General features: G+C 66.2%; 45 protein-coding genes. 35 read left to right on the top strand and 10 right to left on the bottom strand.

Going from position 1 to position 46,623, the window contains the following annotated elements; translation table 11 throughout:
* Positions 1–272: 272 nt before the first annotated feature.
* The 14 genes from prmC to ACLQ62_RS03175 all read left to right on the top strand — a co-directional run bounded on the left by prmC (position 273) and on the right by ACLQ62_RS03175 (position 13,356).
* A complete protein-coding gene (gene prmC, locus ACLQ62_RS03240; RefSeq protein ID WP_411720225.1) occupies positions 273–1,145 on the top strand; it encodes a peptide chain release factor N(5)-glutamine methyltransferase in 873 nt (290 codons plus the stop codon).
* A gap of 109 nt (positions 1,146–1,254) precedes the next feature.
* Positions 1,255–3,084 (top strand): glycoside hydrolase family 15 protein, encoded by a 1,830-nt coding sequence (locus tag ACLQ62_RS03235; protein ID WP_411720227.1) that lies wholly within the window; start codon positions 1,255–1,257, stop codon positions 3,082–3,084.
* Between the two features lie 137 nt (positions 3,085–3,221).
* Positions 3,222–3,908, top strand: coding sequence for an L-threonylcarbamoyladenylate synthase (locus ACLQ62_RS03230; RefSeq protein WP_411720224.1), 687 nt, complete (start codon positions 3,222–3,224; stop codon positions 3,906–3,908).
* A complete protein-coding gene (locus tag ACLQ62_RS03225) occupies positions 3,905–5,176 on the top strand; it encodes an MraY family glycosyltransferase (protein WP_411720223.1) in 1,272 nt (423 codons plus the stop codon). The genes ACLQ62_RS03230 and ACLQ62_RS03225 overlap by 4 nt, the downstream gene beginning before the upstream one ends.
* A complete protein-coding gene (locus ACLQ62_RS03220) occupies positions 5,173–5,619 on the top strand; it encodes a hypothetical protein (RefSeq protein ID WP_411720222.1) in 447 nt (148 codons plus the stop codon). Before ACLQ62_RS03225 ends, ACLQ62_RS03220 begins: the two co-directional genes overlap by 4 nt.
* Before the next feature lie 165 nt (positions 5,620–5,784).
* On the top strand, positions 5,785–6,582 hold the full coding sequence (atpB, locus tag ACLQ62_RS03215) for a F0F1 ATP synthase subunit A (protein WP_411720221.1): 798 nt from the start codon (positions 5,785–5,787) through the stop codon (positions 6,580–6,582).
* A 44-nt stretch (positions 6,583–6,626) separates the two neighbouring features.
* On the top strand, positions 6,627–6,863 hold the full coding sequence (atpE, locus tag ACLQ62_RS03210) for an ATP synthase F0 subunit C (protein WP_108390493.1): 237 nt from the start codon (positions 6,627–6,629) through the stop codon (positions 6,861–6,863).
* A gap of 29 nt (positions 6,864–6,892) precedes the next feature.
* Positions 6,893–7,444, top strand: coding sequence for a F0F1 ATP synthase subunit B (locus tag ACLQ62_RS03205; RefSeq protein WP_411720220.1), 552 nt, complete (start codon positions 6,893–6,895; stop codon positions 7,442–7,444).
* Entirely contained in the window at positions 7,444–8,238 is a 795-nt protein-coding gene (locus ACLQ62_RS03200; protein ID WP_411720219.1) for a F0F1 ATP synthase subunit delta, read from the top strand. Before ACLQ62_RS03205 ends, ACLQ62_RS03200 begins: the two co-directional genes overlap by 1 nt.
* Positions 8,239–8,289: 51 nt before the next feature.
* Positions 8,290–9,927: a F0F1 ATP synthase subunit alpha gene (gene atpA / locus ACLQ62_RS03195; RefSeq protein WP_411720218.1), complete on the top strand. Its 1,638-nt coding sequence runs from the start codon at positions 8,290–8,292 to the stop codon at positions 9,925–9,927.
* A gap of 3 nt (positions 9,928–9,930) precedes the next feature.
* Positions 9,931–10,830, top strand: a complete 900-nt coding sequence (locus ACLQ62_RS03190) for a F0F1 ATP synthase subunit gamma (RefSeq protein WP_411720217.1) — start codon at positions 9,931–9,933, stop codon at positions 10,828–10,830.
* Between the two features lie 28 nt (positions 10,831–10,858).
* Positions 10,859–12,322, top strand: a complete 1,464-nt coding sequence (gene atpD / locus ACLQ62_RS03185; RefSeq protein ID WP_411720216.1) for a F0F1 ATP synthase subunit beta — start codon at positions 10,859–10,861, stop codon at positions 12,320–12,322.
* 2 nt (positions 12,323–12,324) lie between these two features.
* Complete coding sequence (locus ACLQ62_RS03180; RefSeq protein WP_411720215.1) at positions 12,325–12,588, top strand: F0F1 ATP synthase subunit epsilon; 264 nt, start codon at positions 12,325–12,327, stop codon at positions 12,586–12,588.
* Between the two features lie 27 nt (positions 12,589–12,615).
* Positions 12,616–13,356 (top strand): YaaA family protein, encoded by a 741-nt coding sequence (locus ACLQ62_RS03175; RefSeq protein WP_411720214.1) that lies wholly within the window; start codon positions 12,616–12,618, stop codon positions 13,354–13,356.
* Positions 13,357–13,368: 12 nt separating this feature from the next.
* Here ACLQ62_RS03175 and ACLQ62_RS03170 read toward each other — a convergent pair whose 3' ends face one another.
* Both ACLQ62_RS03170 and ACLQ62_RS03165 read right to left on the bottom strand, forming a co-directional pair.
* Entirely contained in the window at positions 13,369–13,950 is a 582-nt protein-coding gene (locus tag ACLQ62_RS03170) for a DNA-3-methyladenine glycosylase I (RefSeq protein WP_411720213.1), read from the bottom strand.
* A gap of 50 nt (positions 13,951–14,000) precedes the next feature.
* Positions 14,001–14,534 (bottom strand): methylated-DNA--[protein]-cysteine S-methyltransferase, encoded by a 534-nt coding sequence (locus ACLQ62_RS03165; protein WP_411720212.1) that lies wholly within the window; start codon positions 14,532–14,534, stop codon positions 14,001–14,003.
* A 110-nt stretch (positions 14,535–14,644) separates the two neighbouring features.
* Between ACLQ62_RS03165 and ACLQ62_RS03160 the strand changes: the two genes are divergently transcribed.
* From ACLQ62_RS03160 to ACLQ62_RS03145, 4 genes are all read left to right on the top strand, one after another.
* On the top strand, positions 14,645–15,622 hold the full coding sequence (locus tag ACLQ62_RS03160; protein ID WP_411720211.1) for an aldo/keto reductase: 978 nt from the start codon (positions 14,645–14,647) through the stop codon (positions 15,620–15,622).
* Positions 15,623–16,181: 559 nt separating this feature from the next.
* Positions 16,182–17,336, top strand: a complete 1,155-nt coding sequence (locus tag ACLQ62_RS03155; RefSeq protein WP_411720210.1) for a DUF4192 domain-containing protein — start codon at positions 16,182–16,184, stop codon at positions 17,334–17,336.
* Between the two features lie 79 nt (positions 17,337–17,415).
* On the top strand, positions 17,416–18,243 hold the full coding sequence (locus ACLQ62_RS03150; protein ID WP_411720209.1) for a PP2C family protein-serine/threonine phosphatase: 828 nt from the start codon (positions 17,416–17,418) through the stop codon (positions 18,241–18,243).
* Positions 18,244–18,337: 94 nt separating this feature from the next.
* Positions 18,338–21,229, top strand: coding sequence for an FtsK/SpoIIIE domain-containing protein (locus ACLQ62_RS03145; protein WP_411720208.1), 2,892 nt, complete (start codon positions 18,338–18,340; stop codon positions 21,227–21,229).
* On the opposite strand, the gene ald is transcribed toward ACLQ62_RS03145, so the two are convergent.
* A complete protein-coding gene (gene ald, locus ACLQ62_RS03140; RefSeq protein ID WP_411720207.1) occupies positions 21,226–22,353 on the bottom strand; it encodes an alanine dehydrogenase in 1,128 nt (375 codons plus the stop codon). The genes ACLQ62_RS03145 and ald overlap by 4 nt on opposite strands.
* A 123-nt stretch (positions 22,354–22,476) precedes the next feature.
* A complete protein-coding gene (locus tag ACLQ62_RS03135; RefSeq protein WP_411720206.1) occupies positions 22,477–23,499 on the bottom strand; it encodes an asparaginase in 1,023 nt (340 codons plus the stop codon).
* Between the two features lie 50 nt (positions 23,500–23,549).
* Here ACLQ62_RS03135 and ACLQ62_RS03130 point away from each other — a divergent pair, with 50 nt between their 5' ends.
* The gene (locus tag ACLQ62_RS03130; RefSeq protein WP_411720205.1) at positions 23,550–24,020 is read left to right on the top strand and encodes an OsmC family protein; all 471 of its coding nucleotides are present in this window, start codon (positions 23,550–23,552) and stop codon (positions 24,018–24,020) included.
* Between the two features lie 16 nt (positions 24,021–24,036).
* On the opposite strand, the gene ACLQ62_RS03125 is transcribed toward ACLQ62_RS03130, so the two are convergent.
* Positions 24,037–24,717, bottom strand: coding sequence for a lysophospholipid acyltransferase family protein (locus ACLQ62_RS03125; RefSeq protein WP_411720226.1), 681 nt, complete (start codon positions 24,715–24,717; stop codon positions 24,037–24,039).
* Positions 24,718–24,954: 237 nt separating this feature from the next.
* On the opposite strand from ACLQ62_RS03125, the gene ACLQ62_RS03120 reads away from it, so the two are divergent.
* The 4 genes from ACLQ62_RS03120 to dxr all read left to right on the top strand — a co-directional run bounded on the left by ACLQ62_RS03120 (position 24,955) and on the right by dxr (position 28,568).
* Positions 24,955–25,938 carry an FKBP-type peptidyl-prolyl cis-trans isomerase gene (locus ACLQ62_RS03120; protein ID WP_411720204.1) on the top strand — a complete coding sequence of 328 codons (984 nt, stop codon included), beginning with the start codon at positions 24,955–24,957 and terminating at the stop codon, positions 25,936–25,938.
* Positions 25,939–25,949: 11 nt separating this feature from the next.
* Positions 25,950–26,546: an RNA polymerase sigma factor gene (locus ACLQ62_RS03115; protein WP_411720203.1), complete on the top strand. Its 597-nt coding sequence runs from the start codon at positions 25,950–25,952 to the stop codon at positions 26,544–26,546.
* A 253-nt stretch (positions 26,547–26,799) separates the two neighbouring features.
* The gene (locus tag ACLQ62_RS03110; RefSeq protein ID WP_411720202.1) at positions 26,800–27,342 is read left to right on the top strand and encodes a hypothetical protein; all 543 of its coding nucleotides are present in this window, start codon (positions 26,800–26,802) and stop codon (positions 27,340–27,342) included.
* Between the two features lie 140 nt (positions 27,343–27,482).
* On the top strand, positions 27,483–28,568 hold the full coding sequence (dxr, locus tag ACLQ62_RS03105) for a 1-deoxy-D-xylulose-5-phosphate reductoisomerase (RefSeq protein WP_411720201.1): 1,086 nt from the start codon (positions 27,483–27,485) through the stop codon (positions 28,566–28,568).
* Positions 28,569–28,667: 99 nt separating this feature from the next.
* Here the strand turns inward: dxr and ACLQ62_RS03100 are convergent, their stop codons facing one another.
* Positions 28,668–30,191, bottom strand: coding sequence for a Mur ligase family protein (locus tag ACLQ62_RS03100; protein ID WP_411720200.1), 1,524 nt, complete (start codon positions 30,189–30,191; stop codon positions 28,668–28,670).
* Between the two features lie 84 nt (positions 30,192–30,275).
* Here ACLQ62_RS03100 and ACLQ62_RS03095 point away from each other — a divergent pair, with 84 nt between their 5' ends.
* On the top strand, positions 30,276–31,604 hold the full coding sequence (locus ACLQ62_RS03095) for a M50 family metallopeptidase (RefSeq protein WP_411720199.1): 1,329 nt from the start codon (positions 30,276–30,278) through the stop codon (positions 31,602–31,604).
* Between the two features lie 243 nt (positions 31,605–31,847).
* Here the strand turns inward: ACLQ62_RS03095 and ACLQ62_RS03090 are convergent, their stop codons facing one another.
* From ACLQ62_RS03090 to ACLQ62_RS03080, 3 genes are all read right to left on the bottom strand, one after another.
* Entirely contained in the window at positions 31,848–32,120 is a 273-nt protein-coding gene (locus tag ACLQ62_RS03090) for a DUF2277 domain-containing protein (protein ID WP_411720198.1), read from the bottom strand.
* 40 nt (positions 32,121–32,160) lie between these two features.
* Positions 32,161–32,577, bottom strand: coding sequence for a VOC family protein (locus tag ACLQ62_RS03085; RefSeq protein ID WP_411720197.1), 417 nt, complete (start codon positions 32,575–32,577; stop codon positions 32,161–32,163).
* A gap of 96 nt (positions 32,578–32,673) precedes the next feature.
* Complete coding sequence (locus tag ACLQ62_RS03080) at positions 32,674–34,053, bottom strand: pyridoxal phosphate-dependent decarboxylase family protein (RefSeq protein WP_411720196.1); 1,380 nt, start codon at positions 34,051–34,053, stop codon at positions 32,674–32,676.
* A gap of 84 nt (positions 34,054–34,137) precedes the next feature.
* Between ACLQ62_RS03080 and ACLQ62_RS03075 the strand changes: the two genes are divergently transcribed.
* Positions 34,138–36,198: a prolyl oligopeptidase family serine peptidase gene (locus tag ACLQ62_RS03075; protein WP_411720195.1), complete on the top strand. Its 2,061-nt coding sequence runs from the start codon at positions 34,138–34,140 to the stop codon at positions 36,196–36,198.
* 144 nt (positions 36,199–36,342) lie between these two features.
* Positions 36,343–37,128, top strand: a complete 786-nt coding sequence (locus tag ACLQ62_RS03070) for an acetoin reductase (protein WP_411720194.1) — start codon at positions 36,343–36,345, stop codon at positions 37,126–37,128.
* Between the two features lie 203 nt (positions 37,129–37,331).
* Here ACLQ62_RS03070 and ACLQ62_RS03065 read toward each other — a convergent pair whose 3' ends face one another.
* Positions 37,332–38,516: an acetyl-CoA C-acetyltransferase gene (locus ACLQ62_RS03065; protein WP_411720193.1), complete on the bottom strand. Its 1,185-nt coding sequence runs from the start codon at positions 38,514–38,516 to the stop codon at positions 37,332–37,334.
* 157 nt (positions 38,517–38,673) lie between these two features.
* Here ACLQ62_RS03065 and ACLQ62_RS03060 point away from each other — a divergent pair, with 157 nt between their 5' ends.
* The 9 genes from ACLQ62_RS03060 to ACLQ62_RS03020 form a co-directional block, all read left to right on the top strand.
* Positions 38,674–39,879, top strand: coding sequence for a substrate-binding domain-containing protein (locus ACLQ62_RS03060; protein ID WP_411720192.1), 1,206 nt, complete (start codon positions 38,674–38,676; stop codon positions 39,877–39,879).
* 3 nt (positions 39,880–39,882) lie between these two features.
* On the top strand, positions 39,883–40,641 hold the full coding sequence (locus ACLQ62_RS03055) for an ABC transporter ATP-binding protein (RefSeq protein ID WP_411720191.1): 759 nt from the start codon (positions 39,883–39,885) through the stop codon (positions 40,639–40,641).
* The gene (locus tag ACLQ62_RS03050) at positions 40,638–41,354 is read left to right on the top strand and encodes an ABC transporter ATP-binding protein (RefSeq protein ID WP_411720190.1); all 717 of its coding nucleotides are present in this window, start codon (positions 40,638–40,640) and stop codon (positions 41,352–41,354) included. Before ACLQ62_RS03055 ends, ACLQ62_RS03050 begins: the two co-directional genes overlap by 4 nt.
* The gene (locus tag ACLQ62_RS03045; RefSeq protein WP_411720189.1) at positions 41,351–42,226 is read left to right on the top strand and encodes a branched-chain amino acid ABC transporter permease; all 876 of its coding nucleotides are present in this window, start codon (positions 41,351–41,353) and stop codon (positions 42,224–42,226) included. Before ACLQ62_RS03050 ends, ACLQ62_RS03045 begins: the two co-directional genes overlap by 4 nt.
* Positions 42,223–43,308 carry a branched-chain amino acid ABC transporter permease gene (locus tag ACLQ62_RS03040; RefSeq protein WP_411720188.1) on the top strand — a complete coding sequence of 362 codons (1,086 nt, stop codon included), beginning with the start codon at positions 42,223–42,225 and terminating at the stop codon, positions 43,306–43,308. The genes ACLQ62_RS03045 and ACLQ62_RS03040 overlap by 4 nt, the downstream gene beginning before the upstream one ends.
* Positions 43,305–44,855 carry a class I adenylate-forming enzyme family protein gene (locus ACLQ62_RS03035; RefSeq protein ID WP_411720187.1) on the top strand — a complete coding sequence of 517 codons (1,551 nt, stop codon included), beginning with the start codon at positions 43,305–43,307 and terminating at the stop codon, positions 44,853–44,855. Before ACLQ62_RS03040 ends, ACLQ62_RS03035 begins: the two co-directional genes overlap by 4 nt.
* Positions 44,852–45,520 carry a TetR/AcrR family transcriptional regulator gene (locus ACLQ62_RS03030; protein ID WP_411720186.1) on the top strand — a complete coding sequence of 223 codons (669 nt, stop codon included), beginning with the start codon at positions 44,852–44,854 and terminating at the stop codon, positions 45,518–45,520. Before ACLQ62_RS03035 ends, ACLQ62_RS03030 begins: the two co-directional genes overlap by 4 nt.
* Positions 45,517–46,428 (top strand): alpha/beta hydrolase, encoded by a 912-nt coding sequence (locus ACLQ62_RS03025; RefSeq protein ID WP_411720185.1) that lies wholly within the window; start codon positions 45,517–45,519, stop codon positions 46,426–46,428. The genes ACLQ62_RS03030 and ACLQ62_RS03025 overlap by 4 nt, the downstream gene beginning before the upstream one ends.
* Before the next feature lie 2 nt (positions 46,429–46,430).
* Positions 46,431–46,623: CoA-transferase (locus ACLQ62_RS03020; protein ID WP_411720184.1), on the top strand; the 193-nt coding region annotated here is incomplete at its 3' end.

The following is a 46,623-nucleotide window of genomic DNA, read 5'->3' as shown; positions in this document are numbered from 1 at the left end:
CAGCCTCGATCGCTACTGGCAGAAGCATCCCGAACGATTCAGACGCCGTCCGGTCGCACCCGCATTGCCCCAATCCACTGGAATCAATACCCACCTGTTGTCTCAGACAGGTTGACAACTACCGTGTCGCACCCGCACAGCGCCGTTTCAGCCGCGCGAGCTGCTGGAGCGCGCAAGAGGCCGGACGTGTCGCCCAGAACGCCGGCGAGTAGGCTCGAGGATCGGCGGTTTTCCTTCCCCGCCGTTCTTCCAACAGGCAGGCCCCGCATTTCATGACCCCGGAAACCGCAACCGTCGGCACGCTCGTCACCTCGATCACCGAGGTCCTGGCGAAAGCCGGGGTACCTAACCCCGATGTCGATGCCGAACTCCTCGTCGGGCACGCGCTCGAGCTCGGGCGAGGGGAGATCCAGGCCGCGGCGCTGACCGGTCGCCCGGTGACGGATGCGGTGGCCCAGTCGGTCACGCTGCTCGCCGACAGGCGCGCCCAGCGTGAACCGCTCCAGCACATTCTCGGCCGGGCCGCCTTCCGTTCCCTCTCCCTCGCGGTCGGCCCAGGAGTGTTCGTGCCGCGGCCTGAGACCGAACAGGTGGTCCAGTTCGCGATCGATGCCCTGCGCTCCATGCCGGATGCGGAGCCGATCGGCATCGACCTCGGCACCGGCTCCGGCGCCATCGCGCTCGCGATGGCAACCGAAGTGCCCAATGCGCGCATCTACGCCGCCGAGAACTCGGTCGACGCGTTCCTCTGGGCACGGCAGAACTTCACCGAGACGGCGGCAGCCAATGCCACCCTCGTCTTCGAGAACCTGGCCGGAGCCTTCCCCGAACTCGACGGGTCGGCATCCGTCGTCATCTCCAACCCGCCGTACGTGCCTGACGCCGCGATCCCGCACGACCCTGAGGTGCGGTTCTTCGATCCAGCGGCAGCGTTGTATGGGGGAGAGGACGGCCTCGACGTCATCCGCCAGCTCTCCGAGACGGCTGCGCGGTTGCTCCGTCCAGGCGGAACTCTCATCGTTGAGCACGGGGAACTGCAGGGTGAGGCAATCCGCGACATCCTCACCGGCGACGGCTGGCGGGCGGCGGCGACGTTCCGCGACCTGACCCAGCGAGACCGAACGACGACGGCGATCCGGGCGTAACAGCCAACACCGCCATGCTGATCGGAGAATCGTGAGAGCTCAGCTTGTAGGCAGGCGTTCGCCAGTGCGACTGGCCTGAGTTCTTGGAAGGTCATCGGGGCGCTCGAGTATAAAGGGAGTCATGAGCACTCATCTGGAGGACTACGCCTTCCTGTCCGATCTTCGGACCGGCCCGCTGGTCTCTCGGGGCGGCAGCATTGACTGGCTGTGCCTGCCCCGGTTCGACTCACCCGCTTTGTTCAGTGCGCTCCTGGGTGACGCCGACGATGGCCGCTGGCTTCTGCAGGTGGCCGACGGTGAGGTTACGGAGCGCCGCTATGTGCCAGACACGTTCGTGCTGGAGACGACCTGGCGGGGCCCGACCGGCGTTGCGAGAATCACCGACTTCCTGCCGCCCAGCAACGAACACTCCGACCTGGTGCGACGGGTCGAGTGTCTCGAGGGAACCGTAACGGTCGAGCACGACTTGCGGATACGCTTCGACTACGCCAGGGCCACCCCCTGGGTCCGCACGATATCGCAACCGGACCGGCCGGCACTGCTGGCGGTGGCCGGTCCAGAGGGGTTGCTGTTCAGCGGGCCGATGCTGCATTGGCAGCAGCCTCACGAAGAAGGCACACCCACCGGCGGTCGAGCCACACGGTTAGGGGGACGGTTCGACATGTCGGTCGGCGAGCGGCTGGACTGGCAGATGACTTGGTTCCCCTCGCACGAGGAGCCACCCACTCCAGACGACCCGGACGACGCGTACCATCAGGCGGTGCAGTTCTGGACTGAGTGGGCCGCCCAGTTGACCGCCCACCCCCACCACCAGCCAATCGTTCGGCGTTCGCTGCTGGTGTTGCGCGGCCTGACCCACTCGCTCACGGGAGGCATTGTGGCAGCGCCCACGGCTTCCCTGCCGGAGAATTTCGGCGGCTCTCGCAATTGGGACTACCGCTACGTCTGGCTGCGCGACGCTGCGCTGACCATCGAGGTTGCCATCGCTCACGGCCTGACCAAGGGAGCGACCCTGTGGCGAGACTGGTTGTTGCGAAGCGTCGCCGGCGACGTGGACGGCGTGCGGATCATGTACGGACTGGCAGGCGAGCGTGATTTGCGTGAGTCCGAACTCGATCACCTGGGTGGCTACGAGCACTCGCGACCGGTTCGCATCGGGAACGGCGCTGCCGACCAGTATCAGGCCGACGTGGTGGGTGAGGTGATGATCGCCCTGGGCGCGCTGCGCGACGCTGGTGAGCGCGAGGACGAGTACTCCTGGGGGCTGCAGCAGGGCTTGCTGCAGTATTGCGAGGACAACTTTGAACGCAAGGACCACGGCATCTGGGAGATGCGCGGGAAGACCCACTATTTCACGCACGGGCGGGCAATGATGTGGGCCGCCTTCGATCAGGGAGTCCGCGCTGTCGAGGAGCACGGCCTCGAGGGCCCCGTTGAACGTTGGCGCGAGCTGCGCGACCGCCTGCGCACCGAAATCGACGAGCACGGCTTCGACGACGAACTCGGCAGCTTCACCCAGACCTACGACAACCGGGAGGTCGACGCCTCGCTGCTTCAGCTGCCACATACCGGATTCGTCGACTACGACGACCCCCGGATGATGGGTACGGTCACCCGCATTGAGCAAGACCTCGCGGATGAGGTCGGCCTGTTGCACCGGTATCGGACCGACACCGGGCTGGACGGCTTGGAGGGGGAAGAGTATCCGTTCCTCATCTGCAACTTCTGGCTGGTCGAGCAGTACGCCATGAGCGGCAGGCTGGAGGATGCGGAGCGTTTGATGAACCAACTGGTCGGATACGCAACCGACCTCGGGCTGCTCAGCGAGGAGTACGATCCAGGTACCGGTCGCCTCGCCGGTAATTTTCCGCAGGCCTTCAGTCACCTGGGCCTGATCCGCGCCGCCGACGCCCTGGCGGCCACCCGGCGCAGTTCCTGATCCACCGACAAGCCGCCCACCCTACTGACGTGCACCGGGGGATTGTCCCCGCCTCGCGTCGTCGTTCGGATATCGATCGGAGATCAGGACCCGCGTTAGCGGCATCCTTTCACCGGGTCCGCGATAGAATCAGCGAGATGTCTCGCCTCTTCGACTGCTCCCAGGATTCCGACCTCCTCGCCGGCATGCGCCTCGCTCGTGCTGCCGTGCGTAAGGGAGAACTCGTCGTGATCCCCACCGACACCGTGTACGGCGTGGCCGCCGACGCCTTCTCACCGGCTGCCGTGCAGAAGCTCCTTGACGCGAAGGGCCGCACCCGCCAGTCGCCTCCGCCGGTTCTCGTGCCGGGGATCGCGACGCTCGAGGCCCTCGCCGCCGAGATTCCGGATGCCGTCCGCGACCTCGTCGACGCGTTCTGGCCAGGGGGACTCACCATCGTCCTGCCAGCGCAGCCGTCGCTGGCGTGGGACCTCGGAGACACCGACGGAACCGTCGCCGTCCGGATGCCGGACAACCGGATCGCCCTCGAACTGCTCGAGGAGACCGGCCCGCTGGCCGTCTCAAGCGCCAACCTCACCGGCAAGCCGGCGGCCACCACGGCACAGGAAGCCATGGACATGCTCGGGGAATCGGTCGATGTCTACCTCGACGGCGGCCCCAGCGAGTCGACGGCATCCACCATCGTCGACGCGACCGCCCTGGTCGCCCCGCGCGGCAAGGTGACAATCCTCCGGGAAGGCGCTGTCACCCGCTCCCAACTGCGCGAGGTCCTCGGCGACCTGCTCGACGAGCCCGCAGCCGTCGACGGTGTGTCAACGGCATGATCCTCTACGCCCTGATCGCACTGGCAACCGCGCTCATCACGTTCGTCCTCTCGCTACTCGTCTACAAGGTGGCGCTGCGGTACAAGCTCTACCCGAGCATCCGTGAGCGTGACGTGCACACGCGGCCGACCCCGAGACTCGGCGGCGTGGCCATGTTCATCGGCGTTGTCGCCGCCTTCGGGCTCGCCTATCTCATCTCCCGGGTCACCCCGTTCTTCGAACAGACCTTCAACCCGCCCGGGCCCATCCTCGCCATCCTCGGCGCCTCGCTCCTGATCGTGCTCATCGGTATCGCCGACGACATCTGGGACCTCGATTGGATGATCAAACTCGCGGGCCAGTTCATGGCAGCGGGCCTCATCGCCTGGCTGGGAGTGCAGATCTACTCGCTGCCGATCGGCGGCCTGACGGTGGGCTCCTCCTGGATGTCAGCGGCGCTCGCCGTGTTCGCCATCGTGCTCGTGATGAACGCCGTGAACTTCATCGACGGCCTCGACGGTCTCGTGGCCGGCGTCGGACTCATCGCCAACGGGGTGTTCCTCGTCTACGGCTACCTCCTCGTCCGTGACCTCGGGCAGTCGACGTACTTCAACCTCTCATTGCTCATCTCCGCCGTCCTCGTCGGCGCGTGCGCCGGTTTCCTGCCGATGAACTGGCATCCGGCGAAGATGTTCATGGGAGACGCCGGTGCGCTGCTGGTCGGTCTTCTGATGGCGACGTCAGCGGTCGCCATCACCGGCCAGATCGACCCGTCGGCGCTCAACGCAGACCCGACCAGCGGTGCAGGAGTCGGACGCAGCCAGCTCATCGGTGCATTCATCCCGATCATCCTGCCGTTTGCCATCCTCGTCGTCCCGCTCGTCGACTTCGCGCTCGCCGTCATCCGCCGACTCCGCGCAGGGAAATCCCCCTTCAGTGCAGACCGGATGCACCTTCACCACCGCCTGCTCGACATGGGTCACTCGCACCTTCACGCGGTGCTCATCTTCTACGCGTGGACAGCGGTCATCGCACTGTCGTGCCTCCTGTTCTTCGTCTTCCAGCCGCACTGGTTCGGCCTCGGATTCCTCATCGTCGGCGTTCTCGTCTGCACCGTGTTCACCCTCGCTCCGCTCGGTCGCCGCAAGTCAGCGGAGATTCGCGCGCAGGCGGCGCCGGAAGGAACGCTCGCGATGTACGACCCGCTTGACGAGGCCTCGGACCTCCGGGACCGCGACCTGCCCGTCACCGATGAGAACCTCGCAACCCCAGACAAGGAACCCCGATGAAGTCAGCAGAGATCTTCAAAGCCAGCCTCAAGTGGGGCGGCCTCCTCGCCGTCGCGATCGCGGTGGTCGGTGGGGGACTCGGGTTCCTCTTCGACGGAAACCGCGGCCTGATCAGCGCATTGATCGGCACCGCGATGTCGATCGTGTTCCTGGGGATCACAGCCGCAAGCATCCTGTTTGCCAACCGGTGGTTCGGTACCGACCTGTTCGTGCCCATCTTCTTCGGCATCGTGATGGGCGGCTGGCTCGTCAAGTTCGTGCTCTTCCTCGTGCTCGCCGTGCTCCTCAAGGACCAGCCCTGGATCAACCCCACGGTGCTCTTCCTCAGCATCATCGCCGGCGTGATCGCGGCACTCACTGTCGACGTTCTCATCGTGTCGAAGTCACGGATGCCGTACGCCAGCGATGTCTCCCTCCCCGGCGACCAGAACCGGCCCAAATAAACGGGCTCTCAATTCGTCGGCTTACGCATCGTTTGATAGTGTTATCGAAGATTCCCCGCCCGAACATGTCGCAAGAAGTATGTGCGTCGGGCACACCCCACCGTTCGTCGTCGCGAGAGCTCAGCTCCACGCCCGAAACAGGAGAGCGCGCTGTTAGCTAACGCTGTGAACTTACTGGTTCAGACCTCAACCGACGACGGGACCTTCCACGGGCCGTCGATCATGGAATTCTTCCCGGACATTGTTCTGTTCGAGGGTACCGGATTCGACATCAACCGGATCATGCTGATCCGCTTCCTCTCGGTCCTCGCCCTGGTGATCGTCTTCTGGCTCGGCACGCGGAAGATGAGGATCGTTCCGGGCAAGTTCCAGAGCCTGATCGAAATGGCGCTCGACTTCGTTCGCGTCAACATCGCGGAGGACCTCCTCGGCAAGGTGGACGGAAAGCGCTTCCTCCCGATCCTCACGACGATGTTCTTCATGGTCTTCGCCATGAACATCACCGGCATCATCCCGTTCCTGAACATCGCCGGAACGAGCGTCATCGGTGTTCCGCTCGTGCTCGCGGTCATCTCGTACATCACCTTCATCTACGCCGGCATGAAGAAGAGCCCAGGCAAGTTCTGGAAGAACTCGCTGTTCCCAGCAGGGGTGCCGTGGCCGGTGTACATCATTGTGACGCCGATCGAGTTCATCTCGACGTTCGTCATCCGGCCGGTCACGCTGACTCTCCGACTTCTCATGAACATGGTCGTCGGCCACCTCCTTCTGGTTCTCTTCTTCGCCGCCACCCAGTTCTTCGTCGTCACCCTCGGTGGCTGGTTCATCCCGCTCGGCGGCGTCACGCTCGCCTTCGGCTTCGCCTTCACCCTGTTCGAAATCCTGGTTGCACTGCTCCAGGCCTATGTCTTCACCCTGCTCACCGCGGTTTACATTCAGCTCGCGGTAGCTGAAGAGCACTAAAAGCCGGCAACCGCCTGCTTTTTTCATCACGGAAGGAAACACACGTGGACGCAACAACCGTTCTCGCCGAGATCAACGGAAACATCGCGACGGTCGGTTACGGTCTCGCAGCCATCGGCCCCGCCATCGGCGTTGGAATCGTCGTTGGCAAGACCATCGAGGGTGTTGCTCGTCAGCCCGAGCTGGCCGGCCGCCTGCAGGTCCTGATGTGGATCGGTATCGCCTTCACCGAGGCGCTCGCCTTCATCGGCATCGCCACCTACTTCATCTTCACCAACTAGACCTCTTTCACCCCTCGTAAGGAGGCAAGATGCTTCACGCACTCGTTGCGGCGGCTGAAGAGGGTGCTACCAAGAACCCTCTGATCCCCGAGACCTATGACATCGTCTGGTCACTGGTGTGTTTCGTCATCCTCTTGGCATTCTTCTGGAAGAAAATTCTTCCGAAGATGCAGACCATGCTCGATGAGCGTTCTGCGGCCATTGAGGGCAACATCGCCAAGGCAGATGAAGCACAGCGCCAGGCAGAGGCAGCACTCGAGCAGTACACCGCTCAGCTCGCCGAGGCCCGTCAGGAGGCTGGCCGTATTCGCGAGTCAGCTCGCGAAGACGGCAAGCTGATCGTCACCGAGGCTCGCAGCCAGGCGATGGTCGAAGCTGCACGAGTGACGGCAGGCGCGCAGGCGCAGATCGAAGCTGAGCGGCAGGCGGCTCTCGTCTCCCTTCGAAGTGACGTCGGCACCCTCGCCATCGACCTCGCGGGCAACGTCATCGGCGAGACCCTCGCTGACGACGCCAAGGCGACTGCCATCGTCGATCGTTTCCTGGCTGAACTCGAAGCTTCGGAGAAGGCAACCAAATAATGGGAAGCGCAACTCGGGAAGCTCTCGCGTCCTCGAAGAAGGCCCTGTCTGACACCGGGCGCATCGACCTGGCCACAGCTACGGATCTTTTCGCGGCAGGCCGGGTCATCGGTGAATCGGGTCAGTTGCGTTCGCTCCTCGCCGACCCGTCGGCCGAGGGCAATGTGAAGGCCTCGGTCATTGACCGGGTCTTCCGCACCCAGCTCAGCGCGCAGGCGCTCGATCTTCTCCGGGAGATCGTTTCCGCGCGCTGGTCGAACGCTGACGACCTTCTCGGCGGTATCGAAGAACTCGGCCTCCGGGCCGCTGCTGTCGCCGCCGGGCCAGACGCCCGGTTGGATGCGCAGCTCTTCGCGTTCAGCCAGTCGGTGTCGTCGGACGCAGGGCTCGAGCTCGCGCTCGGCTCGAAGCTCGGCGGACAGGACTCAAAGAGTGTCCTGGTTCAGAAGCTTCTCAGCGGTAACGGCTCGGCCGAGACCGTCGAGATCGTCAAGCACCTCGTGTTGCAGCCCCGCGGCCGTCGTATCGGAGAACTTCTTCGCCACGCTGCTTCCGTCATCGCTGACCAGCAGGGTTACATCGTCGCAACCGTCACCAGCGCGTTCCCCCTCGGGGCAGCCCAGGTCGAGCGTCTCGAGAAGGGGCTCGCGGCGCAATACGGCCGCAAACTCCGAATCAACCAGGTCGTCGACCCGAGCGTCATCGGCGGACTGCGTGTTCAGATCGGTGACGACGTCATCGACGGCAGTATCTCCTCACGCCTCAGCGAACTTAGACTTCAGCTTGCTGGCTAGCGCCAGTAGACAACGTAGGGGACATTCGTCCCCACACAGATAGGGAAGAAGATGGCAGAACTTACGATCAGCCCCGACGAGATTCGGGATGCTCTCAAGGACTTCGTCACGGCTTACGAGCCGGGTAAGGCCACCACCACCGAGGTCGGATACGTCACCGACGCCGGTGACGGCATCGCCCACGTTGAGGGTCTGCCTGGCGTGATGGCAAACGAACTGATCCGCTTCGCGGATGGAACCCTCGGCCTCGCGCAGAACCTCGATGAGAACGAAATCGGCGTTGTCGTGCTCGGTGAATTTGGCGGAATCGTCGAAGGCATGGAAGTCACCCGCACAGGCGAGGTGCTCTCGACCCCGGTCGGCGACGCATTCCTCGGTCGCGTGGTCGACCCGCTCGGCGCCCCGATCGACGGCCTCGGCGAGATCAAGGCTGAAGGTCGCCGCGCCCTCGAACTGCAGGCACCTGGTGTCATGCAGCGCAAGAGCGTGCACGAGCCGATGCAGACTGGCATCAAGGCGATCGACGCCATGATCCCGATCGGCCGTGGCCAGCGCCAGCTCATCATCGGTGACCGCCAGACCGGTAAGTCGGCGATCGCGATCGACACCATCATCAACCAGAAGGAAAACTGGGACTCGGGCGACGTCAACAAGCAGGTTCGCTGCATCTACGTCGCCATCGGCCAGAAGGGTTCGACGATCGCCGCCATCAAGGCAGCGCTCGAAGAGTCCGGCGCCATGGAGTACACGACCATCGTCGCGGCTCCCGCTTCTGACCCGGCCGGCTTCAAGTACCTCGCCCCGTACACCGGCTCGGCCATCGGCCAGCACTGGATGTACGGCGGCAAGCACGTCCTCATCGTCTTCGACGACCTGTCGAAGCAGGCAGAGGCCTACCGCGCCGTTTCGCTGCTGCTGCGCCGTCCGCCAGGACGCGAGGCATACCCCGGTGACGTCTTCTACCTGCACTCCCGTCTGCTCGAGCGTTGTGCCAAGCTCTCCGACGAGCTCGGTGCCGGATCGATGACCGGTCTTCCGATCATCGAGACGAAGGCCAACGACGTTTCGGCTTACATCCCGACCAACGTGATCTCGATCACCGACGGCCAGATCTTCCTCCAGTCGGACCTGTTCAACGCCAACCAGCGTCCAGCGGTCGACGTCGGAATCTCGGTGTCGCGAGTCGGCGGTGACGCCCAGGTGAAGAGCATCAAGAAGGTTTCAGGAACGCTGAAGATCGAGCTCGCGCAGTACCGCTCGCTCGAGGCGTTCGCGATGTTCGCATCCGACCTCGACCAGGCCAGCCGCCGCCAGCTCAACCGCGGTGCCCGACTGACCGAGCTGCTGCGCCAGCCGCAGTACTCGCCGATGCCCGTCGAGAACCAGGTCGTTTCGATCTGGGCAGGCACCAAGGGCAAGCTCGATGAGGTCCCGGTCGAAGACATCCTGCGGTTCGAAAGCGAACTGCACGACTACCTCGGCCGCAACACCCAGGTCCTCACCAAGCTCCGCGACAGCAACGTGCTGAGCGATGACATCGTCGATGAACTCGACGCTGCCGTCGACCGGTTCAAGCAGGAGTTCCAGACCGGTGCGGGCAAGCCCCTCAGCGGCCCGGGCTCCGAGCAGTTCACGGAGCTTCCGGCTGAAGACGTCAACCAGGAAAAGATCGTCAAGGGACGTCGATAAGTAATGGGTGCTCAACTTCGGGTCTACACGCAGAAAATCAAGTCTGCGCAGACGACCAAGAAGATCACGAAGGCGATGGAACTCATCGCCGCCTCCCGCATTGCGAAAGCGCAAGCACGGGTTGCGGCATCCGGTCCATACTCCCGGGCGATCACCCGCGCGGTGTCAGCCGTGGCGACGTACTCCAACGTCGACCATGTGCTGACCACCGAGCCGGAGACCGTCGAACGGGCAGCCGTCGTCATCTTCGCGTCTGACCGCGGCCTCGCCGGCGCGTTCAACTCGCAGGTCCTGCGCGAAGCCGCCGAACTCACCGAGCTGCTCAAGAGCCAGGGCAAGGACGTCGTCTACTACCTCATCGGCCGCAAGGCCGTCGGGTACTTCACGTTCCGTAAGCGCGCCAGTGAAGGTCAGTGGATCGGCGAAAGCGAGAACCCGACGTTCGCGACGGCCCAGGAAATCAGTGCAGCGCTTCTCGAGAAGTTCGTTCTGGATGCTTCGGACGGCGGAGTCGACGAGATTCACATCGTCTACAACCGCCTCGTCAGCATGATGAGCCAGGTTCCCGAGGTCGTCCGCCTGCTGCCCCTCGAGATCGTCGAGGGTGTCGAAGAGCCGGATGACAAGACCGTCCTCCCGCTCTACGAGTTCGAGCCCGACGCGGCCACGGTGCTTGACGCGCTCCTGCCTGTCTACATCGAGAGCCGGATCTTCAACGCCCTGCTCCAGTCCGCTGCTGCGAAGCACGCGGCGACGCAGAAGGCGATGAGCTCCGCGAGCGAGAACGCAGACAAGCTCATCACGGACTACACGCGACTGCGTAACAACGCGCGCCAGGCCGAGATCACCCAGCAGATTTCCGAGATTGTCGGCGGCGCAGACGCACTGTCGTCCGCCAAGTAACTTTCGATTACGAAGAGAGAAGAAGAGCATGACAGACATTGCCACCGCTCAGGACACGAGCGAGGTGAAGGCCGGCGCAACCGGCCGAGTCGCCCGCGTCACCGGTCCGGTTGTTGACATCGAGTTCCCGCACGACGCGATCCCCGGTATCTACAACGCCCTGAAGACCACCGTCAACATGGCCGGGCAGACCCAGGTTCTCACGCTCGAGGTTGCGCAGCACCTCGGCGACGACCTGATCCGCGCGATTGCGCTGAACCCGACCGACGGACTCGTCCGCGGCCAGGAAGTGACCGACACGGGTGAGTCGATCACCGTGCCTGTTGGAGACGTCACCAAGGGCAAGGTCTTCAACGTCATCGGCGATGTTCTCAATGCCGAGCCTGGCGAGCGGATCGAGATCACCGAGCGTTGGCCGATTCACCGCAAGCCACCGGCGTTCGACCAGCTCGAGTCGAAGACAGAGCTCTTCGAGACCGGCATCAAGTCGATCGACCTTCTCACGCCGTATGTTCTCGGTGGAAAGATCGGCCTCTTCGGTGGTGCAGGTGTCGGCAAGACGGTCCTCATCCAGGAAATGATCCAGCGCGTCGCATCCGACCACGGTGGTGTGTCGGTGTTCGCCGGTGTCGGCGAGCGTACCCGTGAGGGCAACGACCTCATCATGGAAATGGAAGAAGCCGGCGTCTTCGACAAGACGGCGCTTGTCTTCGGCCAGATGGACGAGCCGCCGGGAACGCGACTGCGCGTCGCCCTCTCGGCTCTCACCATGGCTGAGTACTTCCGTGACGTGCAGAAGCAGGACGTGCTGTTGTTCATCGACAACATCTTCCGCTTCACTCAGGCCGGTTCCGAGGTCTCCACCCTTCTCGGCCGCATGCCGTCCGCCGTTGGCTACCAGCCGAACCTCGCCGACGAGATGGGTATCCTCCAGGAGCGCATCACCTCGACCCGCGGTCACTCGATCACGTCGCTGCAGGCGATCTACGTTCCTGCTGACGACTACACCGACCCGGCCCCGGCGACGACGTTCGCGCACCTCGACGCAACGACCGAGCTGTCGCGTGAGATCGCATCAAAGGGTCTGTACCCGGCGATCGACCCGCTGACCTCCACGAGCCGTATCCTCGACCCGCGGTACATCGGTGACGACCACTACAACACCGCTGTTCGTGTCAAGGCGATCCTGCAGAAGAACAAGGAACTCCAGGAGATCATCGCGATCCTCGGTGTCGACGAGTTGAGTGAAGAAGACAAGATCACGGTTGCCCGTGCGCGTCGCATCCAGCAGTTCCTCTCGCAGAACACCTACATGGCGAAGAAGTTCACCGGTGTCGAGGGGTCGACGGTTCCGCTCAAGGAGACCATCGAATCCTTCGCGGCGATCGCCAACGGCGAGTTCGACCACGTCGCTGAGCAGGCCTTCTTCAACGTCGGTGGAATCAGCGACGTCGAAGAGCGCTGGGCACAGATCCAGAAGGAGAACGGCTAAGCATGGCGACGCTCAAGGTCAGTGTTGTCGGGGCCGACCAGGAAGTGTGGTCCGGTACCGCCTCCATGGTCATCGCCCGGACGGTCGAGGGAGAGATCGGTATTCTTCCCGGCCACGAGCCCATGCTTGCCATTCTCGCTGAAGGTGAAGTGCGGGTGACCGCTGAGAACGGCGAGAAGATCGTCGCTCGCGCCGCCGACGGTTTCCTGTCGGTCGACAACAACATCGTCACCGTCGTGGCCGGCAACGCCAGCCTCGTCAAGTAATTCGCCGCAAGGCCCCCGTAACGCCCCGTGCTGATTCTGCTCCCTCCGTCTGAGACGAAGAGAGCGGGCGGCACGGGGCGTTCGTTGTCCCTCGAGCTGTTGCGTTTCCCGGCGCTGACCGAAGCGCGGCGCGCACTGGCCGAGGATGTCGTCGCGTTGTCACGGGACCCGCATGCCGCAATCGCCGCCCTGAAACTGGGTCCGAAGCAGCACGGTGAGGTGGAGACAAATCGCCTGCTGTGGACCTCGCCGACCCTGCCCGCCCTCGACAGATACACCGGCGTGCTGTTCGACGCCCTCGACGCGGCATCCCTCAGCGCCCAGGCCCGTTCCTTCGCCGGGCGCCACCTCGTCATCCACGCGGCGCTGCTCGGGCCGGTCGGTGCGCTCGACCCGATTCCGGCGTACCGTCTCTCGCACGATTCGCGGGTCCCTGGGCGGCCGCTCAAGCGGCACTGGCGGGGCGCCGTCGCGTCGTCCCTCGCCGCAGAGCCCGGACTCGTGCTCGACCTCCGCTCCGAGGCCTATGTGGGGTTGGGGCCCGCTCCGGCTGGCTCACATTTCCTTCGGGTGCTCACCGAAGTGGAAGGTGGAACGCGGCGCGCGCTCAACCACTTCAACAAGAAAGCGAAGGGCGAGTTCGCCCGCGCGCTGATCCAGGCGGGTGTCGTGTTCACGGATGCCGTCGAACTGCTTGACTGGGCACCGACGGCCGGGTTTCAGCTCGAGCCGCTGCCAGGCACGAGCGACCTGGCTTTGATCGTCTGATCCCGACGGATTTCAGCCTTCGGCGCGCCAGCAACCGGCGACGTGGTCGTCGACGAGGCCGGCCGATTGCATCAGCGCGTACATCGTCGTCGGGCCCACGAATCGGTAGCCCCGCCGCCGCAGTTCGGCGCTGAGCGCTGAAGACTCAGGGGTGACGGAGGGGATGTCGCTCAGCTGCGTCGGTCGCGGACGCCCCGGCGCCGGCTGGAAGCTCCAGACCAGGTCCGACAGGCTCTCGCCGAGCTGCAGCGTGACCCGGGCGTTGCCGATCACGGCGTTGATCTTGCCACGGTGACGGATGATGGACACATCCTCGACGAGGCGCTCGACGTCATCCGCCGTCATGGCCGCAACCCGGTCGATGTCGAAATCGGCGAAGGCGGCACGAAATGCGGGGCGCCGGCGGAGGATCGTGATCCACGACAGCCCCGCCTGGAAACCCTCGAGGCTGATCTTCTCGAAGACGGGCCGGTCGCCGAGAAGCGGGGTACCCCACTCCTCGTCGTGGTACCTCTGGTACTCAGGATCGGATCCGACCCACGCGCAGCGGGAGCGGGCATCCGTTCCGACGAGCAGCGAGGGGGAGACGGTCACAGGTGGTCCTTCGGCGTTGCGGGGAAATCTCTGGCGTCGTCAGGATAACGCTAGCGGTGCTGGATGCCCTCATGCTCGAGGAGCCACAACTTCGTCTCGACCCCCTGACCCTGGCTGTAGCCGACAACCCGGCCCGCGCCAGACAGGACACGGTGACAGGGGACCAGCAGGGGAAGCGGGTTCGCGCGGATCGCGCCACCGACAGCCCGCCCGGCGACGCCCAGGCCGAGGTCGCGGCCGAGAAGGCCGTACGTGCTCGCCGTGCCGAACGGGATCTCGGCCAGAGCAGTCCAGACCCGGAACTGGAACGGTGTGCCTTCAGCGGCGATCGGGACGTCGAAGCGGCGCCGCTCACCGTCGAAGTACTCGGCCAGCTGCTCGGCGGCGGTCATGAGCACGTCGATCGACGTTTCTCGGTAACCATCGCGAGGCAGCCGCCCGTCTCGTTCGATCTGCACGCCGGTGACAGCGGTGCCGTCGCTCGTGAGTTCGATCCGCCCGAGCGGGCTCGTCATGCGGACGAGGCCGACGGGCCTGTCGAACAGGGTCGGCTGGGGTTCTCGGGGGAGGGTGCGAGGTGTCATGGCCACGACGGTACGAGTGTGCTGACCACGGCCGGGCTGCAGGAGTGCTTATGGGGAGAGGTTCATCGGAGAACGGCCTTGTGGAGGAACCGCCCCGCTAGCCTTGGGGCATGGCAGACATCGAATACCGCACCCTCGGCAGAAGCGGCCTCCGCGTTTCGACGATCGGACTCGGCTGCAACAACTTCGGCAGGATCGGGACCGCCACCGAGACGCAGGAGGGGACGGATGCCGTCATCTCTGCTGCGCTGGATGCCGGAGTCACGCTGCTCGACACGGCGGACATGTACGGCAAGGAGCCCGGCCTCAGCGAAACCCTGATGGGGAACGCGCTCCGCGGCCGTCGTGACCAGGTGGTGCTCGCGACGAAGTTCGGGCACTCAGGTGCCGATGTCGGCCTCGAGGGCTGGGGAGCGAAGGGTTCACGCCGCTATGTCCGCCTCGCCGTTGAGGCCTCACTGAGGCGACTGCAGACGGACTGGATCGACCTGTACCAGTTGCACACCCCAGACCCGGTCACTCCGATCGAGGAAACCCTCTCGGCCCTCGACGACCTGATCCGCGAGGGCAAAGTGCGCTACATCGGGCATTCCAACCTCGCCGGCTGGCAGGTGGCGGAGGCCGAGCTGACCGCCGAACTTCGCGGGCATCCGAAATTCATCTCCGCGCAGAACGAGTTCAGCCTGATCGTGCGCGATGCCGAGCGGGAGGTGCTTCCGGCGGTGCGGCACTTCGGCCTCGGTTTCCTGCCGTACTTCCCCCTCTACAACGGCCTGTTCACCGGCAAGTTCAGCCGCGAGGGCGGACCGGCCGATTCAAGGATCATGCGGCAGCGCAGCTACCTGCTCGACAGCGCCCCGTGGGATGCGATCGACGCGTTCCAGGCGTTCTGCGACGACCGGGACATCACCATGCTGCAGGCGACGTTCGCCTGGTTGCTCGCCCAACCAGCCCTCACGAGTGTCATCGCGGGGGCGACCCGACCCGAGCAGATCGTGCAGAACGCGGATGCCGCGACCGCGTGGCATCCGTCACCCGACGACATCGACACGATCTCCGCGCTCTTCGCTCCCAGCGGCGACGCCTGAACGAACCGCGGGCGGTCTCGGCCAATGGGAGCGACCGGGGCCGCCCCCGCGCTTCGGCGGCCGCACGAGTTCACCCGTTCCGGACCGGAACACGCGGTACGCCGCGTGTATCGGTCCGCAGCGCGTGAATTCGCGCCCACGGCGGCCGCGACGGCGCGGCATCCGTCAGTGGACCTAGTTGACGCGATCCCGGCGCGGTTCGCCCTGGCCTCCGGTGACTGAGCCTGACGAGTTCACCCGTTCCGGTCGGGCTCAAGCGGTACGCCGGGTGTATCGGTCCGCAGCGCGTGAATTCGCGCGCGGGGCGGCGCCGCGAGCACGTGGCATCCGCCGGCTGACGTTGTTGACGCGATCTCGGCGCGGTTCGCCCTGGCCTCCGGTGACTGGGCCGCGCGCGTTCACCCGTTCCGGACGGGCTCACGCGGTACGCCGGGTGTACCCGTTCGCACTCCTGTGAGTGACGGGGCGTAGTACTCCACAAGGGAGCCCGTTCGCGGAACTCTCCACAGATGGCCCGGATCAGGCGGGGGAGCGGCCGGCGAGGGTCAGGCTTCCGGGCATGACCACAATCATCAAGGCTGCCGAAGCGCAGGACTTCCTTGCCCTCGTCCCCCATCTGACCGGGTTCCAGCCGCAACAGAGCATTGTTCTGGTTGCGTTCCGCGGCAACCGGACGTGCGGGGCGCTGCGACTCGACCTTCCGAACGCCGCTGCGCCCGCCGCTGCCCGCCGTCGCGCCGCCACCACGATGCTCGGCCTGGTCTGCAGGATTTCTGACGTCGACGCTCTCGTCCTCGTCGTCTACACGGACGACACCTTCACTGCTGGCGACGCGATGCCGTACCGTGCGGTGATCGACAACATCCTCTCCCGGGCGCGCTACTCCGGGTTCCTCGTTCGTGATGCGCTGTGCGTCGCATCGGATGCCTGGGGCAGCTACCTCGACGAGGACTGCCCTCCCGAAGGGCGGCCGCTCGGGCTGATCGCCGAATCACCGGCACGGCACACGCTCGCCCGCACCGCCCAGCAGCGGCCTCTCGTTGATGTGGAGGCAGAATCCCGGCTCCCGGCGGCCGATTTCCCAACCCGCGAACAAACGGCCAAGCACTACACGGAGCTTGAGTCCCTGCGTGGTACCGCCGAGCTGGGACCCGCGCTGATGTTCGATTACCGCTTCTCGGGCGACGTCGTCGGGTTCGCCGACGACCTGCTCAGGCCACGCGAGGAACCGGTTCTTCCCCGGGACGCCGCTTTGCTGGCCTTCCTCGTTCAGGCACCTGCCCTCCGCGACGAAGTGCTGCTGAGCTGGGCCTGGGGCCAGGAGTTCGGGGTGTCGGTCGGTGAAATGAACGCCAGGCATTCCGCCGGCGAGGACATCAGCGACGTGCCTGGTGCGATGGCGCTCGGTGGTTTCGGCATGCCGAGACCGGATCCCAGCAGGCTGAGGGCCGCCATCAGGGTTCTTCGTTATTCAATCCCTCGGCTTCCCCGCCGTTCGCAGGCGCCGCTGGTCACCATGCTCGCGTGGATGCACTGGTCGCTCGGCTCAGGAACCCTCGCCGCGCGCTGGGTTGCCCAGGCTCGCGCCCTCGATCCCGAGCACGGCCTGGCGGAACTTCTCGATCGGATGCTTTCGGCCGGCCGGCTCCCCGATTGGGCCTGGGACGTGCCGCCGGACGCCACGGATGGTACGGCAATCGACGCCGTCGTGTAAGCCTCGTCTCCCGGGGTCTGCCGCGACCGCTATTATCGACGCAGGCCACATGTTAGTGGGGCTCTGAAAGGATGATTGCGTGACCGCCATCGACGTGCGCACCGGATCGCGAGTCGTCGACGTGCCCAGCGGAGCGCCATTGACGTTGTCCTGGGCCTCGGTCACCGACACCGGACGGAAGCGTCAGGTCAATCAGGATGCTCTCATCGTCGACTACCCGATCTTCGCGGTCGCGGATGGCATGGGCGGGCACGACGCCGGTGAGGTAGCCAGTGCCGCCGTCATCGCCCGGCTCGCCGAACGTGTCGCCTCAGGCGACACCGTCGATCGGGGCGCGGTGGAGAACGCCCTTCGCGCGGCCGTCGACGACATGTTGGAACAGGTCGGCAAGTCAGAGCTCGGCACAGGAACGACGGTGACCGGGATCGTCTTCGGCTTCTCCGGTCCCGACGGCGACGTCCCCGCCTGGACCGTCTTCAACATCGGTGACTCCCGCGTATACAGACTCCTCGGCGACGAACTCATCCAGGTGACCCTCGACCACTCGGTCGTGCAGGAACTGATCTCGATCGGCGCAATCACCCCGGACGAAGCAGAATCCCACCCGCACGGCAACGTCATCACCCGGGCCGTCGGATTCACCGACGACCCGCTGCCCGACTACACCGATGTGCCATCGGCAGATCGCGCCCGCTGGCTGGTCTGTTCAGACGGGCTGACCAAGGAACTCACCGATTTCGGGCTCCGTCACTTCCTCATGCAGAGCAGGACCCCGGAGGATGCGGTGCGGAGCCTCGTCGGCGCGGCGCTCGAAAATGGCGGCCGTGACAACGTCAGCGCCATCGTCCTCGACGAGCTCCTCGTCGACCACACCGACCAGGCGTCGTCCGACGCCGAAACGCCCTGACACCGGTCCTCCACTGACGCTGTCGCGAACCCCGGTTCTCCACCCGGTGCCGCATCGCCCGTCCGGAGCGGATCGTTCCTGATTCAGTTGCGGCATGCACGATTTTCTCGACGACCCGATTCTCGTTCCCGCTGAGCCGGCTCCGGTCCCCGGGTCTCCGTTCCCGGTGGTCGCAAGCATCGCGCCCGTCGTCGCATCCGTTGTGATCTGGATGCTCACCCGATCGCCGTTCGTTCTCATCTTCGCCTTGCTCGGCCCGATCATCGCCGTGGCGAGCGTGCTCGACAACCGCTGGTCGGCCCGTCGGCGCCTGCGCTCAGACACCGCGGCGTATCGGGCGGAACTCGACAGGCTTTCTGGCCAGGTGGATGAGAGGCACACCGCAGAGCGGCGGCGTCGGAATGCCTCCTCTGCGGGTGCCAGGCGGATCCTCGACGCCCCGGATGCCTCCGCGATCGGTTTCGCCCGATGGCGTGCGTCCCCCGATCGGCGATTTCTCGTGGTCGCCGGGCGTGGCGAACAACCCAGCGCTGTCCGCGTGGACGGTCCACCGGGGGAGGGGACGGCGGCGCTGAGAGAGCGTGCCCGAACGGTGTCCGATGTGCCGTTCGAGGTGAATGCCTCCGATGGGATCGGTGTGGTCGGCCTTCCGCTCGTCGCCCACGCTCTGGCCCGCGGACTCCTCGTGCAGCTGTGTGCCGCAGCCAGCCCCGAGGTGCTCACAATAGTCGGTGTTCCGCCCGGCTGGGAATGGGCATCCTCCCTGCCCCATCGTCACCCTCGCGACGGAGCTTCCTCGCTGCTGGTGGCCGAGGTGTCGCCGGATGCTGCGACTCCCGTTTCGGCTGACATCCTCGTCGTGCTCGCCGACCGGCTGGACAGGATCCCCACGCGATGTTCGACGGTGATCGAATTGACCGGGACAGCGGCTGCCGTCCTCCATCGCACGACCGTCGCCGGGCCGGCCGAGCCGGTCCCACTGAGGGTGGAGCTGGTCTCCGCCGCCGAGTCGCGACGGTTCGCCGACGCGCTGGCTGCGCTTGCCCTTCAGGCCGGTGGAGCGCTCGGGCACGCCGAACTGCCCGACGCTGTCGGCTTCTCCGAGGCGTCGGCTGGAGCAGCGCCGCCGGCCGGTGGGCTGTCGCTGTCCGCGGTTCTCGGTGCGACGGCCGCAGGGCCGGTGTGTGTGGACATTGTCTCTGACGGCCCGCACGCGATCGTCGGAGGCACAACGGGTAGCGGCAAAAGTGAACTGCTGGTCACCTGGGTGGCGAGCGTCGCGGAACGGTACCCGCCGAGCGTCGTCACCCTGCTGCTGGTGGATTTCAAGGGCGGCGCGGCGTTCGCGCCGCTGCTCGGCCTCCCGCACGTTGTCGGAGTTTTGACCGACCTCGATTCGAGCTCCGCCGCACGGGCGCTCGAGAGCCTGCGCGCCGAGGTGCGCTTCCGAGAGCGGTGCCTCCGGGAGCTCGGGGCCCGCGACATCGCCCAGGCTCCCGATCTGGCGAGACTGGTCATCGTCGTCGACGAGTTCGCGGCGATGCTCGACCGCTTCCCGGACCTGCACGCCCTGTTCGTCGACGTCGCCGCTCGCGGCCGCTCGCTCGGCATGCACCTGATCCTGTGCACGCAGCGACCAGCCGGCGTCGTGAAAGATTCACTCCTCGCGAACTGCGGATTACGGATGTCGCTCCGAGTGAACAATCGGGCCGACAGCACGGCGATCCTCGGGACGGACGCTGCCGCGTTCCTGCCGGCGGCCCTTCCCGGCCGGCTGGTCCTCGCCGACCCCGCCGGCCCGGTGACGCTTCAGGTCGCCACAACGACCGAAGCCGACATCACCAGCGTTGAGAACCGATGGCCACCGATGCCAGCGGCCCGACGACCGTGGCTTGACCCCCTCCCGGCGTGGGTGGACCGCGACAGCCTCGACGAGTCGATTTCCGGCATCCGTCTCGGGCTCGCGGACCTGCCGGCCGAGCAGCGCCAGGACACGGCAGCCTGGGATCCCGAAGCTGACGGCAGCATGCTCGTCCTCGGCATGGCGCGCACCGGCAAGTCGACACTTCTCGACACGATCGCGGCCGAGGCGGAACGACTGGCGTCTGTCGTCGTCGAGCGCATCGGCCCGGACCCGGAACGGGCGTGGGACGTCGTGCATTCGCTCACCGCAGCCATTGCGTCGTCGCCGGCTGACGCGCCTCCTGTGCTCGTGCTCGTCGATGACCTCGACTCCCTCCTCGCGGGAATCGACGCCGACGACGCCGTCGAGCTGCGCGACGGCATCCTGACACTTCTCCGTGACGGTCCGCGCCGCCGCGTCCACGTCGTCGTGGCGGTGCAGCGGCTGACCGGGCCAACGGCGTCGCTCAGCGGTTTCGTCGGCTCCACAGTGCTCCTCGGAACGGCGAACCGGCAGGAACACCTGCTTGCCGGCGGCGAAAGCAGCGCGTGGGCGGAGGGGCGCCGGCCGGGCAGCGCGATCTGGCGCGGCATCGAGGTGCAGCTCTGCGCTCCCGAAACGCCGGCGAGCCGCACGCCCAGGCACGCAGCGGGCGAAACCGTCCGGCGGGTCGACTGGGCGGACCACGCGGTGTGGCTGGTCGTGTCCCGTGCGCCGGCGCGCCGGGTCGAGGAGATTCTGTCCCGGAACGCGGAATTTCCGGCCCGGCCCCCGGTTCAGGTTGCGGCGCTGACTGATGCGCCGTCCGGCCGGATCACCGTCGACGACGTCCGCCGGAGCGCTGACACTCCCGTCGTGATCGTCGGTGACAGCGAGCAGTGGCAGGCGCACTGGCCGCTTCTCACCGCGTTGCGTGCGGACGCCGCCGTGCTCGTCGACGGATGCTCGGTTGCCGAGTTCCGTTCCCTCACCCGCATCCGGGAACGACCGCCGCTGCTCGCCCGGCTGCCTGACAGAGCCTGGCTGGTCGAACCCGGGGGCACGGTCAGCCGGGTCAGTGTCCGTTCGCCGTCGACCGGTTAGGCCGGCGCTGCCGACATCAGCGCCGACAGCTCCTCGTGGAGGAGACCGTGAGCCGTGGCGACCGGTTCGCTGTACACGGCACCGTGGTGGACGTTCAGCCCGAGCGCCAGGGCGGGATCGGCGGCGAACGCTTCCCGCCAGCCGGCATTCGCAATCGCGCGTGCGTACGGGAGGGTCGCGTTGGTCAGGGCGTACGTCGAGGTGTGCGGCACGGCACCCGGCATGTTGCCGACACAGTAGAACACCGAGCCGTGGACGGGAAAGGTCGGGTCGGCATGCGTCGTCACGTGCGAATCCTCGAAACATCCGCCCTGGTCGACTGAGATATCGACGAGCACACTGCCCGGCTTCATCCTGGCAACAAGGGCGTTGCTGACGAGCTTCGGCGTCTGCGCTCCGGCGACGAGCACGGAACCGATCACCAGGTCGGCGCTCAGGAGCGAATGCTCAATCTCGAACGCGTTGCTGGCGATGGTCTTGATCCGTCCCGCGTACAGGGCGTCGAGTTCCCGAAGCCGGGCGATGTTGGTGTCGAGCACGGTGACGTCAGCGCCGAGACCGACCGCGACGGAGGCGGCATTGGTGCCGGCGACCCCGCCACCGAGAACGGTCACGCGGGCCGGTGAGGTCCCAGGCACGCCGGGAACGAGAAGGCCCGGCCCACCGTTCGGTTTGAGCATGGTGTTCGCGCCGACGATGGTTGCCAGACGGCCGGCGACCTCGCTCATCGGTGCGAGCAACGGAAGCGATCTGTTCGGCAGTTGCACGGTCTCGTACGCGATCGCCGTGATGCCCGATTTCACGAGTGCCTGCGTGAGGTCAGGTTCCGCTGCGAGGTGCAGGAAGGTGAACAGGATCAGGTCCGACCGGAAATACCGGTACTCGGATGGGACCGGTTCCTTCACCTTGAGCACCAGGTCGGCACGTTCCCACGTCGACGCGGCATTCGGAAGGATCGTCGCTCCGGCTGCAACATACGCGTCGTCGGAGATCGAGGACCCCTCGCCTGCGCCTTTCTCGAGATAGACGTCGTGGCCGTGAACGGTCAGGTCGTGAACTCCGGCCGGGGTGATGGCTACGCGGAACTCGTTGTTCTTGACCTCACGGGGTATGGCGACTCGCATGGTGCTCCTTTGTCCTGGCCGATCCGGGTGGGAGCGGCGCACGAGGGAAATGCCGTGCACCCCGATGAGAGGTCCGACGGCACTGTCAGGCGGGCATGGCTGCCCGAGGCCAGCCTAGCGAGGTCACGCCTGTTCGAGCAGAGGAGATACGCGGATCTCTCCGACGGCGCGATCGCCGCCCATGATCGACAGCTTGAGGTCAGGGAGCACAGCGTCGACGGCGGCGCGATCGACCGCGCCGGCATCCGCGAGCAGAGTCAGGCCGACGAGAGTTGCCGCGCGCAGGCTCCCGTCGAGCATCTTGAGCGCAACGGTCGTGCCGTCAGGCGCGGCCATTGCCATGACGCCCTCCGCGCCGAGCTTCGCGAACACACCCAGACGGTCGATGACGATCGTGTTGGCGCGGCCTGCGCCGTCAAGCGCCCATCCGTTCTCGAGAACAGCGGCGCACAGGATTCCCGCGTTGCGGTAAATGGCGAACGGCGAGGTGGGTGACGACGTGCGAATGCGACCGATCCCGCGGGCGAGACCGGCGAGCGAGAGTGCGTGGACGGGAGCACCGCACCCGTCGATCCCGGTGAGCGCCGGTCGTTCCCCCGTGAACCTTTCGAGAACATCCCGGACCTGCATCTGCATCGGGTGATCGTTCTCGAGGTACGTCTCGATCGGCCAGCCGTTGGTCACACAGGCGAGGAGCATGGCCGCGTGCTTTCCGGAGCAGTTCATGTAGATCGGAGACGCCGTACTGTTGTCGCGCACGAGCTCCATGCGGGCGGCGTCGTCGATGGGCCAGTCCGCCGGGCACTGCAGGGCAATTTCGGTGAGGCCGGCCTGAGCGAGGATGCTGCGCACAACCGAGATGTGACGCTGGGTTCCCGCGTGGCTCGCAGCGGCGAGCACGGCAGCTGCGCCTCGGAGCCCGACGCCGGCGTTCATGACGGCGATCGCCTGAAACGGTTTGAGGGAGGAACGGCCGAGAACGGGAGCTGCGGGGTCTCCGAGGGTACGGATCACATCGGCGTGCTGGTTGAGCACGATGGCTGAGCCGGAGTGGCGTGACTCGACAAAGCCGCTCCGGGTGACGATGGCGAGTTCGGCGGCGCTCGCCGATGAGAAGGTTTCAACGAGGTCGGGTGCAGTAGTCACCGGTCAAGGGTAGCCCTCATCACCCCGGCCGGGCGTGACAGACTGGGGCCATGTTGGGCAACCATGAGTACACCGTCGGCCTGAAATGGCACGGCAACCGCGGCACGGGCACGAGCGGTTACCGCGACTACAGTCGTGAGCTCGTCGTGTCAGCGGCGGGGAAGCATCCGCTCGAAGGATCCGCTGACAAGCCGTTCCGCGGCGACCCTGCCAGGTGGAACCCCGAGGAACTGCTCCTGGCCGCCCTCGCCCAGTGCCACCTGCTGTCCTACCTGCACGTGGCCGTAACCGTCGGAGTCGTCGTCACCGCGTACGAGGACGACGCGCACGGCACGATGGTCGAGGACGGCAAGGGAAGCGGCGCGTTCACCGAAGTGGTCCTCCGTCCCCGGGTGACGGTCGCCGACGCATCGATGGCGGATGCCGCGCGTGCGGCACACGCGCGCGCCAACGAACTCTGCTTCATCGCGAACTCGGTGAACTTCCCGGTCCGGCATGAGCCGGAGATCGTCATCGCCTGAGGCGTGACGGAGTCGGTCAGACGCGCTCGCGGCGGAGAACCGCGCGCTTCAGCTTCTCCATGGCGTGGGCAGGCGGGGTTTCGTTGTAGGCATCCGCCCGCTCCTGCCCGGTGAGGGCGTGGATTGCGGCCATGATTTCATCGGTGGCATGGCGCCTGGCCTTGCCGCTCGTTGCCGGGCCGTGGGAGCTGAGATCCAACGGCTCACCGAAGATCACGGTCACCCGTTTGAGCTTCGGCACGGTGCTGCCCACCGGCATGAGTTCGTCGGTGCCGATCAAACCGACGGGGATGACGGGGGAGCCTGTGGAGAGTGCGAGCCAGGCGACGCCGGTGCGGCCTTTGTACAGGCGGCCGTCGAGGGAGCGCGTGCCCTCGGGGTAGATCGCGAACGCGCTCTCGTTCTCGAGGATCTTTCTGCCGGCGTCGAGGGCCTCGGTCGCCGCCGCCCCCGCACCCCGTTCCACCGCGACGGCGCCGATCGAGGTGAAGAAGGTGCGTGAGACCCAGCCTCTCGGACCGGTTCCGTCGAAGTAGCTGGACTTGGCGAGGAACTGCACGCGCCGCGGGGCGACGACGGGAATGGCGATGCTGTCGATGAACGAGAGGTGGTTGCTGGCCAGGATGACTCGCCCGGATTTCGGAACGTTGGATCGGCCGAGGATGCGCGGTCGATACACCAGCCGGACGATGGGCATCAACACGGCACGGCCCAGGTGATAGATCAGCCCTGGTGCGGTGGTCGAGCTGTCGTCGGCGACGCCGGATTCCGTGTTGAACACAAAGGAAGAGCGTAGTTCCTGATGTATTCCTCATTGCGTATAGGGCTGCGCCCGCGGCATCCGCCGGGTCGGGTTGAGGGGCTTTGCAGCCAACGACAGGGTTGGTGCGGCAGACTGGCGGTTCCCACACCCCTTTTGTGAAAGCGATTCCCTGTGCGCACTTCCCTTCCCGTTCTCGTCGCAGCTGCTGCGGCATCCGCCCTCGTCCTCACGGGGTGCGCGTCGCCGGAATCGGCCTCGGCCCCGTCAGCGACAACGGAACCGGCTGCGCTGAGCTGCGAAGACACACCGGGAGGGTCGGCTGTCGACTCGGTCAACGTGACCGGCGACTTCGGTGTGGCCCCTGTCGTCGACTTCCCGGCGCCGGTGAGCGTGGAATCCACTCAGCGCGACGTCGTGATCGAGGGCACAGGCAACGAGGTGCAGCCCGGTGACATCGTCAACTTCGACGTCTCGATCTACAACGGGACCAGCGGGGCCATGGTGTCCCAGACCGCGTATTCCGGTGGCGGCTGGGGTGCGATCGAAGTCAATGACACCAAGTTCATCCCGGGACTGGTTCGCACCCTGGAGTGCGTGAACGAAGGATCCCGCGTCGTGAGCGTCGTGCCGGCTGCTGACGGATTCGGCGACACGGGATCCCCGGACGGCGCCGTCGCCCCCGGCGACCCCCTGGTCATCGTCGCGGATGCCGTCAGCATCGTCCCTGCGACCGCAACAGGCACCGAGCAGCCGCCGGTGGATGGCATGCCGGTTGTCGAGCTCGACGCCGATGGCGTCCCGACCGTCACGATCCCCGAGACGGATCCGCCGGCCGAGCTCCAGCTCGCGACGCTGAAGCAGGGCACAGGTGAGGTCGTCCAGGAAGGCGACAGCGTCACCGTCCAGTACCAGGGAGTGAACTGGCGCACCGGCGAGGTCTTCGACCAGAGCTGGGGCAAGGGCGCAGCCACCTTCCCGACGACCGGCGTCGTGCCCGGGTTCTCCGCTGCGCTCGTCGGTGCGGCCGTCGGCTCACAGGTCCTCGCGGTGCTTCCGCCGTCGCAGGGCTATGGAGAAGCCGGCCAGCCCAGCGCCGGGATCGAAGGCACGGACACGCTCGTCTTCGTCGTCGACGTGCTCTCCACCAGCCGCTGACGGGCGTACCCGTGAGCGGTTCCGAGTTCGGCATCCGAGCGCCGTCTTTTTCCGGTGTGCTGGCGGCTGCGCAAAGCGGAGAGCCCTGGGCGAACCGGGCTCTTTGGAACACCTTCTCGCCTCCCGTCGCCGGATATCTGCGAGCACGCGGGTCCAGTGAACCCGACGACCTGACCAGTGAGGTGTTCCTCACCGTGTTCGCGCGACTACCGGATTTCTCGGGCGAAGAGAGCGAGTTTCGCTCGTTCGTCTTCACCATCGCCCACCGGCGACTCGTCGACGAGTTCCGTCAGAGGTCAGTGCGGGGAACCCCTTCCGAGTGGACAGAAGAGACCGATTCGCGCGTCACCGCCAGCGCCGAAGACGAGGCCATCGAGCGATTGGGAAACGAACAGGCCCGTGCGCTGCTCGACGGACTGCCAACAGCGCAGCGGGAAGTGCTCGAATTGCGGATCCTCGCAGACCTCACAATTGAACAGATCGCGAGCGTCCTGGGCAAGAGGCCGGGAGCGGTCAAAGCCCTCCAGCGACGCGGCCTCGACGCGCTCCGAAAGAAAGTCTCTCCAGGCCGTACCCTTTTCGGCCGCTCGAACGATAGCAAGGTGTGAGATGAGGAAACAATCGATATCCGACGAAGACGCTCTTGCCGTTTTCCGCGGACAGGCACCTGAGCAGCGGCCGGACCTTGTGTCCCTGGCCGCTGCCGTGGACGGATACCGTTTTGCCTCCTTGGGGTCGCCACCGGAGCCATCGGCCGAGTTGGTTGCCCTCCTTGACAGCCCTCGACTGTCACGGATCTCTCCAGTAAATGCGGGAACGATCGCTGCTCAGCGGTCGTTGCCGCCGGTAAGGAGAATAAAGATGATCGTTGGATGGATTGCGAGCCTGGGCCTCGCCGCGAAAATCAGCATCGGAGCGACGGCCGCTGCCGTCGGTGTTGCCGGAGCCGGGACAGCCGACGTGCTCCCGAGCGCTGTGCAGGAAGCGTTCGACGGGATGGTGACCGCTGTGACACCATTCGATCGCGCTGACACGATTCCGGGCGGTGAACCTCGCGTGGAAGATGTGCGCGACGACGCAACCAAGCGGGTTGATGGCGCCGTTGACACTGCCGTCGAGAAGCAGGAACAAGCGCGCGAACAGGCCGAGCAGGCACGGGACTCCGTCGTCGTGAAGCAGCAGGAGACTGTTGAGCAGGCCAGGACGGCTGCAGAACAGGCCCGGACGGCGGCAGAGCAGGGCGTGGCCGATGCCAAGACCCGCGCAGCCGTTGAGGCGGACACCCGCACCGAGGCAGAGGTCGAGGTTGAGTCCGGAGTTGAAGCCGAGGTCGAAGCAGAGGTCGGAGCAGACGTGGAACTCGGGCTCGGGCTCCAAGGTGAGCGCTCCGCCGACCTCCCGTAACCACCCGCAATCTGGCAAGGCCCCTTCAGCGACACGCTGGAGGGGCCTTCCTGAGCGATGCGGAGAAATGCCGGCGCGAACCGGTGGCCGCGGTGGTGACTCTCCGCGCTCACGATAACCGATTGGCTAGGCTGGCCCTTGTGCGACGCGTCATACTTCTCGGATCAACCGGCTCGATCGGGACTCAGGCCCTGGACGTCATCCGGGCCAACCCTCGACGCTTCGAGGTCGTGGGGCTCTCGGCGAACGGCAACCGTGAGCTGTTGCAGGCCCAGGCAGACGAGTTCCACGTCGACGACACCGCGCTCGGGGCTGATGACGCCGAACGACTGGTGCGTTCCGTCGACGCCGATGTGATCCTCAACGGCATCACCGGGTCCGTGGGCCTCGGCCCGACACTCGCGGCGCTGGAGACCGGCCGCACCCTCGCCCTCGCCAACAAGGAATCCCTCATCGTCGGCGGCGACCTCGTCAGCCGGATGGCGAAACCCGGACAGATCGTGCCGGTCGACTCCGAACACTCGGCGATCGCGCAGGCGCTCCGGTCGGGGACGAAGCAGGAGGTCCGTCGACTCGTGCTGACGGCATCCGGTGGCCCGTTCCGGGGGAGGAGCAGGGACGACCTCACGACGGTGACGCCGGCCGAGGCGCTCGCGCATCCGACCTGGGACATGGGACTCGTCGTCACCACCAACTCGGCGACGCTCGTCAACAAGGGACTCGAGGTCATCGAAGCCCACCTGCTGTTCGACGTGCCGTACGAGCGGATCGACGTCGTCGTGCATCCACAGTCGATTGTGCACTCGATGGTCGAGTACGTCGACGGGTCGACAATCGCTCAGGCGTCACCGCCTGACATGCGGCTGCCGATCTCGCTCGGCCTCGACTGGCCTGCCCGCGTCGCCGGCGTCGGCAAACCGCTGGACTGGACCCGCGCCCAGAACTGGACCTTCGAGCCGCTCGACGATGTGGCGTTCCCTGCAGTCGAGCTGGCGAAGACGGTCGGCCGTGCCGGTGGCACCTACCCAGCGGTGTTCAACGCGTCGAACGAGCAGCTCGTTGCAGCGTTCCACGCCGGCGCGATCAGGTTTCTCGACATCGTCGACACGATCTCCCGCGTGGTCGACGCCCACCGCCCCGAAGGAGAACTCACCCTCGACACCCTCGCCGAGGCCGAATCGTGGGCCCGCAGCGCGGCCGATCGGGCGATTGCGGACCTGCGCTAGCCGCTCCAGCGCCGTCTGTTCACGCGTTCCGGACCGGTTCATGCGGTGCGCCGGGTGTATCGGTCCGAACTGGGTGTATTCGCCGGCGGTCGGCGCGGCTCAGACCCAGCCGGCCTCAGCAAGGGCGGCCCGCGTCTCGTCGAGCACCGAGAAGGGCACTTTGACCCCGGCGACTTCGCGGTAGTCCTTCTCGGCGAGTCCCGCCCAGAGGATCGTGTCAGCTGCGGTCGCCTCGCGCACGGCGACGCGGATCGCCTCCTCGGGCGCAGCGACCTCACGGATGTCTCCGGCTGGTTTCGCGGCGCGCGCTCCGGCAAGCACAGCCTCGCGGATGAGGGCCGGGTCTTCGGATCGCGGCTGGTGATCGGTGACGATGAGCAGGTCGCTCCCGAGCGCTGCCTCGCGTCCCATCTCGGGGCGTTTGGACTGGTCCCGGTCGCCGTTGGCGCCGGCGACCATGATGACGCGCCCGGTGGTGAGGTGACGGACGGCCTCGAGCGTTTTGGCGAAAGCCTGTGCTGTATGTCCGGAATCCACGTAGACGGCGGGACCGCCAGGCACCGGCACCTGGACGGCGCGGCCGGGCAGGGACGCTGTGATGCCCCCGTCGCGCCCGAGCACAGCGCCGATGTCGGCGAGCGGGACACCTGATTCCACGAGCATGGCGACAGCGAGGCCGCCGTTCGCGGCCATGTGCCTGCCGATCACCGGCACACGCGTGGAGAGTGATCCGTGCTCTCGGTGCCCAAGCGTGAACGCCGTGTACGACGGCTTCTCGTCGTCGATGGTCACCGTCCAGTCGGCCGTCGCCCCGTCGATCGAGGTGATGGTGGTCACCGGGATGCCTGCACGCTCGACGACCGCGGAACCGGCGGGGGTGTCGAGGGAGACGACTCCGCGCCTGGCGTGCGCCGGCGTGAAGAGTTCGAGCTTCGCCGCGAAGTACTCCTCCATGCCGGCGTAGTCGTCGAGGTGGTCCTGGCTCAGGTTCGTGAACGCGGCAACGTCGAAGACGAGCCCGTCGACCCGGTGCCTCGTCAGAGCGTGGGCGCTGACCTCGACGATCGCTGCATCCACACCGGCCTCACGCATCCGGGCGATCAGGGCATGAAGTTCAGGGGACTCCGGCGTCGTCATCGAACTGGCGACGACCTCCGAGCCGATCCGGCGCTCGGCGCTGGAGCTCAGGCCAGTCGACCGGCCCAGCTGCCGAAGAACGGAGTCGAGGAAATGCGCCGTCGACGTCTTCCCGTTGGTCCCCGTCATACCGAACAGCTGTGGCGCGTCGCGGTCCGTTCGGTAGAGCCACGCTGCCATCTCGCCCACCAGGACACGGGGGGACTCGACGGTGACGAGCACAGGGACACCGGATGTCGTCGCGTCGATCAGGCCGGCGGCGTCCGTGAGGATCGCGACAGCCCCGCGTTCGACGGCCTCAGCGGAGAACGTCGCCCCGTGGAATCGTGCCCCGGGAACGCCGACGTAGAGATCCCCGGGCTGGACGGCCCGGCTGTCCATCGTGATGCCCGTCAGGATCACCGGCGGGACGCCGTCATGCAGCGCCAGGCGGAACCGGGCGGCGAAGGCGTCGAGGGTCGTGGGGGAGGGCTGGGAGGGTCGCACAGCCCATGTTCTCACAGGCGGATCGGAGCATCCCTTACAGCGCGCCACCAGCATACATACAGCACGGAACGCTACTCTCTGGGGGTGGAATCCGTCTTGCTGTACATCCTCGGCGTGCTGATCATTCTGATCGGCATTGCCGTCTCGATCGGCCTGCACGAAATCGGGCACCTCGTCCCAGCGAAACTGTTCGGCGTCAAGGTCACCCAGTACATGATCGGGTTCGGCAAAACGCTCTGGTCGACCAAGCGTGGCGACACCGAGTACGGCATCAAGGCGATCCCGCTCGGCGGCTACATCTCGATGATCGGCATGTACCCACCGGGCAAGGACGGCGCCACCCGCAGCTCGAGCACCGGATTCTTCCAGACCCTCGTGCAGGACGCCCGCTCAGCCAGCTCCGAAACGGTCGGCGATGGTGAGGAGCACCGGACTTTCTACTCGCTTCCGGTCTGGAAACGCATCATCATCATGCTCGGCGGCCCGACCATGAACCTGCTTCTTGCGATCGTGCTCGTCGGGATCGTGCTGATGGGCTTCGGCACCCCGCAGTCCACTCCGACGCTCGCTTCGGTGAGCGAGTGTGTGCTGCCGGCGGGGAGCGAGAAGACCAGCTGTGAGGAGGGCGACCCGCTCGCTCCCGGAGCGGCTGCAGGCCTCCAGCCCGGCGACACCATCCTCTCCATCGAGGGCTCGCCCATCGACTCGTGGGCCGAGGCGACCGAGATCATCCGCACCTCACCGGGCACCGACCTCGACGTCGTCGTCTCACGGGACGGCGCCGAGCTCCCGGTGGTCCTCACCCCGCTGCTCACCGAGCGGTACGCGATTCACGCGGACGGGCAGCAGGTGACGGATGCCTCGGGCGACCCGGTAACGGAGGAGGTCGGTTTCGTAGGCATCGCGTCCCAGACCGAACTCGTGCCTGAGCCACCGACCGCCGTTCTGCCTGCTGTCGGCGACAACATCGGCCAGGTTGCCAACATGATCCTCAACCTGCCCGACCGCCTCGTCGACGTCGCCAACGCCGCTTTCGGTCCGGGTGAGCGCGACCCCAACGGGCCGATCAGCGTGGTCGGCGTCGGCCGGATCGCGGGCGAGGTGGCAAGCCTCGAAGAGGTGCCCATCGCAAGCAAGGTTCAGACGATGCTCGGCATTGTCGGCTCGCTCAACGTCGCCCTTTTCGTCTTCAACCTCGTACCGCTGTTGCCGCTCGACGGCGGCCATGTCGCTGCGGCGCTGTGGGAGTCGATCCGGCGCGGCTTCGCGAAACTGTTTCACCGTCGTGACCCGGGCCCGGTGGACGCCGCGAAACTCATGCCTGTGACATTCCTCGTCGTGATCGTGCTCGGCGGCATGAGCGCCCTCCTGATCTTCGCCGACATCGTCAAGCCGGTTAACCTCTTCGGCTGATCGCCTCCTCCGCGGGGAGTAGCCGGCCCGGTCGCCGCATCCGTGGCGATCGGCTGGGTCGCTGCCGTGACCCTGGGATCGATTCCCGGCCTGGACTGGCAGTGGTGAGGATTGCGTTGACGACGGATGTGATCGCCCTCGCCGAACGCATCGGTGAACGGCAGGCGCGGATCGCTGAGGCACAGCGATTCGCCCAGGGCACATCGACGACGCCGGGCGCGCCGGGCGGAGCTCTCCGACGGGCTACGCGCGAGCGAACCGGCTCAGCGAACGCGCGCGAGCCTTCTCGGCTTCGACTTCGCGGTCTTTCGGAGGCGCCGTCGTCACGAGGTCCTCGATCAGGTGCCTGGTGATGTGGGCGATCTCCGCGACCGCGTGATCGAACACCTCGGTGTTTGCCTTCGACGGTTTTGTCGCCCCGCTGACCTTGCGGACGTACTGCAGGGCGGCTGCGTGCACTTCATCGTCGGTTGCGGCCGGCTCAAAGTTGTGGAGGGTGTGAATGTTTCGGCACATGGGATCAGGTTAACCACCGCCGTGTCATTCCGGAAGGGTGTCAGCTGCTGTCGCCGGCGATGTTCACCAACCAGGAGACCCCGTAACGGTCGAGCAGGATCCCGAACGTGTCGCCCCATGGTGCGGCAACGAGGGGCTCCACAATGGTCGCGCCTTCGGCGAGTCCGTCCCAGTAGCCCCGAAGCTCCGACTCGTCGTCACCGCTGAGCGAGATCGAGTAATTCGTTCCCTGCCGGTAGTCCATGCCCTCCATCACGTCGGCGCCCATGAGGCTCAAACCATTGGGGGTGGTCAGCTCACCGTGCATGATGTTGTCGGCCTGAGCGGAATCCTCGGCCATCTGGAATTCGCCGAACGTGCTGAGGGCGAGTTCGCCACCGAAGACGTCGCGGTAGAACGTCATCGCCTCGCGGGCGTTACCTTCGAAGTTGAGGTACGGGTTGAGTCGGGTAGGCATTGTGGTCTCCTTCGTCTTTCGGCGGGGATGTGTCGATCCGTGGCCTCGATTATTGACCAGTGCACGGCAACAGCAGAAGTCCCCAATTTCGCCCGTTCAGTCGGCAGCGGCCATCGCCCGGCGTACAGCGTCGATCGACGCGGCGACGTCCGTGGCATCCGTCGACCAGTTGCTGACCGAGATGCGGAGAACCTCTCGGCCCTGCCACCGAGAACCCGACATCCACACCGCGCCGTCGGCGATGAGCGCCCGGGTCACAGTGCGGGTTCGTTCGTCTGTGCCGAAACTGAGGCAGACCTGCGTGAACACCACCTCGTTGAGGACTTCGACACCCGGCAGCGCACCCAAACCGTGCGCGAGGTCCCGAGCGTTCCTCGCGAGGCCATCCACCAGGGCGATCGTGCCCTGGCGACCGAGTGAGCGCAACGCCGCCCAGACGGGGATGCCGCGTGCCCGGCGCGAGAATTCCGGTACGCGTTCGAACGGGTCACCCTGCGCATCGTGGATGAGGTAGTCGGTGTGCACCCCGAACGCCGACCTCAAGAGGGCACGGTCGGAGACGATCGCGACGCCGCAGTCGTAGGGCACGTTGAGCGTCTTGTGAGCGTCGGTCGCCCACGAATCGGCCAGCTGAAGCCCGTCGACGGCCGACGCCCAGGCCGGGCTGGCGGCCGCCCACAGCCCGAACGCCCCGTCGACGTGCACCCAGGCGCCCCGAGCGTGCGCCAGCTCGATCGCCTCCCGAAACGGGTCGAATGAGCCCGAGTGGAGGTTCCCGGCCTGGAGGCACAGAATAATCGGCCCGGACGCGGCGTCGAGGGCCTCCGCCAGCGCATCGACCCGAATCCGGCCCTGGTGGTCGGCGGCGACCGGTACGGGGAGTCCGAGCCCGAGGTAGCGCAGCGCCATGTCGATGGACGCATGACTTTCCGCACCGGCCAGCACGGTGATCCGTGGGGAGCCAGACAGGCCGTCCGATTGCACATCCCAGCCGACGTCGTCCAGCACCTTCTTCCGCCCGGCAGCGAGCCCCACGAAGTTCGCCATGGTCGCCCCGGTGGTGAACCCGACGCCCGAGGTCGCATCGAAGCCCAGCAGATCGAGCAGCCAGTCTTCTGCAGCCTCCTCGATCGCCGCGGTGGCAGGCGTCGCGTAGCGGATGCCGGTGTTCTGATCCCACGCGCTGACGAGCCAATCCGACGCTAGGGCGGCAGGGAGTGTGCCGCCGATCACCCAGCCGAAGAACCGGCCGGACGGCATCCCCATCAATCCGGGTTCGGCGAATGCGGCGAGTTCATCGATGACTTCCGCAGGATCGACGGCGCTCTCCTGCAGCGGCACCCGAAAGTGCGCCGCGACCTCGTCGGCGTTCTGCTGTGGTGCGACCGGTCGGGTTGCGAGCGACTCCAACCACTGGAACGCGTGGTTCCGGGCTCGATCGAGAGCTTCGCGATACTCGTCTGGCTGCGCTGTCACACTCGGAAGGGTAGACCCTGGATCCACCAGCGGAACAGCCCCGCCAGGAAGGCCGCCGGGCCGACGGCCTTCTAGGCTGAACCCATGACCGTCGACGAACATGACCCCTACCTCTGGCTCGAAGACATCGACAGCGACCCGGCGCTGGACTGGGTCCGCGCGCGCAACGCGGAGACCCTCGGCAGCCTCGCAGCCACCGAGGCTTTCACCGGCACCGAGAGAGCCATCCGCGAGGTACTCGATTCGGACGCCAAGCTCCCGCTGGTGCAGAAGATCGGCGAGTACTACTACAACTTCTGGACGGACGCGGCACATCAGCGTGGCCTCTGGCGCCGCACGACCCTCGCCGAATACCGCAAGCCGCAGCCAGCCTGGCAGACCGTCCTCGACATCGATGCCCTCAACGAAGCCGAGGGGGAGGACTGGGTCTGGCACGGTGCCAGCGTTCTTCGCCCCGGGTACCGCAAGGCGCTGATCGACCTGTCGCATGGCGGGTCCGACGCGGATGTGACGCGCGAGTTCGACCTCGAAACCCTCCGTTTCGTTGCCGAGGAGGACGGCGGCTTCTACCGCCCGGAGGCCAAGGGCGGCCTCGGCTGGATCGACGACGACACGGTCTACCTCTGCTCCGAACTCGGTGACGGGTCACTGACGTCATCCGGCTACCCGCGGATCGCCCGCCGCTGGCGCAGGGGAACACCGATCGAGGCGTCCGAGGTGGTCTTCGAAGGCGACCTCACCGATGTGTCGGTGAGGGCGTTCCGAAGCCACACCCCGGGTTACATCCGCGACTTCTACTGGCGGGCGCCCACCTTCTACACGTCGGAGGTGTTTGTCCTCGTGAACGGCGAGCCGCAACGCATCGATGCCCCCGACTCGGCTGAGATCGGGTTCTCGCGCCAATGGCTGCTCATCGAGTTGCGCGACGACTGGACTCCCGACGGCGTCACCTACCGTGCCGGTTCGCTGCTAGCAGCAGACTTCGACGGTTTCCTGGCCGGCGACCGGTCCTTCGAGCTCGTCTTCGAACCGACACCGACGACCTCTCTTGCGGGCGCAGCCTGGACCCGCGACCACCTCGTGCTCACTGTCCTCGACGACGTGAAGAGCCGCATCCGGGTGCTCACCCCGACGGATGCCGCGTGGCGACGAACCGAGTTCCCCGGCGCCCCCGAGTTCGCCACCGTCCAGGTTTCGGCCGTCGACCCGGATGAGAACGACCTCGTCTGGGTGGTGTCCACCGACTACCTCACCCCGACAACCCTGTCGATCGCGACGGTCGGCCAGGGCGGAGCCCTGCCTGTCGTGCTGAAGTCGCAGCCCTCGTTCTTCGACACGGCAGGACTCGGAATCGAGCAGCACTTCGCGATCTCCCACGACGGCACCCGGGTGCCGTATTTACTCGTCCGCCGAACGGATGCCGCGGCAGGGGGACCGACTCCGACGCTCCTCTACGGCTACGGCGGTTTCGAAATCTCCCTCACGCCCGGATACTCGGGCACGCTGGGCCGCGCCTGGCTCGAGCAGGGCGGTGCATACGCCGTCGCGAACATCCGCGGCGGGGGAGAGTACGGCCCCACCTGGCACCAGGCGGCGCTCAAGGAGAACCGCCACCGCGCTTTCGAGGACTTCGCCGCCGTGGCCGGGGACCTGGTCACCCGTGGCATCACGACGCCCGAGCACCTGGGAATCCAGGGCGGTTCGAACGGGGGCCTGCTCACCGGGAACATGCTCACCCGCTACCCCGAGCTGTTCGGAGCGGTCGTCTGCCAGGTGCCGCTGCTCGACATGCGCCGCTATTCGCGGCTGCTCGCCGGTGCGTCCTGGATGGCGGAGTACGGCAACCCGGATGACCCCGAACAGTGGGCGTTCCTTAAACAGTTCTCGCCATACCACCAGGTCGACCCTGAGCGCCGTTACCCGCCGGTGCTGTTCACGACCTCCACTCGCGACGATCGCGTTCACCCGGGGCACGCTCGAAAGATGGCCGCGCTGCTGCTCGAGGCCGGCTCCGACGTCACCTATTACGAAAACATTGAGGGCGGTCACGGGGGAGCAGCCACCAACGCGCAGGCGGCCCGGATGTCCGCGCTGGCCTACCGATTCCTCGCCGAGCGGCTGGGCGCGGCTGCGATGGGAGAGTAACGGTCGACCAAGCTTGTATCCATATGAATGGAATAGAAGCAGTCGAGGTGCGTTGCACTCAGTGTGAGGGGCGCATTCAGCGGCTCCGGAACAACCGGCGGCGTCTGCCACGAGCAGAGACCCGCCAGAGAGTAGGGAGAAATCATGACCGTCGAAAACAAGGTCGCACTCGTTACCGGTGCAGGACAGGGCATTGGCCGGGGAATCGCACTTCGGCTCGCCCAGGACGGCTTCGACGTTGCCGTCGCAGACCTCGGCTTCCAGGAGGAGAAGGCGCAAGGAGTCGTTGCCGAGATCGAAGCACTCGGCCGCAAGGCGATCTTCGTGACCGCTGACGTATCGAAGCGCGAGGATGTCGTTGCCGCCGTCGACGCGGCCGCCGAGAAGCTCGGTGGATTCGATGTCATCGTCAACAACGCCGGCATCGCCCAGATCAGACCGCTGCTGGACATCACTGAAGACGAACTCAACCAGATCTTCCAGATCAACGTGAACAGCGTTGTCTGGGGCATCCAGGCTGCCGCGGCGAAGTTCGAAGAACTCGGCCACGGCGGCAAGATCATTTCCGCAGCGTCGATCGCCGCCATCCAGGGTTTCCCGATCCTGAGCGCCTATTCCGCATCCAAGTTCGCGGTGCGCGGGTTCACCCAGGCCGCCGCGCAGGAGCTCGCGCCGAAGGGCATCACCGTGAACGCGTACGCCCCCGGCATCGTCGGCACGGGCATGTGGGAGAAGATCGACGCTGAGCTCAGCAAGATCAACGGCAAGCCGCTCGGCCAGAACCTCAAGGAGAACGTCGACGGCATCGCGCTCGGCCGCATCGAGACTCCTGAGGACGTCGCCAAGGTCGTCTCGTTCTTCGCCGGCCCTGACTCCGACTACGTCACCGGCCAGGTACTGCTGGTCGACGGCGGGATGCTCTACAACTAGCAATTCCGCACTCGCCGCTCGGGTCGTCGCCATGTCGGCGGCCCGGGCGGCGTTGTCGTTGAGCCGCTTCCGGATGAAGCGGAGTGCCACGTGCCCGAGCGCTCATGTGGCGCACATGAGGGTTTCGGGCGCGGCTAACCGGCATCCGTGCCAGATGAACCGCGAACCACCACCCGGTCCGCGGTCACCCGACGCTGCTCCCGTCAGCGCGAGAGCAGCAACGCGTCGCCCTGCCCGCCGCCGCCGCACAGCGCAGCGGCTGCCTTGCCCGAACCACGGCGCGAGAGCTCGAGCGCGGCGTGGAGCACCAGACGCGCCCCCGACGCTCCGATCGGGTGACCGAGCGCGATCGCTCCGCCGTGAATGTTGACCTTCTCGCCGTCGAGATCCAGATCACGCATCGACTGCACGCTCACGGCGGCGAAAGCCTCATTGATCTCGATCAGGTCGAGGTCGGATGCAGTCCAGCCCGCCTTGGCGAGGGCATCCGCGATCGCCCGCGACGGCTGCGAGTGCAGCGAGTTGTCCGGACCGGCGACGGAGCCGGATGCTCCGACGACAGCCAGCCAGGGGAGACCGCGTTCCTCGGCCCATGACCGGTCGGCGAGAATGAGCGCGCAGGCGCCGTCGCTGAGCGGCGACGAATTGCCCGCGGTGATCGTGCCCTCTTTGTCGAAGGCCGGCCGCAGGGCGCCGAGCGATTCGATCGTGGAGTCTCCGCGCACCCCTTCGTCACTTGTCAGCAAGGTCGGTTCGCCGCGTCGCGACGGCACGCTGACCGGAGTGATCTCGTCGTCGAAAACGCCGGAGGACTGGGCTTCTGCCGCCCGCTGGTGCGAGCCGAGCGCGATCCTGTCCTGCTCGGGCCGGTCGATGCCGAGCGGGCCGTTGTGGCGTTCGGTCGACAGGCCCATCGAGTCGCCGTCGAAGGCATCCGTCAGTCCGTCGAAAGCCGCGGTGTCGACCATGGTGACCTCGCCGTACTTGTAGCCCTTGCGGGCCGACGGCAGTACGTGCGGTGCGTTCGTCATGGACTCCTGCCCGCCGGCGACGACGACGGATGCCTCCCCAGCGCGAATGAGGCGGGCTGCGTCCGTGACGGCGGCGATTCCAGACAGGCACACCTTGTTGACGGTGACTGCCGGCACGTCCCATCCGATCCCCGCCGCGCGCGACGTCTGCCGGGCCGGGTTCTGCCCCGCACCCGCCTGCAACACCTGGCCAAAGATCACCGTGTCAACATCGGACGCGTCCACGCCCGCTCGTTCGAGCGCTGCCCGCACGGCCACCGCTCCGAGCTCGACGGCACTGAAACTCGCGAGCTGGCCGAGCAGGCGACCTTGCGGGGTGCGCGCTCCGGCCAGGATGACCACATCGTTCGGACTCATCGAAAGACTCCTTCGTCGTTGTATCGCCGCGCTTCGCCGCGCGGAATCCTCGTTCTAGCTTGACACGGATTCGCGCGGCGTTCTACTGTAACTGAAACCTGAACCACTTGTCAGGTTGCAATGAAGCAAACCTATGGCCAAGCAGGAAAGGCACCCCATGCGAGAACCAAAGAAGTATCTTGCACCGGCACTTCTCGCGACCGCGGCACTCATGCTCGTCGGTTGCGCGCCCACAGCAGGCGCAACGAGTGACGGCGGCACGACCGAAGAAGACAGCAAAGAGCCGGTCAACGTCTCCATCATCTACTCCGAGACCGGGCCCCTTGCGGCATACGGTGCTGCGTACAAAGGCGGCCTCGAGGCCGGTCTTGACTACGTCACCGAAGGCTCAGGAGAGATCGACGGCCGCGAGATCACCATCGAATACGCCGACGACGCCGGCGACGCGGACAAGGCAGTGAGCCTCGCGAAGGATGCCATCGGCTCCGGTACGAAAATCATCGCAGGCACCGTCGCCTCCGGCATTGCGCTGGCGCTCGCCGAACAGGCGCAGCAGAACAAGGTTCTCTACATCTCGGGGGCCGCCGCCGTTGACGGAGTCACCGGCATCAACGACTACACCTTCCGCTCCGGCCGCCAGACCTACCAGGACGTCGCAACGGCAGGCACGTTCATCGGCGACCCCGAAGGCAAGAAGGTCCTCGTCTTCGGCCAGGACACCGCATTCGGCCAGGGCAACCTGGCAGGCGTCGAGGCGGTACTCGGTGCAAAGGGTGCAACCGTCTCCAGCGTCCTCGTCCCCGAGGACGCGACCGAATTCACCCCGTTCGCCCAGCGGATCCTCGATGAAGCACCCGACCTCGTGTTCGTCGCCTGGGCCGGTGCGACAAGCGGGGCGATGTGGCAGGCCCTCGAACAGCAGGGCGTGTTCGATGCAGCACCCGTTGTCACCGGGCTCGGCGACACGGCAACTCACGAGGCGTACGGCGCCGCGAGTGACAAGATCAGCTTCCTCAACCACTACTTCGCCGGCATCCCGGAGAACGATGTGAACACGGCGATGGTCGACTACCTCGAGGCGAACGACCAGAAGGCAGACCTGTTCTCGCCTGACGGCTTCAATGCTGCACTCATGATCGCCGAGGCGGTCAAGACCGGCGGCGACGACGTCGAGAAAATGGTCGACGCCCTCGAGGGATTCACCTTCGATGGTCCCAAGGGTGAGATCACGGTCCGCGCAGAGGACCACGCCATGATCCAGCCGATGTACCAGGTGAAGCTCGTTTCGAAGGACGGAGCCTGGGTGCCGGAACTGATCGAAGAGGTCGACGCCGAAACCGTCGCCCCACCGGTGGTCGAGTAGTCCGTGGCCGACCGGATCGTGCTCGAGGTAAAGCAACTCGACCTTCGGATCGGAGGAGCGCACATCATCAACGATGTGTCCTTCTCCGTTCCCCAGGGGGAGCTGCTCGGAGTCATCGGCCCCAACGGTGCAGGGAAGACCACACTGTTCAACCTGATCTCCGGTGTTCTGCGGCCGACGGGCGGCAGCGTGCACCTGGAGGGAACGGACGTCAGTGCCGCACCGATCTCCACTCGAGCACGATCCGGCCTCGGCCGAACCTTCCAGACGTCGAGCCTGTTTCCCGGGTTGAGCGTCCGCGAGAACGTCCGCCTCGCCGCGCAGGTGAAAGGCGGAAACGCCCTGTCGGTGATTCGGTTCCCTCGGTCGACGGATGCCGCCAACACGGTGGCAGCCGCCCGCCTCGAGGACGTCGGCCTCTCGCACCTGGCCGAGCAGAACGCATCCGGCCTCTCCCACGGTGACAAGAGAAAGCTGGAGATCGCGATGCTGCTCGCCCAGGACCCCGCGGTCCTCCTGCTCGACGAACCGATGGCTGGGGTCGCTTCGGGCGATGTACCCGGGCTCGTCGCCCTGATCCGGTCGCTCCACCGCGACCAGGGCAGGACCGTGCTCATGGTCGAACACCACATGGATGTCGTCCTCGGACTCGTCGACCGTGTCGCGGTCATGCACCACGGGCAAGTCCTAGCCATCGGCAGCCCCAGCGACGTGATGGCCAATGCCGACGTCCAGTCGGCCTACCTGGGAGACCCACTGTGAGAGGAAACATCCTCGAGGTGTCCAACCTCACCGCATCGATCGGCGGGCAGCAGGTGACCGAAAACGTCACCTTCGCGGTTCCGTCCACGGGCGTCACCGCACTCCTCGGCCGTAACGGAGTCGGGAAGACGAGCTCCATCCGGGGAATCCTTGGACTGATCTCACGGACGGGCTCCGTTCTCCTCGACGGTGATGAGATCGGAACCCTGCCGACCCACCGGATCGTGCAGCGCGGCGTCGGTTACGTGCCCGAAGACCGCGAGGTTTTCGCGAAGCTCACCGTGGCTGAAAACCTGCGGCTCGCCGAACGCGACTCGGAACCCCGTCGGGAGCTGGTCGCCGATCTCTTCCCCGACCTGGTGGCGCGGGCCGGCCAGCAGGCGGGCACCCTCTCGGGAGGCCAGCAACAGATGGTGTCGCTCGCCCGTGCCCTCCTGAACACCAACCGGCTGCTCCTCGTCGACGAGCCGACCAAGGGCCTCGCCCCGAAAATCGTCGGGGAAGTCACCCAGGCGCTCGCAACCGCCGCCGAAATCGTGCCGATGCTCCTCGTCGAACAGAACCTTCAGGTGGTCCGCCGCCTTGCGACAAACGCGATCGTCCTCGCCGGCGGCCGGGTCGTGTACACCGGCGACTGCGCCGCACTGCTCGACGACCCCGATCTCACCCGCCGTTACCTCGGCGTGTCCGGCGAGACGGGAGAGGCCGCATGAGCACCATCGTCCTGCTGCTCATCACCGGTCTCGGTCTCGGCGCCCTCTATTTCCTCGTCGCCAGCGGGCTCTCCCTGATCTACGGGCTCATGGGAGTTCTGAACTTCGCCCACGGCTCGTTCCTCACCCTCGGCGCGTTCGTCGGCTGGGAGCTCGCGCGGAGGATGGGCGACGGCTCCTGGTTCACTCTGATTACCTCTCTCCTCGTCGGTGCTGTCGTCGGCGCTGTTTTCGCGGCCGCCACCGAGTTCTTCCTCATCCGCCGTTTGTACGACCGGCACATCGAACAGGTGCTCGTCACCGTCGGGCTCGCGCTCGCCACCGTAGCTCTGTTCGAGGGCATCTGGGGGACCGACCAGATCTATGTGAACGGGCCGGCCTGGCTCGACGGGACCACCAAGGTCCTCGGCGCCAACATCCCGAACAACCGGTTCATTCTCATCCTCTGCGCTGCACTCGTGCTCGTCGGCATCGTCCTCTTCCTCCGGTACACGAGGTACGGACTCATCATCCGAGCCGGGGTCGAGAACCGGTCGATGGTCACCGCACTCGGCATCGACGTGCGCCGTGCGTTCACGCTCGTCTTCGCCATCGGCGGAGCGGCAGCGGGGCTCGGCGGCGTCCTCGCCTCGCACTACACCGGTTACGTGTCACCCCACCTCGGTGGGTCGCTGCTCATCTTCGCGTTCATCGTCACGGTGATCGGCGGCCTCGGTTCGCTGACCGGCGCAGCCATCGCGAGCGTTCTCGTTGCGGTGCTGCAACAGTTCGCGAACTTCTACTTCGATGGCACCGGCGACTTCGTCGTCGTTCTCCTCCTCGCAGTGGTGCTGCTTGTGCGACCGCGCGGACTGATGGGAGTCAAGGCATGAACGGCATCCGAACCCGGGTGTTCTCCCGGGACACCCGCGGCTGGTGGATCGGCGGAGCGCTGATCGTGGTCATGGCGATCCTGCCGCTTTTGAACCTCTCTATCCCGGGCATCTTCCCCGGCCCCACGTATACGCCCGGCACCCTGCAGCTCCTCGCCCTCGCGATGCTCATGTCTGGCCTCGCGTTGTCGTATCACCTGCTCTTCGGCGTGGCAGGGATGCTGTCGTTCGGGCATGCGTTGTTCTTCGCCGCCGGCGCCTACGGGCTCGGGATCGTCCTCAAGCGATTCGAACTGGAGTTGCTCCCGGCACTCGTGCTCGTGCTTGCCGTGGGAATCATCCTCGCCAACATTCTCGGAGCGATCAGCCTCCGCGTGACCGGAATCACCTTCGCGATGGTCACCCTCGCCTTCGCCCAGGCGGGGTCGGTGTGGATCCGCCGCAATTCGAACATCACAGGCGGCGACGAAGGACTCTCGCTGACCACCACCCACATCCCCGACATGCTCGTCGGAGTGCTCAACACCCGAAACCTGTACTGGCTGAGCCTCGGGGTTCTCATCCTCGTCTTCGTGCTCGTCATGTGGTTCGAGAAGTCGCAGGCCGGCCACGTGGCCCTCGCCACACGGGAGAACGAGTTGCGTGTGCGCGTTCTCGGCGTCCGCCCGTACGCGGTGCGCCTGATCACGTTCGTCCTCGCCTCCACCCTTGCCGTGGTCATCGGCATGGCCTATCTGCTACTGCAGTCGGGGGTGACCACGAGGGCAGCGTCGAGCGACTTCACCCTCACCATCCTTGTCATCGTCGTGCTCGGCGGTGTCGGCTCACGCTGGGGCGCGGTGATCGGCGGGGTCGTCTACACACTGCTCGACCAGAGGCTCACAGCGCTGGCGAGCTCGGACTGGATCACCGGCCTGCCGGACGTGTTCCGGATCCCGCTCTCGGAACCGCTCTTCCTGCTCGGTACTCTGTTCATCCTGGTCGTTCTGTTCATGCCCGGCGGCATCACAGGCGCCGCTGGAAGGATCGCCTCCCGGCGGAACCGCACGGCGACCGCCCTGCCGATGGAGGAACTGCGATGAGCTCGGATTCCCTGCACACCCTCGGGCGTTGGACGAGCGACCGCGCGGTGGCGACGCCGGACCGGATCGCGGTCGACGACCGCGGCGTGCAACTCAGCTACCGGGCGCTCGACGCGCGGGCAACGGCGCTCGCCGAAGCCCTCGGCACGGCCGGCTTCGGGATCGGTGACCGCATCGCCACGATCACCGGAAATTCGAGTGACCAGGTCGCGTTGTTCTTCGCGTGTGCGAAGGCAGGAGTCGTCCTCGTGCCCTTATCGTGGCGGCTCTCGCCAGCCGAGCTCGCCAGCCACCTTGCCGCCTCCCGCCCGGCTTTGCTCCTGGTAGAAGATGAGTTCACCTCGCTGGCGGATGCCGCGTGCGAGCTCCTCGTCGACGGCCCGCCACGCAGCACACTCGGCGTCGGCGGCATCGAGTCGCACGTCCCGCCGATCCGGCGGGAGGGGATGCGGGAATCGCGTCCCGTCCGCGACGACGACCCGCTGCTGCTCATCTTCACAGCGGGCACGCTCGGTACCCCGAAGGGCGCGATCCTCAGCCATGCGAACTGTTTCTGGACGAATCTCGCACTCTCGCGAACGGCAGAGCTGACGAGCGCCGACGTCGTGCTCGCCGTCATGCCGCAGTATCACGTCGGCGGCTGGAACATTCAGCCGTTGCTCGCCTGGTGGGTGGGTGCGACCGTCGTCCTCGAGCGCACTTTCGACGCCGGCCGGGTCCTCCAGCTCATCCCCGATCGTAAAATCACCACCATGATGGGCGTGCCGGCGAACTACCTCTTTCTGGCTGAGCACCCCGATTTCGCGGCCACCGATCTCAGCACCCTCCGACATGCCATCGTCGGCGGCGCGTCCATGCCTGAGCCGCTGCTTCGCACCTGGCATGCGCGCGGCGTCGCGCTCACCCAGGGGTACGGTCTCACCGAGGCGTCACCGAACGTTCTCTGTCTCCCGGACGAGGACGCCAGGACCAAGGTCGGCCTCGCCGGCAAACCGTACCCACACGTCGAGGTGGCCGTGGCCGACCCGGTGACCGGTGAGCAGTTCTCGGGAGCGGCGACCGGCGAACTCCTCGTTCGCGGTCCGAGCGTGTTCTCCGGCTATTTCGAGCAGCCGGAGGAGAGCGCTTCTGCGCTGCGTTCCGGCTGGCTGCACACCGGTGACCTCGTTGAGCGGGACAGCGACGGCTACTACCGGGTGATCGACCGGATCAAGGACATCTACATCTCCGGCGGCGAATCGATCGCGCCAGCCGAGATCGAGAGCGTGCTGTTCGGCCACCCGGCTGTGGCGGACGCCGCCGTCATCGGCGTCCCGAACGCGAGGTGGGGTGAAGTCGGGGTGGCGTTCATCGTCGCCCGCCGCGGTGTTGCCACGGATGCGGAGGATCTCACCGCGTGGCTGCGCGAACGGATCGCACGGTTCAAGCTGCCCCACGGCATCCGATTCGTCGACAGCATCCCGCGATCCGCCGCCGACAAAATCCTCCGCCGCTCCCTCCTCGCCGACTACCTGTCGCACGCTCCATCGAATCGAGAACCCGCATGAGCACTCTTCCCCGCACCGCCAGGGGTACCCGAACCCGGGCGAAACTCGTCGAGGCCGCCGAGCGCGTCTTCGCCGAGGTCGGCTATCCGGAGGCCTCGATCGTGCGGATCACCGACGAGGCCGGCGTCGGGCAGGGCACCTTCTACCTGTACTTCGACTCGAAACTCGAGGTCTTCAACGAAGTGGTCGAGGACCTCAACCGGAGGGTGAGACACGCCATGACCTCGGCTGCTGTCCGGGCGCCGAACCGGGCGGAGTCCGAGCGCGCGGGTTTCCGGGCCTTTTTCACATTCACGGCCGAGCACCCGGCGCTCTACCGCATCGTTCGCCAGGCCGAATTCGTGTCGCCCGGAGCGCTGCGGCTGCACTACACGCGCATCGTCGACGGCTACATCCAGGGGCTCCGGGAGGCCAGGGGCTCAGGAGAGATCGGTGCCATCGACCCGACGGTCGCGGCCTGGGCGCTGATGGGAATCGGCGAGATGATCGGCATGCGCTGGGTGCTGTGGGGCAACTCCGACACCGACGCGGGCGAGGCCGGAGACCCGTACTCGTCCGGAACCAGCGTCGTGCCCGACGACGTGTTCGAGCAGATGATGACTTTCATCGAAGGCGGACTCGGGGTGCGCGACAACAGCACCGGCCGCAAGGGGAGCACCTCATGACCGAATACGTGACGAGCACCGTCGCCGTGAACGGCGGGGAGCTCACCGTCGGTATCTGGAACCCGGACGCCCCGGGTACCGCTGTCGTCGCCCTGCACGGCATCACGTCGAGCCATGTGGCCTGGCGAACAGTCGCTGAACGGATGCCGGGGGTGCGCGTGATCGCCCCTGACCTTCGCGGCAGGGGCCGAAGCAATTGTCTTCCCGGGCCGTACGGGATGGACCGTCATGCCGAGGACGTTGCCGCGCTCCTCGATTCGTTCGATCTGCGCCGCCCGCTACTCGCCGGTCATTCCATGGGAGCGTTCGTGGCGATGCAGACCGTCCGAAGGTACCCAGCCCGAGTCGGGGGAGTCGTCCTCATCGACGGTGGGCTGCCGCTCGAGACCAGTGCCAGCTCGCCGGAGGAGGCACTCGCCGTTCTCGGCCCAGCGGCCGAGCGGTTGTCAATGACGTTCCCGAGCCGTGCGGCGTACCTCGAGTTCTGGCGGCGGCATCCGGCATTCACCGAGGACTGGACGACGGCGATGGATGCCTACGTCGATTACGACCTCGACGGCGAGGAACCCGAGCTTCGCCCGGCCACCAAAGCCGAGGCCATGCTTCAGGATTCGCTCTGGCTCGCCGGCGATGACTCCTGGATCGCCGACATCAACGCCTGGGGCGGACGGATTCCGTTTCTCGTGGCCCCACGAGGCCTGATGGATGAGCCGGTAGGTTTGTACTCGCGAGAGGCCGTCACGAACTGGTCCTCGCTGCTGCCAGGGCTTCACGTCACAGCTGTCGACGATGTCAACCACTACACAATTCTCATGGGCGAGAAGGGTGCAGACACCGTTCGCGCGGTGATCCTGGCACAACAGAGCCGTATTTCGGCGGCACACGCAGCAACGGAGGTGCAACAGTGACAATGGACAAGACAGTGGCAAGCGCAGCTGAGGCGGTGGCGGACATCGCCAGCGGATCCTCGATCGCCGTCGGCGGTTTCGGATTGTGCGGCAACCCGATGACCCTGATCGAAGCGCTGCTCGAGAAAGGCAGCGACGGCCTGTCGATCGTCAGCAACAACTGCGGCGTCGACGACTGGGGGCTCGGGGTGCTGC

The organism is Mycetocola sp. (assembly GCF_046716805.1).
In the GTDB taxonomy this organism is placed as follows: domain Bacteria; phylum Actinomycetota; class Actinomycetes; order Actinomycetales; family Microbacteriaceae; genus Mycetocola_A.
Note: the sequence above shows the minus strand (reverse complement) of the source record. Positions and strands in the feature narration are given on the sequence as shown.

Coding starts and splice junctions, on each gene's coding strand:
- ald (WP_411720207.1), bottom strand. CDS start 22,353: ATGCGAGTCGCCATACCCCGTGAGGTCAAGAACAACGAGTTCCGCGTA.
- ACLQ62_RS03060 (WP_411720192.1), top strand. CDS start 38,674: ATGCGAGAACCAAAGAAGTATCTTGCACCGGCACTTCTCGCGACCGCG.
- ACLQ62_RS03155 (WP_411720210.1), top strand. CDS start 16,182: ATGACCACAATCATCAAGGCTGCCGAAGCGCAGGACTTCCTTGCCCTC.
- ACLQ62_RS03125 (WP_411720226.1), bottom strand. CDS start 24,717: ATGCCCATCGTCCGGCTGGTGTATCGACCGCGCATCCTCGGCCGATCC.
- ACLQ62_RS03180 (WP_411720215.1), top strand. CDS start 12,325: ATGGCGACGCTCAAGGTCAGTGTTGTCGGGGCCGACCAGGAAGTGTGG.
- ACLQ62_RS03065 (WP_411720193.1), bottom strand. CDS start 38,516: ATGAGTCCGAACGATGTGGTCATCCTGGCCGGAGCGCGCACCCCGCAA.
- ACLQ62_RS03145 (WP_411720208.1), top strand. CDS start 18,338: ATGCACGATTTTCTCGACGACCCGATTCTCGTTCCCGCTGAGCCGGCT.
- atpA (WP_411720218.1), top strand. CDS start 8,290: ATGGCAGAACTTACGATCAGCCCCGACGAGATTCGGGATGCTCTCAAG.
- ACLQ62_RS03225 (WP_411720223.1), top strand. CDS start 3,905: ATGATCCTCTACGCCCTGATCGCACTGGCAACCGCGCTCATCACGTTC.
- prmC (WP_411720225.1), top strand. CDS start 273: ATGACCCCGGAAACCGCAACCGTCGGCACGCTCGTCACCTCGATCACC.
- atpD (WP_411720216.1), top strand. CDS start 10,859: ATGACAGACATTGCCACCGCTCAGGACACGAGCGAGGTGAAGGCCGGC.
- ACLQ62_RS03045 (WP_411720189.1), top strand. CDS start 41,351: ATGAGCACCATCGTCCTGCTGCTCATCACCGGTCTCGGTCTCGGCGCC.
- ACLQ62_RS03085 (WP_411720197.1), bottom strand. CDS start 32,577: ATGCCTACCCGACTCAACCCGTACCTCAACTTCGAAGGTAACGCCCGC.
- ACLQ62_RS03205 (WP_411720220.1), top strand. CDS start 6,893: ATGCTTCACGCACTCGTTGCGGCGGCTGAAGAGGGTGCTACCAAGAAC.
- ACLQ62_RS03165 (WP_411720212.1), bottom strand. CDS start 14,534: ATGACACCTCGCACCCTCCCCCGAGAACCCCAGCCGACCCTGTTCGAC.
- ACLQ62_RS03190 (WP_411720217.1), top strand. CDS start 9,931: ATGGGTGCTCAACTTCGGGTCTACACGCAGAAAATCAAGTCTGCGCAG.
- ACLQ62_RS03160 (WP_411720211.1), top strand. CDS start 14,645: ATGGCAGACATCGAATACCGCACCCTCGGCAGAAGCGGCCTCCGCGTT.
- ACLQ62_RS03035 (WP_411720187.1), top strand. CDS start 43,305: ATGAGCTCGGATTCCCTGCACACCCTCGGGCGTTGGACGAGCGACCGC.
- ACLQ62_RS03025 (WP_411720185.1), top strand. CDS start 45,517: ATGACCGAATACGTGACGAGCACCGTCGCCGTGAACGGCGGGGAGCTC.
- ACLQ62_RS03230 (WP_411720224.1), top strand. CDS start 3,222: ATGTCTCGCCTCTTCGACTGCTCCCAGGATTCCGACCTCCTCGCCGGC.
- ACLQ62_RS03200 (WP_411720219.1), top strand. CDS start 7,444: ATGGGAAGCGCAACTCGGGAAGCTCTCGCGTCCTCGAAGAAGGCCCTG.
- ACLQ62_RS03040 (WP_411720188.1), top strand. CDS start 42,223: ATGAACGGCATCCGAACCCGGGTGTTCTCCCGGGACACCCGCGGCTGG.
- ACLQ62_RS03220 (WP_411720222.1), top strand. CDS start 5,173: ATGAAGTCAGCAGAGATCTTCAAAGCCAGCCTCAAGTGGGGCGGCCTC.
- ACLQ62_RS03070 (WP_411720194.1), top strand. CDS start 36,343: ATGACCGTCGAAAACAAGGTCGCACTCGTTACCGGTGCAGGACAGGGC.
- ACLQ62_RS03075 (WP_411720195.1), top strand. CDS start 34,138: ATGACCGTCGACGAACATGACCCCTACCTCTGGCTCGAAGACATCGAC.
- ACLQ62_RS03030 (WP_411720186.1), top strand. CDS start 44,852: ATGAGCACTCTTCCCCGCACCGCCAGGGGTACCCGAACCCGGGCGAAA.
- ACLQ62_RS03130 (WP_411720205.1), top strand. CDS start 23,550: ATGTTGGGCAACCATGAGTACACCGTCGGCCTGAAATGGCACGGCAAC.
- ACLQ62_RS03090 (WP_411720198.1), bottom strand. CDS start 32,120: ATGTGCCGAAACATTCACACCCTCCACAACTTTGAGCCGGCCGCAACC.
- ACLQ62_RS03110 (WP_411720202.1), top strand. CDS start 26,800: ATGATCGTTGGATGGATTGCGAGCCTGGGCCTCGCCGCGAAAATCAGC.